Source organism: Xenorhabdus mauleonii, from assembly GCF_900113945.1.
In the GTDB taxonomy this organism is placed as follows: domain Bacteria; phylum Pseudomonadota; class Gammaproteobacteria; order Enterobacterales; family Enterobacteriaceae; genus Xenorhabdus; species Xenorhabdus mauleonii.
In genome coordinates this window covers 1-46,130 of the sequence record NZ_FORG01000027.1, presented here as the reverse complement: position 1 = coordinate 46,130, position 46,130 = coordinate 1, and the positions used below count along the sequence as shown (strand labels likewise).

Below are 46,130 nucleotides of genomic sequence, written 5' to 3'. Positions count from 1 at the left end.
CCCACCTGACCCCATGCCGAACTCAGCAGTGAAACGCCGTAGCGCCGATGGTAGTGTGGGGTCTCCCCATGTGAGAGTAGGACACTGCCAGACATCACAATTCTTCAGTTACCTTCGACAGTCAGGGCAACTGAAAGGCAGGAAAGCCGTTTATACACTGCCAGACATTAATTTAAAAGCCGATTGCCGGCATAAAAGGCAGTCAAGGCAAACGAAATTCGGTGGTGCGGTAGTTCAGTTGGTTAGAATACCGGCCTGTCACGCCGGGGGTCGCGGGTTCGAGTCCCGTCCGCACCGCCACCTTATTTCAACAAAAAGCCCTGAGAGAAATCTCAGGGCTTTTTGTTTTTTTAAATTGTTATTTAAAGTTTTTTTATTTAAAACCCTCTACTGAACACCTTAGAACAAACAACTGTTAATTGCTAACTGTACGTTAATGGCCTTTTTACTCCCTTTTCTGATAAGCCCCGTGAGCGGAGATCACGTCATATTGGCAAGATTGGTTCAAAAATCAATTCACAACCAGCTTTGTTCTTTGTTACCAGATAATGTTTAAAGGAGTGCTCAGAGGCGTCTGATTTATTCTTAAAGGCATATAATCATGAGCTATCTACAAAACAGATTGGCAATTTCTTTTATTATCAAATTGCAATAACCCATGGAATAGTGATGACTGAGCATGGCTGTTTGCATTTCCCTCTTTCTTTATACGTGCATTAACTTGCCGCTCTTTTTCTTGTTATTCTCCTTTATCTAAAATGCGAAGCTACTGTCATTATTTTTATAACAATGACTAAAGAAATTTACAGTCCAGAAATAAAATCCGTGGCTATAGTAAGGTGATGGATTTATTCGTAAGAGAGAGGTACAACCTCGGGTTGATTTTCTAATGCTAATCACTTGTTGCGATTGGTTTATAAATGAAAAAATCCAGCGTTTGTATATCATGTGCTTTCTAAAATAGTGTTGGATCACTTAGATCTGAATAAATGAAAGAAATGAAGTATTTTTTTGGATTGAATTGGCTCCGGAGTTTTGACTATAAATCCAATTTATCCAACCTTTAAATCTAGATATATAATTAATAATAATTTATTAAGATAAATAATAAAAATGAAAATATAAGATATACCTGTACACGTAAAAATAGTAAATATTATTCTTCCTCTAGATGATGTTATTGATTATTTTTATTGGATCTATTATTTGAAATATATTTCATTTATTGAGTTAAGATAATAGTTTTAAATTGAAATTTATTTTTTGATGAAAAAAAACATGATGTTAAAGCTCATTTTCATAGCCTGAATTAATTTCTATTTTAATAAAATGTCATTTAATTTTTTTGAAATAACATTTTTTAGCAATGATAGTATAAGTACTGTATTTAAAAAACTGAATTAAACACATCAATTACATTGCCTATGGTTTCTTGTAACTCATTGAATTCTTAATTGAAAAACATATTAAAGTAGAACAGGGATATATATGCTAGTATTATTTAATTCCTTCTTTTATAGCCGCATTTGAGTTCTGGCTGTTAGCGAAATTTTTAAGGGGAATAAATGAAAAATTCAGAAATTTTTTATAATCGCTAAAATGAAGAATACAGCAATCAATTAAATGTTTGGCAAAAATGATAGCTAATGAATTGTTCTATTAGCTTTTTCGTAACTAAGAAAAAGAGATTATTCTTGTTTCATTTTTTTAGTCAAGAGCGGTTATATTGTTGAATTTTTATTATGCCAATCTGTTATTTTTATTGTCATAAGTTATGGGAACATTTCATGTCAGCGGTATACTATCTTATAACAACTTGGTTTTTTTGTGCTCAATAGATTGAAATCAATAACGGGTATGTCATATTAGGTAGAATTGAATGAGGGAAAACGTATGGCGGAGGTAAGATTGGCAATAAGAAGCTATGCGAAAAAATTGTACGAAAGAAAACTTGTAAATACGAAGAGAGCAAAGAAGAACTATGCCATGCGGTATGTTGCAGGCCAACCCGTAGAGCGAGTTTTCCCTACTTCCAGGCAACTACTAGAGCAGTCAGCATTGCCGCGTGGAGAGCCGATTTTTGCCAGTAATAATGAATTTTCTATCGCTATTTGGAACATATACAAACAACAGCGTCCATTATGGCAAAATGTTTTGACTTCCTTAATTGGAAAGAGCGACCTTGTTTTACTGCAAGAAGCGCAAACCACTCCTGAACTATTAAAATTTATAACAAACAGCGGGTTAACTGCAGATCAAGTACCAGCATTTGCTCTTCCTCAGCATCCATCGGGCGTAATGACATTGGCCTCCTCTTCACCCGTTTATTGTTGCCCACTCCGTGAAAAGGAGCCGATACTCAGGTTATCCAAATCATCGTTAATCACGATTTACTCATTACCGGATGAGCGTCAATTAATGGTAATCAATGTGCATGCCGTTAACTTTAGTCTTGGTGTTGATGTTTACAGCCGGCAATTAGATAACATCGGTACTCATATAAGATTGCACGACGGTCCTGTGATTTTTGCCGGGGATTTTAATGCATGGAGTCGTCAGAGACTAAAAGTGCTGGAACGTTTTGTATATCGCATGCAACTAAAAGAAGTCCACTTCAATGATGACTACCGGACGATTGTTTTTGGTAAGCCTTTGGATTTTGTTTTTTATCGGGGGATAACCGTATCACATGCCACGGTTTTAATGACTGGCGCTTCTGATCATAATCCGTTGATTGTCAGGTTTTCTTTATAAGAGTAGAAATAAAAAAATGTAGAGAGAAAATTATTCAGTTGAGGATAAAGATTCGCCGGTCAAACACCGGCGAATTTTCAAACATTATTGGCTAAAGCTATCTATGGGCGATAACTTTTTTTATGCCATAAGCCAGAGTGAGAACAAGAACCCAGCCGATTCCCACATACAGAGCATCTCTCGTTTGTTCAAAATAGCCCAACAGCACAATGATGCTGGCCATAAAGGCAATTGTAATAGCAGGAGCAATTGGCCACATTGGAATTGGGAACTTCAGCGTCTTGACTTCTTCAGCGCTCATTTGGCGGCGCATAGCAACATGTGATATCAAGATCATCAACCATACCCAGACAGTCGCAAATGTAGCCACAGATGCAATGATGATAAAAATCTTATTAGGCATCAGGTAATTAAAAACTGCACCGAGTAACAGAACACACATCATGACCAGAACAGTCATCCAGGGCACACCATTGCTGGTGAGCTTTCTGAATGATTTTGGCGCTTGTCCTTCTTGAGCCATACCGTACATCATCCTTCCGGCGCCAAAAATATCACTGTTGATAGCGGAAATGGCGGCGGTAATCACGACAATGTTCAAGATATTTGCGGCTGAATTAATGCCCAGATTAGAGAAAATTTGTACAAATGGGCTTCCGTCCTGACCTATCTGATTCCATGGATAGATACACATTAAAATGCACAGTGTCAGGACATAAAAGATTAAGATACGAAATGGGACGGCATTGATCGCTTTCGGTATCGTTTTTTCTGGGTTTTTCGCTTCACTGGCCGTGATACCAATCACTTCTATACCACCGAATGCGAACATAACAATCGCGAGTGACGCTATGATTCCACTGACGCCGTTTGGCATAAAGCCGCCATGTTCCCATAAATTGGACAGGCCGGTAACGTGTTCAGTTGCTTGCCCAAAACCATAAAACATAATGGCAAGCCCGCCAACAATCATGGCGATAATGGCGCTCACTTTAACAATGGAAAGCCAGAACTCCATTTCACCGAAAAATTTCACATGACAAAGATTTAAGGCGCCGATAAGGCATACAATACTCAGAACCCAAATCCACTGTTCGACACCCGGGAACCAAAGTTTCATATACATGCCGAATGCAGTAATATCAGCCAAGCAAACAAATAGCATTTCAAGCACGTAGATCCAACCGGTCAGGAACCCGGCCAAAGGCCCCAGATAATGACTGGCATATTGGGAGAAAGAACCGGAAACTGGATGGTGAACGGCCATTTCGCCAAGTGCTCTCATTACAATAAATACGGCAGCACCGCCGATTAAATAGGCCAACAATACCGCGGGACCAGCTTGTTGAATTGCTGCTGCTGAACCATAAAATAGCCCCGTGCCTATTGCAGAGCCTAAAGCCATAAAGCGAATATGCCGTACGCTCAGGCCCTGTTTAAGCTGATTTTCATTATTTCGCATTCGTTATTCCCATCTATCCTTTCATGCCAGAGAGTATTTCGGGCATACAATGCTCCGTCTGGCGCGAGGTGCCAGAAAAAGCAACCCCGTACCATACCACAAAGAAGGATGTTCACGGGATAGATATCTGTAATAATACGGGCAGTTTAGTAAAACCAGAGTTTTTTTATGATTTACCCAATAAATGAAATCTTTCAAACTTTACAGGGAGAAGGAGTGTTTACCGGTGTTCCTTCGGTTTTCATTCGCTTACAAGGATGTCCGGTAGGTTGCAGTTGGTGCGATACCAAGCATACGTGGGAAAAAGAGCCTGATAAACAGCAGCCGATGGAAAATATCATCCTGAAGACACAGGATAGTGATATATGGGGAGTGGCTACCGCAAAGCAACTGCTTAATCTATTCGCTCAACAGGGCTACAGTGCGCGTCATGTTGTGATTACAGGCGGTGAACCGTGCTTGTATGATTTGCGCCCTTTAACTGAACTATTTGAAAATGAAGGTTATGGTTGCCAAATAGAGACAAGTGGGACACATACTATTTTGTGTTCTGACAAAACATGGGTAACTGTTTCGCCAAAAGTGAAAATGCGTGGTGGATATAAGGTCTTGCCTGAAGCCATGAAACGGGCCGATGAAATCAAACATCCGGTGGGAAGGGCGCGCGATATTGAAGCATTGGATGAATTACTAACGATGCTTGATGGAAACCCGACTCCAATCGTTGCCTTACAACCGATTAGCCAGAAAGAAGAAGCTACCCGCTTGTGCATCGAAACGTGCATTGCCCGCAATTGGCGTTTTTCGATGCAGACTCATAAATACTTAAATATCGCTTAAAGTTCATTCAGCACCAAGTTTTGGTGCTGAACCTTTATTTACCACGATAGACACAACCCGCATTACATGTTTCTTTGACCATGACGGAACTCAGTTGAGGCAATACCGGTTTTAATTCTTCCCAAATCCACTTTGCCAGAACTTCGCTGGTTGGGTTTTCCAATCCTGGAATTTCATTGAGATAGTGGTGATCAAGCTGCTCCCAAATAGGTTTGAACGCGACTTTTACGTCGGAAAAATCCATGATCCATCCTGTGAGGGGATCAACCTCACCGGTAATTTCCAGGCGAACCATAAACGAATGCCCATGCAAGCGGCCACATTTATGCCCTTCGGGGACATGTGGTAAGCGATGTGCGGCTTCAAATTGGAAGTCTTTAAAGATAGTTGTACTCATGGTGCTTTTCTCTGATTTCAAAAAGTCGGCTATTCTACCTGAACTTTGTGTGCTTAACGTGATTTTTCTGGAGGAAGAGTGTGCAATATTTAACATCTTTACCGATATATTAAATCTGTAAATGAAGTTAGGCGTTTTAGTTATGAGATATTGCGATCCCGTCTTTAAATACTCCACTTATTCTAAGATAACCTGATACTCGATTCTCATGCCTATGATTATTACACCTATTTGGCTACTACTCGATTAAATCAAATCAAGCGCCTCATTTGTGGTGTTGACGGCATGGATACTGGCTACAGCAGCAAAAGGCAACGAATATGACCGTAAAACCACCTTCAACTTCATTATTACCGGTTTCTCCTGAACAACTTTCACGTTTACAGTCAGCAACCAGTGATTTTTCCTCACATCAATTAGCTTGGTTGTCTGGCTATTTTTGGGGAGTCGTCAATCACCAACCACAGGCAGAGCTGAGTACGCCCGCAGCACCTGTACAAGAAACAGTTACTTTACTTTCTGCTTCGCAAACAGGTAACGCCCGCCGTTTGGCGGAACAACTCAGGGACTCATTACTGGCTGCAAATCTCAGTGTGAATTTAGTTAATTCGGGTGATTATAAGTTTAAGCAAATTTCTCAAGAGAAGATATTGATTATTGTTGCTTCGACGCAGGGTGAAGGTGAGCCAGCCGAAGAAGCGGTAGCACTCTATAAGTATCTCCATTCGAAAAAAGCGCCATCAATGAAAGAAACCTCTTATGCCGTTTTTGGGCTGGGAGATACCTCGTACGAAAACTTTTGCCAGGCAGGGAAAGATTTTGACAATCGTTTGAGCGAATTAGGTGCTAAGTGTTTATTGGAGCGGGTTGATGCTGATGTGGAGTATCAAGAGCAGGCAACCGAATGGCGACAGAAAATCACCGATATTTTAAAAGAGCGCCTGTCAGCACAAGTCACATCCGTTGCTTCTGCGTATTCCACAGTGTCCACTACGCAATTAAACGCAATTGCAATAAATGACAGCTTGGCGCATACAACGTATACCAAAGAGGCGCCCCTGACCGCATCATTGCAGGTGAACCAAAAAATCACGGGACGTGGCTCTGACAAAGATGTTCGTCACATTGAAATTGATTTGGGTGACTCGGCCCTGAGTTACCAACCGGGGGACTCTCTTGGTGTCTGGTTTGAAAACGATCCCGCGTTAGTGGATGAATTAATTACTCTACTTTGGCTGGAAGGAACTGAACAGGTTACGGTCAATTGCAAAGCGCTTTCACTGCGCGATGCACTGACAAGCCATACAGAGCTGACTCAAAATACCGCGGTTATCGTTGAAAAATATGCTGCATTGTCAAAAGATGAAAAACTTTTGGCATTAGTGTCTGATAAATCGGCATTACAAAAATACGCCGAACAAACGCCTATTGTCGATATGGTCAGGCAAATAGCCTTACATCCGGATGCCCAGCAATTTATTGATTTGTTGCGTCCATTGACCCCGCGTCTCTACTCTATCTCTTCCTCACAGTCCGAAGTTGAAAGCGAAGTTCACATTACTGTGGGCGTTGTTCGCTATGAGATTGAAGGCCGGAGCCGTACCGGAGGCGCTTCAGGCTATCTGGCGGATCGATTGCAGGAAGATGACAACATTCGGGTTTTTATTGAACCAAATAACAACTTCCGTTTGCCGGCTGATCCTAATACACCCGTGATTATGATTGGGCCGGGAACGGGGGTTGCCCCATTCCGGGCGTTTTTACAACATCGTGACAATCAGGGGGCTGAAGGCAAGAACTGGTTGTTTTTTGGTAATCCACATTTTGTCGAAGATTTTCTATACCAAGTTGAATTCCAGCGCTATGTGAAAGATGGCTTGCTGACCCGCATTGATATGGCATGGTCGCGAGATCAGCCACAAAAAGTGTATGTACAGGACAAACTGCATGAGCAGGGCGCTGAAATTTGGCGCTGGATCCAGGATGGCGCGCATTTGTACGTTTGTGGTGATGCTAACCGTATGGCAAAAGACGTAGAGCAGACACTGCTGGACATTATTTCACAACAAGGCGGCATGGATGCTGAACAGGCTGATGAATTCTTGAGTGAATTGCGCCTTGAGCGCCGTTATCAGAGAGATGTGTACTAATATGAGCAATGTGAACAATGAAAAGCAAGGCCCTTTGATTGTTGAAGGCAAACTTGCAGACAGCGAACGCATGAAATTGGAAAGCAATTATCTGCGCGGAACAATCAGTGAAGATCTAAAAAATGGGCTGACAGGTGGCTTTGAGGGCGATAATTTCTTACTCATCCGCTTTCACGGCATGTATCAACAAGATGATCGTGACATCAGGGCGGAGCGGGCGGAACAAAAGCTCGAACCACGCCATGCAATGATGCTGCGTTGCCGTCTGCCGGGAGGCATTATCACCCCGAAGCAGTGGTTGAGCATTGATAAATTTGCGACAGACAGTACGCTGTACGGTAGCATTCGTCTGACTACGCGGCAGACTTTTCAATTTCACGGCATCTTGAAAAACAACGTTAAGCCAGTGCATCAAATGCTGGCGCAAATGGGATTGGATGCACTGGCAACGGCCAATGACGCAAATCGCAATGTGTTGTGTACATCCAATCCGGTGCAATCAGTTTTACATCAACAAGCATACGAATGGGCGAAAAAAATATCAGAACATCTGTTGCCGCGCACTAATGCCTATGCTGAAATTTGGCTGGATAAAGAAAAAATCGCCACAACGGATGAAGAACCTATTCTGGGGGCCACTTATTTACCGCGCAAATTCAAGACTTCGGTCGTCATCCCGCCTCAAAATGATGTGGATTTACATGCCAATGACCTGAATTTTGTCGCTATTGCAGAAAACGACCAGTTAATCGGTTTTAATGTGCTGGTGGGCGGTGGATTAGCCATGACTCATGGGGACAAAAAGACTTTCCCGCGGCTGGCAAGTGAACTTGGTTTTATTAGTTTGGAACATACATTGGCAATTGCGGAAGCTGTGGTCACAACGCAACGTGATTGGGGCAACCGTACCGAACGCAAAAATGCCAAAACCAAATATACCCTTGAACGGGTAGGTGTTGAAACCTTCAAACAGGAAGTTGAAAAACGTGCCGGAGTAGCATTTGAAACGGTTCGTCCCTATGAATTTACTAGCCGTGGCGATCAAATCGGTTGGTTAAAAGGCATTGACGATAAATGGCACCTGACTCTGTTTATTGAAAATGGTCGTCTGCTGGATTATCCCGGCAAGCCGTTGAAAACCGGGGTTGCAGAAATCGCCAAAATCCACTCAGGAGATTTTCGCCTGACCGCCAACCAAAATTTAATTGTGGCGGGGATCCCAGAAGGTGAAAAAGCACACATCGAGGAAATCGCCAAATCTCATGGTCTGATGGATGATAGCGTGACAACTTTGCGCCATAACTCCATGGCTTGCGTCTCATTTCCGACTTGTCCGCTGGCGATGGCAGAAGCTGAACGTTTCCTGCCGGCCTTCGTTGACCATGTTGATGCATTAATGGCAAAACATGGCGTTAGTGACGAAAAAATTATATTGCGTGTTACAGGTTGCCCGAATGGATGTGGCAGGGCGATGCTGGCAGAAATTGGGTTGGTGGGTAAAGCCCTTGATCGCTACAACCTGCATTTGGGCGGTAACGACATTGGCACTCGTATTCCCCGCATGTATCGAGAAAATATCACTTCAGCAGAAATCCTTGAAATCCTGGATGAATTAATCGGCCGATGGGCATTAGAGCGTCATACGAATGAAGGCTTCGGTGACTTCGTTATCCGGGCTGATATCATCAAACCCGTATTAAATTCAGCCATCGATTTTTATGATTGGCAGGAGATAGCATGAATCAGTTGAATTTATCGGAATTGGCAGCGCTGGCGCCAGAGCAGCAAACTGAGGCACTGGCTGGCATTAATCAGCAATTGGAGTTGATGGATGCTGGCGAGCGCGTGGCTTGGGCGTTGGAACATTTATCTGGCGAATTTGTTCTCTCTTCCAGCTTTGGAGTTCAAGCGGCAGTTTGCTTGCATCTTGTGACACAGAAATATCCAGATATTCCTGTGATCCTCACGGATACAGGCTATCTGTTTCCTGAAACCTACCAATTTATTGATAAGTTGACTGAGAAACTCAATCTGAACTTGAAAATTTTTCGCTCAGAGTACTCCCCGACTTGGCAGGAAGCGCGTTATGGTAAATTATGGGAGCAAGGCATAGAAGGGATTGAACGCTATAATCTGATCAATAAAGTGGAGCCAATGAACCGGGCATTGGAGGCGTTGCAAGCCCAAAGCTGGTTTGCGGGATTGCGTCGCCAACAGTCGACAAGTCGAGCCAACTTACCTGTATTGGCAATTCAGCGGGGTGTTTTCAAGATCCTGCCAATTATTGATTGGAATAACCAGCGCATACATCAATATTTGATGCAGCATGGCCTTGAATATCATCCATTGTGGGATCAAGGCTATCTTTCTGTAGGGGATACACATACAACCCAAAAATGGGAACCGGGCATGAGTGAAGAACAAACCCGCTTTTTTGGTTTGAAACGAGAATGTGGTTTGCACGAAAATTAACACACGATAGTTTAATTAATATCACGGTTAATCATATGTTTTATAGGGTCGGGCCTCTTTTAACAGAAGCCCGGCTTTTTTTTATCCTGAATATTTTTCGTGACTTACTTTGCCACTGGCTAAAAAAGTTCGGCTTATGCGATTCCGAAACAAGTAATTACTTTTTGTCATTTCATAACGGGATCGTGGACTCATATATTTAACCTCTAGTTATCATAATAATAAGAGCTTATAGAGCTCTGGCACTGGATGATCTGCCATCGTGGACTACTTACCCTTATTTGTTCAGCTTAAAGCCCGCTCTGTCTTGTTGGTGGGAGGCGGTGAAATCGCTGCCCGCAAAGCAAGCCTATTGCTGCGTGCTGGGGCTGCATTAACGATTGTTGCGCCTGAATTACATGATGAACTTCAACAACGTTATCAAAAAGCAGAATTTAAGTGGTTACAAGGCGCGTTTAAATCAGAATATCTCGATGGCGTATTTTTGGTCGTTGCAGCAACTGATGATCACAGCCTTAATCAACATATTTACGAGGAAGCCAATAACCGGGCGGTTTTGGTTAATATTGTCGATAACCAACCACTTTGTTCTGCAATTTTTCCATCAATCATTGATCGTTCCCCGGTCATAGTCGCAATCTCATCGGCGGGAACCTCCCCGGTATTGACGAGGTTACTGAGAGAAAAGCTGGAATCATTGCTGCCATTTCATCTTGGGGCAATGGCAAAAATCGCAGGAAACTGGCGTGAGCGCGTAAAACAGCGTTTTTCTTCTGTACGCCAGCGGCGCTATTTCTGGGAAAAGGCATTCAATGGGCGTTTTGCTACATTGGTTGCCAACGGACAGCGACAACAAGCGGAAGAGCAACTCGAACAGCAATTGTCTGAGAACCAGGCACAAGGAGAGTTGGCGCTGGTGGGAGCAGGGCCTGGAGATCCAGGGTTGCTGACCTTGAAAGGTCTGCAAGTTATTCAGCAAGCTGATGTCGTGCTTTATGACCATTTGGTCAGCGCAGAGATTCTGGAATTAGTGCGTCGGGATGCAGATAAAATCTGTGTTGGCAAAAGGGCAGGAAATCATTCCGTCTCACAAGAAGAAACCAATGCGCTTATCATTAAGTTGGCCAATCAAGGGAAAAAAGTCGTTCGCCTGAAAGGCGGCGATCCCTTTATTTTCGGCCGTGGTGGCGAAGAGCTGCAAATTGCCGCTGACGCGGGCATACCTTTTCAGGTTGTGCCCGGCATCACTGCGGCGATAGGGGCTACGGCTTATGCCGGTATTCCGCTGACCCACAGAGAACATTCGCAAAGCGTCACTTTTATCACAGGGCATTGTCGTGAAGATGGCCATGAACTGGATTGGCCTGCATTAGCGCGGGGCAATCAAACGCTGGCCATTTACATGGGAACGATAAAAGCCGCCCTGATAAGCCAGAAACTGATCTCACATGGCCGGGATGCCAATACCCCCGTGGCTGTGATTGGTCGTGGCACCCGCCCGGATCAGCAAGTATTGACCGGAACCTTATCCGAATTGGATAGGCTGGCACAAGAAGCCCCATCTCCTGCTTTACTTGTTGTGGGGGAAGTGGCTCAACTCCATCACCAGATAGCATGGTTCGGACAGCAGTCTATTGCCCAAAACGCCTTGAGCAACCCGGAAAAAATACCTGCTCACCTATATCACCCTGCTGTTATTGATATCGAATAAGGAACAGCAAATGGACGAAAAAAGATTAACACACCTACAACAGCTTGAGGCCGAAAGCATTCATATCATTCGGGAAGTCGCAGCTGAATTTGCGAACCCCGTGATGCTTTACTCGATTGGCAAAGACTCTTCCGTGATGCTGCATTTGGCACGCAAGGCATTCTATCCCGGCAAGCTGCCTTTTCCGTTATTGCACGTGGATACCGGCTGGAAATTTCAGGATATGTACGATTTTCGTGATCGTACAGCGGAAAAATATGGCTTTGAATTGTTGGTTCACCGCAACCCGCAAGGGGAATCGCTGGGCATCAACCCTTTTATTCATGGCAGTGCAAAACACACTGACATCATGAAAACGGAAGGTTTGAAACAAGCATTGGATAAATACGGTTTTGATGCTGCATTTGGTGGCGCACGGCGTGATGAAGAAAAATCACGGGCAAAAGAGCGTATCTACTCATTCCGTGACCGTTCACATCGGTGGGATCCCAAAAACCAGCGCCCGGAACTTTGGCGCAACTATAACGGCCAGATTAACAAAGGGGAAAGCATCCGCGTATTCCCCCTGTCCAACTGGACCGAACTGGATATCTGGCAATATATCTATCTGGAGCAGATAGACATCGTTCCCCTCTATTTCGCTAAACTTCGTCCGGTAATCCAACGTGAAGGAACGTTGATTATGGTTGATGATGATCGCATCAATTTGCAACCCGGAGAAGTGATCAGCCAACGTCAAGTGCGGTTCAGAACCCTTGGCTGCTGGCCACTGACGGGGGCGGTGGAGTCGACGGCAGAAACCTTGCCGGAAATCATAGAAGAAATGTTGATATCCACGACTAGTGAGCGACAAGGGCGCCTGATTGACAGCGATCAATCCGGTTCGATGGAGTTGAAAAAGCGTCAGGGTTATTTTTGAGGAGTTCAGATATGTCAGCCGTTGCACACAATGAAATCATCGCCAGCCAAATCAGACAACAAGGCGGAGTTGAAGCCTACCTGCGGGCACAACAAGATAAAGGGCTTCTGCGTTTTTTAACCTGCGGCAGCGTGGATGATGGCAAAAGCACATTAATCGGTCGCCTTTTACATGACACCCGACAAATTTATGAAGATCAACTTGCGGTATTGCAAAGCGACAGCAAGCGGATTGGAACCCAAGGGGAAAAGCTGGATTTGGCATTATTGGTGGATGGATTAGCCGCAGAGCGGGAGCAAGGCATCACGATTGATGTGGCATACCGCTATTTCTCCACGGAAAAACGTAAATTCATTATTGCTGACACCCCGGGGCACGAACAATATACGCGCAATATGGCGACAGGCGCCTCAACCAGCGATCTCTCCATCTTGTTGATAGATGCGCGAAAAGGCCTTCAAGAGCAAACGCGCCGACATAGCTTTATCAGTACATTGCTTGGGATCCGCCATCTGGTGGTGGCAGTGAATAAAATGGACTTAATCGAATATCGGCAAGAGAGATTTGAACAAATCAAACAAGATTATCTGGAATTCGCTGCGCAATTGCCCTTCGAGTTAAACATTCATTTCGTTCCAATTTCGGCATTGGAGGGAGACAACATTGTCACCCGAAGTGAAAAAATGGCGTGGCACACAGGGGAAACCTTACTGGATATTCTGGAATCTGTGGATGTGCAAACGAAATTGGCTGAACAGCAACTGCGTTTTCCGGTGCAATATGTTAATCGTCCTGATCTTGATTTTCGTGGATACAGCGGCACATTATCGTCGGGAATTTTAAAGCCGGGGCAGAAAATCAAAGTCATGCCATCTGGCGCAGTTTCTTCGGTGGAAAGGATAGTCACTTTCGATGGCGACCGTTCATTTGCAGTCCCCGGAGAAGCGATTACAGTTGTATTAAAAGATGAAATTGATATCAGTCGTGGCGATTTAATCATTGCCGCTGAAGATGAAATGACGGTGACCCGCCATGCCTTGGTCGATGTTGTCTGGATGTCAGAACGGCCGATGATTCAGGGGCAAAGTTTAGATATCAAAGCCGCAGGGAAAAAGAGCCGGGGAAAAATCGATAACATCCAGTATCAGGTGGATATCAACACGCTGACACAAAGAGTTGCGTCTGAATTGCCATTGAACTCGATTGGGCTGGTGGAATTTTCATTTGATGAACCTTTGTTGCTTGACAGCTACGCCCAAAATGCCGATATCGGAGGCATTATTCTCATTGACCGCCTGACAAATGTGACTGTCGGGGCAGGGTTAGTACGTGAAATCCAGACTGACGTTTATTATGAGCCCAAAGAATACAGCGACTTTGAATTGGAATTTAACCAATTGGTCCGTCGCCATTTCCCGCATTGGGGTGCGCGTGATTTGATGGGAGGAAGATAAGTGTTCAAAGGCAAGGTTTCGGTATCCCCGAACATCGTTTGGCACCCACACTCCCTTGGCAGGGCACAACGTGAAGCGGTGAATGGCCATCCGGCATTAGTCATTTGGTTCACGGGGTTATCTGGTTCTGGAAAATCCACGCTTGCGGGAGCACTGGAACAAGCCCTGTTTTCGCAAGGGATTAAAACGTATTTACTGGATGGTGATAATTTACGTCATGGCCTGTGCAATGATTTGGGTTTTTCTGAATCCGATCGGCGGGAAAATATCCGGCGGGTCGGGGAAGTCTCAAAACTGATGGTTGATGCCGGGCTGGTTGTGCTGACTGCATTCATTTCCCCGAATAGAGCAGAACGGCAAAAAGTACGTGAATTAATGCAAGCAGGGCAATTTATTGAAGTGCATGTCGATACGCCTTTGGAGGTGTGTGAATCCCGTGATCCTAAAGGATTGTATAAAAAAGCGAGGGCGGGAGAACTGCTGAACTTCACGGGAATTGACGCCGCTTATGAAGCACCTGAACAACCTGAGATTTATCTGGACGGTTCGCAGCCTGTCGAAGCGTTAATTGATAACTTACTGTTTACCCTGAAAAACAACGATATCCTGCCCATCTGACTCCTTTCCTCATACAAATCTTGTGAAACACATTATTATTGAAAGTGGAATAATGTGTTCCATGAGGTTTTATTACCATGTCTGGTGATCGTGAGTGGCGTCATGCTTTCAGTTGTGGGATGATTAGCGGGTTTTCAGGGGGGGAAATGGGCAAATTAACGCTACTATTACTGGTTCTACTTGGCTGGTTGCAGTATTCACTGTGGTTCGGCAAAAATGGCATTCACGATTATGTGCGGGTTAAGTCTGAGGTCGATAAGCAAGAAATCGATCACTTAAAACTTCAAGCGCGCAATGACCAGTTATTCGCTGAAATTAAAGATCTGAAAGGTGGGCAGGAAGCGATAGAAGAACGCGCCCGCAATGAATTGGGCATGATTAAGCCGGAAGAGTCTTTTTATCGGATGGTCCCTGATGCATCGAAACAAAATGCTCAACAACCATTAAACCAAAGTGAACCTTAAATCTGGGCAAAATATGGCTTCGGGTAATTTGTCTATAAAAATAGTCTGCGCATAAAAACGTTTTACTCAGAAAAGCATTACCCACAATATAATTTGTTCACCAAAATAATCTATGAATTAAAATAGCCAATAAATCGAAAATGAATAATTCTATGCTTCATTCTTCCGCTAATATTTCTTTTGCTGATAGCACCACAAAAAAAACGCGCTCCTTTCCTGAAGATATTCAGTCTGAGCCTTCGTTAACTAACATTAAAATAGTTGCCCTGATCCCCGCAGCGGGGATTGGCAGCCGAATGAAATCAGATTGCCCAAAACAGTACCTTGAGGTTGCCGGAAAAACCATCCTTGAACACACCTTGGCGGCATTGCTCGAGCATCCGCGTATTCAGGACATTATTGTTGCGCTCAACCCTGCTGATACCCAGTTTGCACAACTGGATATCGCTTCAGACCCTCGAATCATCACTGTCATTGGCGGAGAAGAACGCGCAGATTCCGTTCTGGCTGGATTGGATTACCTAGCCGATTTGCCGGCAGACAGAAAAATCTGGGTTTTGGTACATGATGCTGCCCGTCCTTGTCTTCACCGTGATGATCTTGACAACTTGCTGTGCCTCATAGAGCAAAACGCAAAATGCCCTGAAATATGTGGTGGACTGCTGGCATCACCTGTCAGAGACACCATGAAGCGTATGGCATCGCCATCAGAAAACGGTTTGCCCGCCATTGCCCATACCGTTGAACGCAACGGGCTTTGGCATGCATTGACCCCCCAACTCTTTCCACTGCCACTCCTGCGTGATTGCCTAATCAAATCATTGGCAGAGCAAGCCTGTATCACTGACGAATCTTCAGCTCTGGAATATTGTGGCTATAGCCCGGTATTAATTCATGGACGGGCAGACAATATTAAAGTCACTCAACCTGAAGATCTGGCATTGGCTGAATTTTACTTATCCCGAAAATCTAAGGAATCCATAATATGAGAATTGGACATGGTTTTGATGTGCATAAATTTGGCGGAGAAGGGCCATTGATCATTGGTGGTGTCCGCATTCCTTATGAACAAGGATTAATTGCCCACTCCGACGGTGACGTTGCTTTGCATGCGGCAACGGATGCGCTATTGGGTGCCGCTGCACTGGGAGATATTGGTAAACTGTTTCCCGATACCGATCCTGCTTTTAAAGGCGCAGACAGCCGGGAGCTGTTGAAAGAAGCCTATCGTCGTATTCGTGCAAAAGGCTACCGGCTCGGGAATTTGGATATCACCATTATTGCACAGGCTCCCAAAATGCTGCCTCATATTCCTCAGATGCGTGTCAATCTGGCAGAAGATCTGGAATGCCATATTGATGATATTAATGTAAAAGCAACAACCACAGAAAAGCTGGGATTTGTTGGTCGTAAAGAAGGTATTGCCTGCGAAGCGGTCGCTTTGCTGGTAAAGGAATAAGTATGACATTGAGTGAATTACATTGGCTTTATGGCCGCCCGGAAGCGACAGGGATTGTGAAATCCTCGCCAGAAGATTTTATTGTTCGTGAAGATTTAGGCTTTTCTCCAGATGGGGAAGGCGAACATTTGATGGTACATATCCGTAAAACGGGATGTAACACCCAATTCGTAGCAGATAATCTTGCCCGTTTTACCAAAATCCCCTCTCGCTCCGTAAGTTATGCAGGGTTAAAAGATCGCAATGCAGTCACGGAACAATGGTTTTGCCTGCATTTACCGGGAAAACAAGATCCGGACTTAACAGCATTTCAACTTGAAGGTTGTGAAGTGCTGGCAACTTCCCGTCAAAAAAGGAAATTGCGGATTGGTGCATTGAAAGGCAACGATTTCACTCTGGTATTGAGAGAAATTTCTGACCAGCCATCGGTGGAAAAACGCTTGCAGCAGGTATTGCAGGGTGGTGTTCCAAATTACTTTGGTGAACAACGTTTCGGGCGTGGTGGGCAAAATCTGATTCAGGCGCAACGCTGGGCAGAGAATGAAATTCAGGTCAAGGAGCGTAGCCGCCGTAGTTTTTATCTCTCTGCTTGCCGCAGTGCGATGTTCAATGCCATCGCCAGTACCCGTATAGCACAAGGTGAACACCAACAGGTAAAAAACGGTGATGCTTTGCAGTTAACCGGTCGCGGGAGCTGGTTTGTGGCAGATGAAGCTGAATTAACCGTCTTGCAGCAGCGAGTTATTGATGGTGAATTACAGGTAACGGCACCTTTACCGGGTGACAAAGCACTGGGAACCCAACATCAAGCGCTGGATTTTGAAGAACAGTGCTTGCAGGATTATGAATCACTCTGGGGATTGGTGAAGCGTGAGCGCGTAGAAAGCGCACGCCGGGCGATGTTGGTGAAGCCGTTGAACCTGAATTGGGAATGGTTGGATGAACAAACCGTCTGCCTCCACTTTTCCCTTCCATCCGGCAGTTTTGCAACCAGTGTTGTCAGGGAATTGATCAATCAAGACCAAAATCATGCTGCGGATATTTCAGAATAACCATTTAAGCTGATATTACAGTGTAGTCGGCAGGGCTACACTGTTTTGCATTCTGTCTCGTGTTGTTCGTTTATTTATGAGGTTACTATGAAAGAAAAGGTAGTTCATAAAGAAAAAGCAATGCTTCATATTCTGTGTGGAAAAATAGCGTCGGGAAAATCCACGCTCTCAGCAAAACTTGCCCAACAGCCAATGACGATTGTCATTAGTGAAGACAGTTGGTTATCGCCTCTTTATGGCGATGAAATGAAGACAGTTTCAGATTATGTTCACTATTCAGCAAAACTCAAAGATGTGATGAAGCCTCATTTGATTGCATTGCTGAAAACCGGAATTTCAGTTGTGCTGGATTTTCCTGCCAACACACTAGCCAATCGAAATTGGATGAAAGAAATTATAGAGACTGCGGAGGCAGATAATTGCCTTCATTTTCTTGATGTCCCTGATGATGTCTGCTTAGCGCGCTTACGGTTGCGTAATCAATCTGGAACACATGATTTTTCTGCAACAGATGAACAATTCGAATTAATTACCCGCTATTTTATCGCTCCTCAAGAAGAAGAGGGGTTTAATATTGTGTTGTACCGTTAGCAAGAAGCACCGCCACAGCTTATATCCTATGGTTCCCAAGATGTAGCCAACAAAACGGCAATCTGAAAGGCAAAGGGGATAAACCGTAAAGCACTCTACAAAACTGGTGGGGTCATGCTAAGATCAAACGATTTTCTGGCGGTTTTAACATTGTCCGATATATACCCAAACAAACCCGCCACATTAACCCATCAGGTAAAACTGACAGGACTGGACCTCTGGGACAACATACAAGGTCAATTACCGTTTAAAATTATGTTTTACTTAATTGAATCAATGAGATAATTAAATGCTACGGATATTGTTGAGTAATGATGATGGTGTTACCGCGCCGGGTATTCAAACCTTGGCGGCTACATTGCGTAAACACTATCAAGTTCAGGTAGTCGCACCTGATCGTAACCGTAGCGGCGCATCAAATGCTTTAACGCTGGATCGTCCTTTGCGCATTAATACACTGAGCAATGGTGATATTTCTGTTCAAGAAGGCACGCCGACGGATTGTGTTTATTTGGGCGTGAATCAGCTGGTTCACCCTCGTCCTGACATAGTTGTTTCAGGCATCAACTGTGGCCCTAATCTTGGTGACGACGTGATTTACTCTGGCACGGTTGCTGCTGCCATGGAAGGGCGCCATTTAGGGTTGCCGGCACTGGCTGTATCCCTGAATGGTGACAAACACTATGAAACAGCGGCGGAAATCACTGTGCGGCTGTTGACCCTATTGCAAAAATTCCCGTTGAGGGCAGGCAATACGCTGAATATTAACGTGCCAGATATTCCTGTAGAACAGATTAAGGGGTTTCGTGTAACACGGTGTGGTTGCCGCAGTGCAGCTGAAAAAGTCTATGTTCAGGAAGATCCGAAAGGGAATATGCTTTATTGGATTGGCCCTCCCGGTGAGAAACATGATGCAGGGCCTGAAACAGATTTTGCTGCAGTAGAAGAAGGATTTGTTTCCATCACGCCTTTGCATATAGATCTGACGGCCTATAAAGCACATAAACTGATGGAAGAGTGGTTGGCAAAGGTCGGGGATATTGAGGAATGCTGAACCGGGCCATAAAAGATTTGCTGGCACAACTGCGCCAGCAAGGGATAGACAACGAGCAACTGTTAGACGTTATTGCCAAAGTACCCAGAGAATGCTTTGTGGATGAGGCTTTTGCGCATAAAGCGTATGAGAACACAGCACTGCCCATTGGACATGGGCAAACTATCTCCCAGCCGTATATTGTTGCCCGCATGACGGAGCTATTGAATTTAACGCCAGAATCCAAGGTATTGGAAATTGGGACTGGCTCCGGTTATCAGACGGCAATACTTGCTCATTTAGCCAAACATGTCTTCTCTGTGGAACGCATTAAAAGTCTGCAATGGCAGGCCAAGCGAAGATTTAAGCAACTCGATCTGCACAATATCTCAACACGTCACGGTGATGGCTGGAATGGTTGGCCATCAAAGGGTCTGTTTGATGCCATTATTGTCACTGCGGCGCCTCCTGAAATACCACAGGCTTTATTGCATCAACTTGCTGATGGGGGAGTGATGGTTCTGCCTGTTGGTGAGTATTCTCAGTCATTGAAAGTGGTTCATCGCCACGGAAATGATTTTCATGGGGAAATTATAGAATCCGTCCGTTTTGTACCCTTAATTCAAGGCGACTTAGCATAATATATCGGTATTTTTATACCATAATATTTAAATTGGCTGTCATTTTGTCTAAAAGTAAGCAAAATATCTCGCTTTAAATCTTTTGTGATTCTAAATTTCTTTATAAATCATCATTATTAGGACTTATATTTGCCTTTGCGGGAGATTGAGGTATGAATTTAGGAAACCCAATGAAAAAAATAAAGTGGATAATTATCAATAGCATTATAGGTACTGTGTTGGTTGGTTGTAGTAATGAGCCAAATCGTCCTGCTCCGATAGTAAGTATTGATAATAAGGAAAAAAGCGGAAGAATGCTCTCCAGACCATCACCTATTTCTGCTTCTGTGCCATCTCCACCAGTGATAATTTCGCAGAATAAAATACCAGACAATCATTCTGCAGAAACCCGTCGTCTAGTTAATTCTGCTGATTCAACGACATCTCATTTGGGAAAAATTACCTATAACCGTAACTACGAAAGCATCCCGAAAGGAAGCTACAGCGGGAATACCTACACGGTTAAACATGGGGATACATTATTTTACATTGCTTGGATTACAGGTAATGATTTTCGTGATCTAGCTCGCAAAAATAATATTTCAGAACCTTATGGTTTAAATGTTGGTCAGATCCTTCAAATGGATAATGTAAACTCCAAGAATGGTGTATTAATAGCATCAAATAGCACCCAATCTAAAATTAAGCAGGTTGATTTTCAAAAAATTAATGCGTATCCTGCAAATATTGATAGACCTAGCTCCGGAAAAATGTTGGCAAAATCAACTATTTCTGATAGCGAAAGTGCCGCTTCGAAATCATCTACAGCGACAAATATGGGTGTAAATAGTGCTGGTTTCGGCGCTATTAATAGCTGGAGATGGCCTGCGGAAGGAAAAATTCTTGAGGGCTTCTCTGATTCTCAGGGCGGAAATAAAGGCATTGATATTGCGGGCACCCGTGGCCAACCCGTATTTTCAACTGCCAGTGGAAAAGTAGTTTATGCTGGAAATGCGTTACGCGGATATGGAAATCTAATAATTATAAAACATAACGACGACTACCTGAGCGCTTATGCCCACAACGACACTATGTTAGTGCGTGAGCAGCAAGACGTCCAAGCGGGGCAAAAAATTGCCTCCATGGGTAGTACCGGAACAAGTTCCGTGAGATTGCATTTTGAAATTCGCTACAAGGGAAAATCCGTAAACCCGCTGCGATATCTTTCGCAGCGATAAACCGGGGCAGGATCTGAAATTCCTGCCCGCATTATCATGGGTAGGAGCAGCTGATGAGCCAAAGTACGCTTAAAGTTAATGAGTTGTATGATGATGCGGATTTAGACGAAAATAGCATGGAAGCTAATGACTTTGATGAAGCGTTGCTGAAAGACGGGGATGATGTAACCAGCCTGGATGAAGATCTGGAGTTGTTGCAAGGTGTAAACCAAAGAGTGCTTGATGCAACACAGCTTTATCTGGGGGAGATCGGTTTTTCTCCCCTGCTGACAGCTGAGGAAGAGGTTCTTTTCGCTAGACGAGCACTGCGTGGGGATATTGCTGCGCGCCAACGTATGATTGAAAGTAATTTACGTTTGGTCGTGAAAATATCTCGCCGATATAGCAATCGTGGATTGGCGCTGCTTGATCTGATTGAAGAAGGGAACCTTGGGCTTATTCGTGCGGTGGAAAAATTTGATCCTGAAAGAGGTTTTCGTTTTTCTACATATGCGACATGGTGGATCCGCCAAACAATTGAGCGTGCCATTATGAACCAAACTCGCACAATTCGTCTGCCTATTCACATAGTCAAAGAATTGAATGTCTATTTACGTACTGCAAGAGAGCTGGCACACAAATTGGATCATGAACCAAGTGTCGAAGAAATTGCGGAAAAACTGGATAAACCTGTTGAAGACGTCAGCCGTATGATGCGGCTTAACGAACGCATTACTTCTGTCGATACACCAATTAGTGGGGATTCAGATAAAGCATTGTTGGATATTTTATCTGATGAAAACGACGCCGGGCCAGAAACAACCATTCAAGATGACGATATGAAACAAAGCATCGTGAAGTGGCTGTTTGAACTGAATGCGAAACAGCGTGAAGTGTTGGCGCGTCGCTTTGGTTTACTTGGGTATGAAGCCGAAACATTGGAAGATGTTGGGCGAGAAATAGGATTGACAAGGGAAAGAGTTCGTCAAATTCAAGTGGAAGGGTTGCGTCGTCTCAGAGACATACTGCATACCCAAGGCTTGAATTTAGAATCATTATTCCGTACTTGATTATTAGTCTTTAATTCTAAAGAAAATAATCTATTTGGTATTAATTTAAAGGTGGGCTTATTTAGCCCGCCTTTCATTATTATTAACTCATTTGCATTTTAATGACTATTTAATTTTCCAGTTGGTTTTAATTATATTTATCTTTATATTAAGAAAATTCCTACAGTCATGAATTTCACTGGGCAGGAATGCCACTATGAAATTTAAAATCATTATCAAGAGATTGGATTAATTCCGCTTCTATCTGGCCGAAATAGCTCACTCGCTGTGAAATATCTTCTTTAGATATTGATTGAGCAAGTGTTAAATAATCTTGATAGTGGCGAGCCTCTGAACGCAATAGCGAAATATAAAACTTACCCAAATCTTCATCCAGATGAGGAGCCAATTTGGCAAACCGTTCACATGAACGAGCTTCGATGTAGGCACCAATAATCAGTTTATCAACCAACGTATAAGGCTCATGGTTGGTAATATGCTGAAACAGGGATTTTGCATAGCGGCTGGCACTGATACTGTCATAACTTATTCCCCTGATATCCATGATTTCCAGCACCTGATAAAAATGGTGCAATTCTTCCTTAATCAACAACACCATCTTATCGATGAGATCTTGGCTATACGGTGAATTTGCCCGGGCAGTGATTTGCTTGGTGACTTGGTTCTTTCCTTTCAGTGAGTGGATATCACCCATTTTTTTATAGGCAAAGTCTTCATAAGGACGAAACCATGCCAGCAAGGTATCCGCGCTTTTGGGATCAACGGCATACTTGCGAATTAAGAACATAGCACTTTGCGCGGCTTTTAATTCACACAACAGGTGATCGCGCAGCAAAACCGGCAGGTTTTCAGGCTGCCGGGCTTTTTCTACCCATTGTTCGGGTGTTTTGCATTGTAGAAATTGATAAATAGGTGCCAACAGGTTGGGATCAACCGACATCATTCCCCCGCACTTAGTTGCATCTATATCTACATCCATATCTACATCCATAGTTACATTCATAACTACACCCATGACTACACCATATCCTTCAGACGATAAATCCATTCGAGGGCTTGGCGTGGTGTCAATGTATCCGGATTCAAGTTTTCCAGTGCTTCAACCGCCGGAGAAGTATCCTCCGTTAACAGTGTTAGTTGCGGTGTGTCGACATGGCTTGCTGTCGCATGGTTGGAAATTGATTCCAGCTCTTTAAGTTTTTGGCGTGCACGCTTAATCACATCCCGGGGAACGCCCGCCAGAGACGCAACGGCCAGGCCATAGCTCTTGCTTGCCGCCCCTTCTTGCACATTGTGCATAAAAGCAATGGTATCCCCGTGTTCAACGGCATCCAGATGAATGTTGACGACCCCTTCCAGCTTTTCCGGCAGAGTCGTCAGTTCAAAATAGTGGGTCGCAAACAAGGTCATTGCTTTGATGCGGTTGGCCAAATTCTCGGCACACGCCCAAGCAAGGGATAAACCATCATAAGTTGACGTACCGCGACCGATTTCATCCATCAAGACCAGACTATATTCAGTGGCATTGTGCAAGATATTGGCGGTTTCGGTCATTTCCACCATAAACGTAGAACGCCCTGAGGCCAGATCATCGGATGCCCCGACACGGGTGAAGATACGATCAACCGGGCCTATGATTGCATTATCAGCAGGAACAAAACTTCCGATATAGGCCAGCAGCGTAATCAACGCCGCTTGGCGCATATAGGTACTTTTACCGCCCATATTCGGGCCAGTGATAATCAGCAAGCGGCGCTGTGACGAGATCGTCAGCGGGTTAGAAATAAACGGCTCACTCAAGACTTGCTCGACAACGGGATGGCGGCCACCGGTGATTTGAATGCCGATTTTATCTGTCAGTGTCGGGCAGGTGTAATTCAGGGTTTCAGCACGTTCAGCCAGGTTTGACAGTACATCCAGCTCAGCCAATGCTTCGGCACTGGTTTGCAAATCCGCCAGATGCGGCAGCAACAAATCAAATAGCTCCTCGTACAAGGCTTTTTCAATCGCCAGCGCTTTGCCTTTGGAGGTCAGAACCTTATCTTCATACTCTTTTAATTCAGGAATGATGTAGCGTTCTGCATTTTTCAGTGTCTGACGACGAACATAATGGATCGGGGCTAAATGGCTTTGTCCACGGCTGATTTGAATATAGTAGCCATGTACAGCATTGAAGCCCACTTTCAAGGTATCAATCCCGTATTTCTCACGTTCGCGAATTTCCAGCCGATCCAGATAATCAGTTGCGCCATCGGCCAAGGCTCGCCACTCATCCAATTCAGCATTGTAGCCTGTCGCAATCACGCCACCATCACGCACCAGAACAGGTGGTGTTTCGACAACCGCATTTTCCAACAGGGCCTGCAACTCATCAAAATTCCCTACACGTTGTTGTAGCGTTTTAATATAAGGGAAATCGGATGATGCCATGATCTGATTAATATCAGGGAGTTGCTGGAAAGCATGACGCATTCTGGCCAGATCACGGGGACGCGCAGAACGGAGGGCGAGACGTGCAAGCACTCGCTCCAGATCACCAACCTGACGCAAAAATGGCTGTAATTCATAGCCGATTTCTTGTAACGCGGAAATAGCCTGTTGGCGATTTTCCAATATACTTTTATTGCGAATGGGAGTATGCAACCAGCGTTTCAGCATACGGCTGCCCATTGGGGTCACGCACTGATCGAGGACAGAAGCCAGCGTATTCTCGATGCCGCCAGACAGGTTTTGCGTGATTTCCAGATTACGGCGGGTTGCGGCATCCATGATAACCGTTTCCTGCTGAGAATCCATGGTCAGGCTACGGATATGAGGCAGGGCGGTGCGTTGGGTATCTTTTACATATTGCAGCAAACAACCTGCTGCGCGCAGGGCAAGTGTTGATTTTTCCACCCCGAAGCCGATCAGATCGCGAGTGCCGAATTGTAAATTCAGTTGTTGTCTGGCGGTATCCAGCTCAAATTCCCACATTGGGCGGCGGCGCAGTCCGTGACAGCGCTCAATCAGTGCCATGTGGCCGAAAGTCTCAGGGTAAAGCAATTCCGCGGGGCGGGTGCGTTGCAGCTCGGCGGCAACAGTATCTTCGTCAGCCATTTCAGCAACGCGGAAACGACCGGAAGTAATATCCAGAGTGGCATAACCGAAGCCTTGGCTATCATGCCAGATAGCGGCCAGAAGATTATCCTGACGCTCTTGCAGCAAGGCTTCATCGGTTACCGTACCGGGGGTCACAATACGTACGACTTTTCGTTCAACAGGCCCTTTACTCGTCGCAGGATCACCAACTTGTTCACAGAGTGCTGCGGATTCACCGAGCTGTACCAGCTTTGCCAGATAGTTTTCGATTGCGTGATAAGGCACGCCCGCCATAGGAATAGGCTGACCTGCCGATTGTCCGCGTTTGGTTAGGGAAATATCCAATAACTTCGCGGCTTTTTTGGCATCGTCATAGAACAACTCATAAAAATCACCCATCCGATAAAGCAGCAGAATATCTGGATGCTGCGCTTTCAGGCGCAGATACTGTTGCATCATGGGAGTATGGCTATCTATATCCTTTGCTGGGGATTCTTTCATATTGATTTGATTCAAATTTATTATTCCTGTTGACTCAGTTGGGCCATCGACGCTCAGCCAACCCATCTAAATGACAAAACCTAAATATAATCAGCTAAGAATGGAACGCTAGTGAGCCTTATTCTGGGCGAAAGCACGATCTTAGCGAAGGCTCGATCTTTAGTGAAGGCACTACTTACTTAGCGAGCGTACTATCTTATCACTGATAATCTGTGTGATTCATCTGTGGATTAGATTAGGAGGATTTGGTCGGTAGGTTATCAGGATTACTCGCAGGAATGTATCAGATTTTTTCACTATTCAGCAGGATTGCGAAGAGGCTCGAGTTAATCTTTTTTTGTCATTTTAGTTTTTAATTTATTCAGCGAGAATTCACTATGCAATAGCTTCATATGATAATGATTTGCATTTGTGTTTGCTGTTATTTATCATTGGCGAAGAATAAAAATAATATATTTCAATCAGGTACAAATAATGTTCAGCCACATTTCTTCCCGATAATGATTGCTTCCAAAGCATTATCGAAAACAAATCGTTATCCAACATAAATGTTGTTCAAAGACAAATAACTAATAAAAACAAATAACTATCAAAAAATAGTGAAATTGCTATTTATACATTTCGAATATACACAGACAAAAACATAACAGGAAAAATCAAGAATGGAATCATCCAAAGGGATATTCAGTTCTCCATTGAATTTGAGGACAGGGATTGTCGTTGCACTATTGGGCAATACTGCCTTTCCGCTTTATGCAAACAGCATAGCACTGCCCAAAACAGCTCCTGAACAGATAATACAACCAGAAATAATGGTATTGAACACACTTGAAGTGTCCGGCATGAGTGCGGCAGAAAGGGATGCCGACTTGCCTTATATGACTTCAGGCTCAAGTAATTATATTTCAGCAGAGCGAATAGAGCAGCGACGCGGTACGTCAGTTGGCGATTTTCTCAAAGGCACTCCGGGCGTGCTGAATAGCGACAACCGTAATTCAGGTGCTTTGGATGTCAATATTCGTGGTATGCAAGGTCAGGGACGCGTTCCCATTATTGTTGACGGAGCCTCTCAGGAAACGACGATTTATCGCGGTTATTCAGGAATTGCCGGCCGCACTTACATTGATCCCGATCTCATCAGTTCTGCAACGATCGAAAAAGGCGCAAGCACATCACCGGATGCCAATGGCGCGATTGGTGGCGTTGTCAGAATGAGTACGCTTAATGTGAACGATATTGTCTTACCGAACCAGAAATTCGGTGTGAGGATGATTGGCAGTTTCAATAATAACAGTTCAACGCCTCCGGAAGTGGGAACCCGCGGCGGTTATCCTAGATCTGACATATATCGTGATAGCGAAATTCACAAGGCCTTCGGTAAATCAGAAGGCATGGACAGGCATGGCGGATTCCGGCCAACAGGGGGAGGGGGAAGTCTTGCCGTTGGCGCAAGAACTAAGTATCTGGACGTGGTGGCAGCTTTTGCCCGCCGGCAGAATGGTAATTATTATGCCGGTAAAAGAGGGAAAAACATTCCTCAAATAGAGATTATGCCAATCCCTTCAAAAGGCATGACTTATGCGCGTACTGAAAGGTTGACCCCATACAGGGCAAGTGAAGAAATCCTTAACACGTCTATGGATAATATTTCTTATTTGCTGAAAGGAAAATTAAAGTTCGACGAGAATCATACTGTTGAATTAGCCAAAAATGAATATATCAGCCGTTATGGCGAAATTATGCCGTCGTCCATAGCCCGTTTCGGTATGCCATATGAAGGCTATATGAATAAGATCACCGTCAGTTCCAATACTGCACAGTATCACTTAAAACCAGCTGGCAACTATCTGGTGGATTTAAAGGCCAATGCATTTTTCAACCGTGCTGTCAGTCGCATTAATACATCGACTCCTCTGGGTGGAAAAGTGTCGGTAGGACGGAATTACAGCCAATCTGATAAATGGGGGGTAGGGATCCATAATACGTCAGAAATTCTTATCCCTTATGGCGATCTTTCTTTTACCTACGGTGCAGCCTATTCATATGAAAAAATCGGTTTCCCCAAAGACGTTATATACGATAACTGGACTGATACCCCTTATCGGGACGGCTGGCGAAATGAGTACAATGCTATTGCCAATGTTGAATGGAGACCTGTGGAATGGCTGGCTTTTGAGGGGGGCTTGCGTTATTCCTATTTTAAATCCCATGATAATAACCCTAAGTTCCCGGAATTTGATTTTGATACCGGCAGAATGAATTCTCACCATGTCACATATGGTGAAGCACTGGAGCGCACTGGCAGTGGCTGGTCTCCGATTATCAATATGACATTGGAACCTGTGGAAGGCCTGCAATTTTATGGCAAATATGGTTCTGCTATTCGATTGCCAAGTTTATTTGAAACAACTAAAGGTTGGTCTCAAAGCACAAATAAGAATATTTTGTTATCACCTGAACGTTCCTTGTCATGGGAAGTGGGCATTAATGTATTGCAGAATGATCTGTTGTTGGGAGGCGATAAACTGCGCACTAAGCTGAGTTATTTTGATAATCATATCAAGGATTATCTGACCAGAGTAGGGAGTGTGAAGGCTAATGGGCGTGATTTTGAACGCTCAATGATCAATATCGATAAAGCTGAATTTCGCGGTTTAGAGTTATCAACGAGCTATGATATGGGTATTCTCTATTCTGAATTTTCCTGGTCATATTTTACGCACACTAATTTCTGCTTAACGCCAGAGCAAAGTTATAAGGATCCAGCACGCCGTTGTCATCCGGGGGGCGTGCCTGATAGCTACGTTGTTAATCATATCCAACCAAAACAATCCTACTCTGTAACACTGGGAGGGCGCGCCTTTGATAAGGATTTGGATATGGGAGCCATGCTGAATTATATCGGCAGTCGTCCAAGTGTTGGGTTGGGAGATAAAAATAAAAGGGTTGGTAGCACGTTGGTTCATGTGGAATGGAAACCCTATACAACGATTGATCTGTTTATGAAATATCAGATCAATAAAAACGTTAAGTTACACATGGGGATCGACAATGTTACTGATGTTTATTATCTCGATCCATTAGCTATGGGATTGATGCCCGGCCCGGGGCGCACATTCAGAACAAATCTTACGGTGAAATTCTAAGCAGCATTTGTTTAACCGCGTGGCTGATTGATTGAAATACCCGCTTATACTTTGAGTGGGTATTTTTTGCCGAAGTTTTGTTTATGACACAAGTTATTGGTCTGTAAAACATAATAACTATAAGTATTTAGCATAAACGGTGTCTTGAATTGTTTACGAATGCCAGTGCATTATTAAAAAGGAACCTACGTATCTCACATTAAGAGAAAAACAGATGACAAATAGCAACAGAATTTTGATAAAAGACGCGGATGAAATAAGAAAAATGGAAATCGCGGGACGTCTGACAGGGCAGGTGCTTGAAGCCGTTCGCCCCATCATTGTGCCGGGCATAACCACACTGGAAATTGATTCATTTTGTCATGATTACATTATCAATACTCTTGATGCCATACCGGGAAGTTTGGGGCAATACGGTTTTCCTTATACCGTCAATACCTCGGTCAATCATGTTGTTTGTCACGGCTGGCCTTCTGAAAAAAGATTAAAGAACGGAGATATTGTCAACGTTGATGTGACCGTCAAAAAAGAGGGTTATTATGGCGATAGCAGCATTACATTTTGCGTCGGTGAAGTTCCTTCCCATGCCAAGCGTTTAGTTGATATCACGCAGGAGTGTTTATATAAGGCGATTCAGATTGTTAAGCCGGGAGCGACATTGGGAGATATCGGTTATACGATACAGCAACATGCTGAAGCGAATAATTACACCGTGGTGCGCGAATATTGTGGGCACGGAATTGGTCGCACGATGCATGAAGAGCCGCAGGTTGTGCATTATGGTAACGCAGGTGAAGGCACAGTCTTGGAAGAGGGGATGACTTTTACGATTGAGCCGATGATTAACCAAGGTAAAAAGGATATTAAGTTACATAAAGACGGTTGGACTGTGACAACGAAAGATCGTCGGTTATCGGCTCAGTTTGAGCATACCATTTTGGTGACGAGTGATGGTTTCAAGGTATTGACCTTACGGGATGAAGAACGTGAGGCTTTTGAACATTTCCTGTCAATCCATCGTTAAATACGCCTTATACGCAATGGATTTCAAATAGTAAGTTAACCCAATATTGTGAATAAATCGTATTGGGTTAAAATACACCTGCCGTATTTCAAGTTGCAGTGTTTGTTAGCTGCGCTCACTCCAAGCCACCGCTTATAAGCATGCGGTTTATCTATGCTTTTGGGGATTAATGAAAGCCTCCAACTTCTTCATGGAGGCCAGCTTTAGGCTGGGCAAGTCCGTCGGAAATGGATTTGTCGTTTCTTGCCGTTGCGCCGCACCTTGAAATCCAATGGGTATACATCACATCCAGAATGTAATGGAACATTCAGCCAGTATTAGCTGATTTGGTTCTATTTTAATGCGTGCTATAAATTTACAGGGTTACTATGTCTTTCTTTCAAAAAAATAAGAACTTTCCTTATTTTATTGCTCTTTTTTTACTTATCTTTCTAATACATCAAAGTTTGGGATATCAATTAAAACTAATATATGTTGTCAGTGCTTATATGTTTTTCTTATTAATTGGCGCAATTAATAAACAGGCATATCTATTTCTGATTGTATTCTTTTCATTGATAGGTATGGCGTATACGCCAATTGGCCTCAATTACGGTTATCCCGATATCAATGCGGTAGGCTCGTTGCTTTATACTAATAAGAATGAAACATTGGAATATATCACTGGGCTTCCGTTTTCAACCTATTTAACTGCAATAGCCATTCTGGTTCTGATGGTGTTTTCATTTAAATTAAACATTACCTTATCAGGCAAAGGTAAGAAATGGTTATTTGCCCTGTTTTTCATTCCGGCTTTTTGGTCACCAGTTAAAGGGTATATTAAATCAAATTTTAGCGATAGTTCGATACTTTTGAGTACGAGTTTGCCTGAAATCCGTTTTTTCCAAGATGCCTATTCTAGTTACACGCAAGTGATGTCAGAAAATAGCCGCTTTGCCAGAATTATAAAAAATCAAGATGATTGGCAGCCGGTTATCAAGGATGAAAAATATGACACATACATCATGGTGATTGGTGAAAGTGCACGCAAAGATTTTTTGAATGGCTATGGTTTCCCGGTTAAAAATACGCCGTGGCTAGAGAAGGCCAATGCAACAAAATTCACGCATTATATTTCCTCAGCCCCTTCAACCCAGTTATCGCTGACGAATTCTTTGGCGATTCGCGAAGCAAATGAAATTCAATTGAATAACAGTATTATTTCACTGGCGAAAAAAGCGGGATTTGAAACATACTGGCTTTCCAACCAAGGCATGAAAGGAGGGTTTGATTCTCCTGTCGCTCTGATTGGGCAACAAGCCAATCATTATACTTTTCTAAAGGAAGGCAGCTCGGATGACCGTAGTTATATGCCAGATGAGAATCTATTGCCCTATATCCGCAATGCGTTAAAAAATGAGGATAACGCCAAGAGTGACAAGAAAAGGAAGCTGATTGTCATTCACCTCATGGGCTCACATCCACAACCTTGTGCGAGAACTGACGGGCACTTCACGACCTATTTTCATTCCCAAAATATCTCGTGCTATATCCAGAGCATCCACAATACCGATAGCTTGCTGGCTAAAATTGAAAACACAGCCAACCAAAATAAATTACATTGGACGATGCTGTATTTTTCAGATCACGGATTGTCGTTTGTCGGTAAAAACACGGATAACGAAAACCTGACGCATGGCGATGATAATAAACAGAATTATCAAGTTCCTTTTATTGTCACTGGCTATGATTATTCCGATAAAAGCACAGTGGATGCCGACCGCAATGGCCTGCATCTGTTGCCCATGCTCGCGACATGGTTGGGCGTTGCGGAATCGCGTCTGGCATCTGAATGCAATTGGTTTTCCAACCAAGAATGTCAGGATCAACATACTGTGATTTCATTCAGCGGTGAATACAAAGACTTTAAACAATTGCAGGATGATGCCATTAACCTGAATTAACGAATTGTGAACTTTTAAGCTGTGAGTTACTTCACAAAACTTGTTGCATTATTCCTGTGTGCTAACCACTGATTTAAGGATTTTGACCGCTTAATAGGGAATGCAACCGCTGGCTCAGATCCTGCTAATAGCAAAGGGGAAGTTTTATATCATAGGGCAATGTGGCGAGGAGTATATACCTGTTATGGGTATAACTTCCTTCCGGTTATTAAGTAGCCGGTTTATGGAAAAGGAAGTAAAAATTAAATAGTGACTTGCTGTTCGTCTGACCTTGGAAAGGAAGTTTTATGAACAATAATAAATTGTTAAAACACATCCCCTGGATGATATTGGGAATTATTGGCGCATTTTGCCTTGGCGTTGTCGCACTGCGTCGGGGAGAACACGTCAGTGCGCTATGGATCATTGTTGCATCCGTCGCTGTGTATTTGGTGGCTTATCGGTACTACAGCCTTTATATCGCTACCAAAGTGATGAAACTGGATGCAACCAGGGCAACCCCTGCGGTCGTGAATAATGATGGATTGAATTATGTTCCGACCAATAAAAATGTGTTGTTTGGCCACCACTTTGCCGCCATTGCCGGCGCAGGGCCGTTGGTCGGGCCGGTACTGGCAGCACAGGTAGGATATCTGCCGGGAACATTGTGGTTGTTGGCGGGGGTAGTACTTGCCGGTGCTGTACAGGACTTTATGGTGCTGTTTATCTCTTCCCGTCGCAATGGCTCGTCATTAGGTGAGATAGTTAAAGAAGAAATGGGGCGTGTACCGGGTACGATAGCCCTGTTTGGATGCTTCTTAATTATGATCATTATTCTGGCGGTGCTGGCCCTGATTGTCGTGAAGGCCTTGGCAGAAAGTCCGTGGGGCGTATTTACAGTGTGCTCAACTGTGCCAATCGCGCTTTTCATGGGGATATACATGCGATATATCCGTCCGGGGCGTGTTGGTGAAGTCTCGGTCATTGGCATTATCATGTTAATTGCCGCCATTTGGTTTGGTGGGGTTGTCGCAGCAGATCCTTATTGGGGCCCTGCACTGACTTTCAAAGACACAACCATTACTTATGCACTGATTGGCTATGCTTTTATCTCCGCATTGTTGCCGGTCTGGCTCATTCTGGCACCACGTGATTATTTGGCAACTTTCCTGAAAATCGGTGTGATTGTTGGCCTTGCGATTGGGATCGTTATCCTGAACCCAGAGCTGAAAATGCCGGCAGTGACACAATATATTGATGGCAGCGGGCCAGTTTGGAAAGGTACTCTGTTCCCATTCTTGTTCATTACGATTGCTTGTGGTGCAGTGTCTGGCTTCCATGCCCTGATTTCTTCGGGAACTACGCCTAAATTGCTGGCAAACGAAACCGATGCCCGTTTCATCGGTTATGGTGCCATGCTGATGGAATCATTTGTTGCGGTCATGGCGTTGGTTGCTGCCTCCATCATTGAACCGGGCCTGTACTTTGCCATGAATACGCCACCGGCTGCACTGGGTATCACGATGCCTGACCTGCATAATCTGGGCACGGCAGAGGCACCCATGATCATGGAATCTCTGAAAGAGGTAACAACCCATGCGGCGGCGACTGTCAGTTCTTGGGGCTTTGTTATTTCCCCTGACCAGATTTTGCAAACAGCAAAAGACATTGGTGAACCGTCTGTCCTGAACCGTGCTGGTGGAGCGCCTACCTTAGCGGTAGGGATTGCACATGTATTCCATCAGATAATACCTGCGGCGGACATGGGCTTCTGGTATCACTTCGGGATTTTGTTTGAGGCTCTGTTTATTCTGACGGCGCTGGATGCCGGTACCCGTTCTGGCCGCTTCATGTTGCAAGATCTCTTGGGTAATTTTGTTCCATTCCTCAAAAAAACCGATTCTCTGATTGCCGGCATCATTGGTACAGCGGGCTGTGTGGGCCTATGGGGCTATCTGCTGTATCAGGGCGTGGTTGATCCGTTGGGCGGCGTTAAGAGCCTGTGGCCACTGTTTGGTATCTCTAACCAGATGCTGGCAGCGGTTGCACTGGTCTTGGGCACCGTTGTCTTAATCAAGATGAAGCGCACCAAGTATATCTGGGTAACGGTGATTCCTGCGGTGTGGTTACTGCTTTGTACGACATGGGCGTTGGGACTGAAATTATTCAGTGACAATCCACGCCTTGAAGGCTTCCTTTTCCTTGCTAAAGAGTACAAGAAGCGGATCGCTGAAGGTGGCGCCGACTTGACGGCCCAGCAAATCAGCAACATGAACCATATTGTTGTGAACAACTATACCAATGCGGGATTAAGTATCCTGTTCTTTGTGGTGGTATACAGCATCATTATTTATGGTATCAAGGCGGCGATAAAAGCGAGCAAAAACCCGGAGCGTTCAGATAAAGAAACGCCTTATGTTCCGGTTCCTGAAGGTGGGGTAAAAGTTTCCTCTACGCACTGATTTGTCAGGGTATGCGGTTTAAACCCAAGGAATATATCCAAGGTATAAACTACATCACGCAATATCAGTAAACGCGATACCCCGCATAATCAGCTTTGTATTATGTGGGGTATTTTTTGAGAACTGGTTTTTTCAGATAGTGTTTTTGCAGATAATGTCTTTGCAAAAAATTCGCTTGGAGAACAGCTATGTTTGGCAATCTTGGCCGCGCAGGTAAATATTTGGGACAGGCTGCCCGTATGCTGGTTGGTGTTCCTGATTACGATACCTATGTACAACACATGAAAGAGAATCATCCTGATCAGCCTTATATGACTTATGAAGAGTTTTTTCGTGAACGCCAAAATGCGCGCTATGGCGGTGATGGAAAAGGCGGCATGCGTTGTTGTTAGGGAAACACAATGTTAACGCAGTAAAAAAGTAACACCCTGAAGAAGTCATGACATGAATAGGCAAAAAGCGATTAGCAAGCGGAAAACTAAAAATGCAACCAATATCAGTTACCATCCTGACCGGTTTTTTGGGATCAGGTAAAACGACGCTGCTGCGTCATATTCTCAATGCTGAGCACGGTTATAAAATTGCAGTCATTGAAAATGAGTTTGGTGAAGTTCCCATTGATAACGAATTAATCGGTGAGCGTGCGACTCAGATTAAGACATTAAGCAATGGATGTATCTGCTGTAGCCGTTCAAATGAGCTGGAAGATGCTTTGCTCGATCTGCTGGACAGTATGGATAAAGGCCAAATCTATTTTGACCGCTTGATAATCGAATGTACGGGGATGGCAGATCCCGGCCCAATCACGCAGACTTTTTTCTCCCATGAAATCCTGTGCCAGCGCTTTTTATTGGATGGCATTATTACGCTGGTGGATGCTGTCCATGCAACTCAACAATTAGATCGCTTTCCCATTGCACAGGCACAGGTTGGATATGCAGACAGGGTGCTTCTGACGAAAACCGATATTGCGTCAAATCATGAAGCTTTGCTGGAACGTCTGCAACGAATCAATGTGAAGGCACCTATTTATAAAGTCATCCAAGGGGATGCGGATTTAAGCATATTATTCAATATCGAAGGCTTCATGCTGAATGATAATCTGACCATTTCGGCACCTGTATTCCGGTTCGCGCCTAAACAACAAAATACCATTCGGTCGATAGTGGTTAATCTATCTCATCCGGTGGAACTGGCCGCTGTTTCAGATTTAATGGAAGAATTGTTACTGAGTTTTGCGGACAATTTACTGCGTTACAAAGGAATACTGGCTATTGAGAATGAATCACGCCGCCTACTGTTTCAGGGAGTGCAACGCCTTTATAGCGCTGATTGGGACAGAGAGTGGGAACCTGATGAAACTCGGGAAAGTGTGCTGGTTTTCATTGGCATGGATTTACCGGAACAGAAAATTCGCGACAAATTTGCGGCATTGTCTGTCAAATGACTGCCCGTAAAATGATTGGCTGTGGAATGAATGCTTAGAGAGAACGTAGAGCATATATAGAGTACGGAGTTGTAACCGCTCAGTTCTTATTTTTTATTGAGCAGTGAAATAATCTGTATCAATTCGCTGCTCATGTGTAAAAAGAGAATTATATATTCTCGCGATTAGGTTTAATTTTATGTAAAAATAAAATTAATATTTTAACAATTGGAATACAGAATAAATGAAACTTATACATAAACCGAATTTATCATATGCGTAAAAATAATGACTTAATTTGGGATAGGGTAATTTGTTTGCTGTATTCATTTTATCTTTTACATTTACAGGCAATCTCCACAAACGGGTTAGTGGAGATTGTTACAATAACAAATCATGTTAGTGATAAAAATTAAGAAAAAATAAAACGTTTATTTAGAGTGTGTCTCCCAAATTCTGGAGAAACGTTTCACATTACTGGCGGTATAAATAACAGTATGTGAAATGTTGCGATGCCCAAGATAATCCTGAATCAAGCGTGTATCACGGCCGAGATCTGCCAATGCGTAGCCACAGGCATGCCTTAGCATATGAGGATGCGGGGAAACACTGACTGATGCCTGTTTGCCATAACGCTTCAATAATCCATAAACTTGCTGCCGTGAAACTGCCCCCGATTTTTGGGAAAGGAACACCCAGGGTGAGTCGGCTTCCCGCCATTTCTGACGAATAACCAGCCATCTGTGTAACGCTTCAATTTCTTCTGGAATCAAAGGGTGCGTGGTAGAAAGTCCTCCTTTCAACCGCCTGATATGAATAATTGCTGAGTTTAAATCAAGATCTGATAAACGTAGGTTACACAGCTCACTTACCCTAAATCCGTGAATAAAACACATCAATAGCATGCAGTAATCCCTTTCAGCATGACGTCCTTGTTTTGTTTCTGCCAAAATTGCATCTATTTCGTATCGGGTTAAAAATTTACGTTGCTTCATGACATTATCATTCCTATGACATCAGATAGAGTAATTGTAAATCGCATGGTATTTAAACCAATTGAATACAATAAACCACCAGTGTTTTTTGAACATGATTGATAAAATACCAGATTAATTTAATTGGAATACCGCAAATAAAAAATTCGCTGCTTCTATTCGTCATTATTTTTAATGAAAATACTAATTGAAATCGTATAAATACGTGCTGTGTGGTTCTGTTGTACAGAATGGGACAATCACAAATAGAATTCCACTCAAAAAAATCTTTCAGCTGAACTTTACAACTAATTTTTTAACTTGGTTTTATTTTTAGATTTTTATTCTTACAAAGTTCCTTTTGGGTGTGGTGATTTCATATTTTTACTGCATTTACCTAAAAAAGTAAATGATTTATCTAAATCGTTTAGGTAATGTCTTTATTTTGCTTTTAAAATAATCTCTTTTGCGAGTCGTTTGGTATAATATTTTGTTAAAATTTTAATATTGATTTTTTATTCTGATTTATTTGTGTTGAAGACGTAAACAAAGGCGAAGTTTAAAATGTTCAGAGGAGGAATTTTTAGATAAGGTGACTGTTGATATTACATCTTATTTGTACCATTGGTTATTATTTCAATTGTATATTATTATTGTTAATATTTAAAAAATATAATTATTCATGACATGAATTTTCATATTATTTCAATAAATCATTCCTGTTAAAAATTAAATATTATTTCACCATTTAGATGATGATTTATAGAATTCAGCATTATTGAATATGCATTTACACAGGCCAGAAAAACAGCAAAAAGAAAGTTTTTTGACCTGTGTGAATTATTTAAGCGAAACTTGCCTTGTGCGCCATAATTTCGATGATTTGTATATCTGTTTGTTGCATTGCATGACGCGCCAGAGAACAGAGATTGGCGATGGATTGATCCACATCATCGGAGACAATGCCATCACTGCCACGGACACAACTGTTGTCCAATGCCATTAATACGGCTTTGTAGGCAGCACTGGCACTGGTAGAAACTTTCATTGCGCAACTATTGGAAGCACCATCACAAATCATTCCGCTGATATCACCGATCATGCTGCAAATTGCCATCGCAACAGGGCGATAATCTGCTTCGATCAACCATGCAATGCCTGCTGCGGCTCCCATTGAGGCGGTCGTCGCCGCGCAGAGGGCAGAGAGTGTAGGTAATTTATTGTGAATATAAATCGCCATCAGGTGCGACAGCATAAGTGCCCGCGCCAACTGCTCTTTACTGCATCCCAAATGTTCAGCCACAACAACGACAGGCATCGTTGCCGCAATCCCTTGGTTGCCGGAGCCTGAATTGCTCATGGCGGGTAAAACCGCCCCCCCCATGCGGGCATCCGAAGCCGCAGAAGTGCGGATCATAATGTCAGAAAGTAAATCCCGTGCCAGCAACCCTCTATCGCGCTGGCGTTGTAATGTCATGCCGATGTGTAATCCATACTGGGTCGTTAAGCCTGCCTGAGACAGGGCATCGTTCAGGCGGGCTGATTCCAGGATAAAGTGGATATCTTCATAAGGTGCTTGTGTGGCAAACTCATAAACCTGCAAAGCGGTGGCTTGCTTAAGGCAATACTCGACTTCTTCGGTAAATTCGTCAGGAACATTGCCGTCAGAAGCATTGTTGTCTGAAACATGGGATTCCGCATGGCTAGCTTGTGATGATTTATCGAAAATCACATGGCTGTTATGGACAATTTTCACAATCTGCGTGTGGCTGCCGGCGATAATTACTGTCGCAGATTCATCCTGATAATAAACTGTGGCTTCAGAATACAGGACTTGCTCACAAGGCTGCTGAATGGTGACGGTAACGGCACCTTGCTGTAATAGCTTTTTACTTTGAGCAATATCAGCAGGCGTTGCATGTTGCAACACTTCCAAACCCGCATCGGGATCGCCGCCCAATGCTCCCAGTGCGGCGGCAATGGGCAACCCAACCATTCCTGTACCTGGCACCGTAACGCCCATGCCATTTTTCATTAAATTCGGTGAAACACGTGCGCTGATGCGCTGGGCGGAGCCAGATAGATAAGACGCTGCTTTGGCGGCTGCCAGAGCCAAAGAAATAGGCTCGGTACATCCTGTTGCGGGTTTAACTTCTTTTTTGACTGCCCGGATAAATTCATTCCACAGCCGTGTGTGTTGTTTTTGACTCATACAAACAAACCTTAGTGACAAAACTGATATGCCTTTTGTCTTTCAAGCAGCAGCTCCATTGGCTGCTCCTTGAAATTCATCAGGTATAGTAATTATTTTCTGGATATCGCTTTCGTATATGCGAACGCATTCTGGGTCAGGAAAAAGCCAGAAAAGGAGAAATACATAAGAGGAGCCCGGTAAAAATAATCAGAATGAGTGATGCTCCTTTGTAGTGATGCAAACTGGGAACTTTATAGACCAGATAAGCCGGGATCAGGCAGCCAACGATGCCGAATATTGGGCTACAGATGGAAGTGAAACTCAACACTGGTGCATTCAGGATAATGGCGCTCCATGCCAGTAAAATCGCGAAAACCATGATGCCTTTTTGTACCCAGTTCTCATTGATCTTTTCAGTCGGCATGATGCGACTGAGAATATTCATGGCAATGCCCTGACTCGCTTCGCGGAATCCGAGATAAACACCAAAAAAAGCTGTCATTACCGCGAAAATATTGAGCATGACACTGACAATAATCACCCAACCGCCCGGAAAGAATTGAGCGGCAATCGCCAGCGCTGAAATATTCTGCTCATAGGCTTTGACAGCTTCATCATGCCCCATTGCCAGAGTAAAAGAGATGGCATAGAAAAATACGGTTCCAAATAAAACGGCAAAGGCAATATTCATGGCCCTCAGCGCCTTATGGCGGGCAACTTCGCGATTTTTTTCACGATTGCGGTAAGAAATGACCATTGGGCTCAGCGTTTGGATAAATAAAATTGAAGTGAGTGTAAAGGGCAATGTAATGATGGCTTTTTTGATCAATAGACCAAGAGGGGGCAATATGCCGATATTGTACAGGTGCCACATACCAATCATGGATAAACCCAAGGCTGCGACAACAAACAGTTTGGTCATGACCATCAGGCTGGATAGCCTGAATAATAACTGTTCACCACGGGAAGAGATGGCAACTAAGAGGCAGATTAACACTAAGCCATAAAGCGGGTTGTCTGACATCAATTCATCGGTCACACCAAATGTTTGCAAGTAAGATGCACTGTCATTGGTTATGGCGGTGGAATAAACGAACATCCAGATCACCAGCATAATAAAGTAGAGCACTCCCAATAAAATGCCCCAATTTTTGCCAAGGTATCCACTGATTACACTCGGATAATCTTTACATTCTGCGGATTCTGCGAGGGTATTGATGAAAAGCCGTTGAAATAGATACATAGCTGGATAGCCAATAATGGATGACAGCAGAAAAACCCACAATCCCATCAATCCGACCTGAACTGGCAAGAAAACAATTCCAGCTCCAATTGCCATGCCAATACTCATAATGACCCAACCGATGTCAGTCCGGTCAAATTTTATCGCTTGCTTCCATTCTGCTTCAGTCATATTGGCGCGTTTGGCTGCCCGAGATAAAGGGGGCATAAAATCATAGTTTTTTACTGCTGTTTTCATAATAGCTCTCGCTTACATCTTTAGCATTGTAATAAGTATCGAAACAGGTACAGAGAGAAACACATCACGTAAACACTCAATAACCACTTTTTTAGTAAGTGAATTATCTCGAGCTAATAGTAAAGGATTTCAAAGAGAAAAAATTTCCTTAAAAATTCCACTTGGTAGGGTTTTTGAGAGAACAACTTCTTTATAAAGAAGAAATCACTACTTATTGTTCCCAATGAAAAATGGTAAAGGGAATTTTTGTAAAAAAGGAATTAGGGAAATTTGTATGGTATTGATAAACAATATAATTTCATCTTAATGCGAAGGTATTATGAGTCTGTATGATATTAACAATTGAAACAACTAGAGCGCGAAATTGTGTACATTGTCACGCTGATCTTCGTTCAAAACACCCTGTTAGCATTAAATCCTTTTTATTGTTAATATTATGCTTTAGTTTAGCATATTAATCTAGAGTTTTTTTATCAGTAAAGCTGGTTAATCAGCGGTTACAATTGAAATATTGAATGGAAAAAGAAACCAGCGCCACCAATAAACCTTGTGTTGTTGTGGTTTTTAATGCGTTATTTAATGCTCTTTTAAATATGATTTTTTAATGCATATGTAATAAATATCGACTTTAAAGTTATGCTATTTTATTAGTAATAAAAAATCACATAGTAACATCTATTGATGGACATAATTATTAACCAATAAGTTTTATAATGACATGAATATATAAAATAGCATTGATTATGTTTTTCTGAAAATAAAACTATGTTAAAAATATTACAGTTTAAAACAAATTCGTCGTGGGAAAGTTTTCTCTATATATAAATCTGAGGTGAAAGAATTGTATTTTTTTAAAATTTCACACCCCTTGTTTTAATTATTATTTTTTGAATATTTAAATCTATTGAATTTATAGAGTTAAATTTATTCATGGATGATTTTTACTTTTAAATAAAATAATTTATTCTGTTGCTATTCCGAGGATGTTTGCATGAAAATTATTGGTATTTCTGGAGTACTGCCATCAAGATGTGTGACTAATAAGGATATTATTGAATTAGTCGAAAAAAATTCAAAAGAAAATTTTCAGGGTGATTTAGCCAAAACCTTAAAAACAATTGAACGACTTTTGGACAAAACAGGTATTGAAAGTCGTTATTGGCTGGGTGACGGTGAAAAACCGATGCATCTGATGGAACAAGCCTTTAATCAGGCGTTGGAACAGGCAAATATCAGTAAATCAGAAATTGATCTGTTGATTTATCCTAACGTCACCCGGGGCTTCACAGAGCCTGCAAACAGTACCTTTGTTGCCAAGGCATTGGGATTGAACTGCCGTAACTACGATATTGTTGATGCCTGCAATGGCTGGATAACCGCAATGGATATCATCAATAGTAAAATGAAGGCGGGGGAAATACGGCATGCGGCGATTATTAATATGGAATTTGGCATGTCGGAAGGCAGCCCGTTCACCAAAAACTTTGCCCTGAATTCAGCCTCCGAATTAACTTATAAATATCCGAGTTGCACAATTGGTGAAGCTGCATCTGTCACAATATTGAATAATGAATCAATTGATAATTTTAGATTTGATTATATCAGCCGGCCTGAATTAAGTGACCTATGCAATATTTCCTTGCCGGATTGGAGATTGTTCTGCAATGAAAGTGATGTCGAGCTTATTGCCCCATTGGGAGGAAAGTACCAATTCAACTCTTATGGCGCGGCCTTGCATGAACACGCCGGATATGAAGTGCCGAATGTATTCAAGCAGCATGGTATTGATAGCCGTGATCTGCATAAGATTTTTATCCATACCGGGGCGCCAAATATGTGGAATAAATTTGGCAATGAAATTCAGGCAAAGGATAAAATTCATCATATAGGTCAAAAAACCGGGAACATTATTACGGCTTCCATTCCATTAGCCATTGCCCACGCTTTAGAAAATGGTCAAGTGGAAAGAGATAAACTTTGTATGGGATGGGCGGGGAGTGGTGGCATGGTATTTTCTGCGATGTCATTTAAATTATAATTCAATAATGGGCATTGGGGATAACACAGCCAAATATTCTAAGTTGAATGAACTGACTATATTTTTAAAGTAATAAGCAGTTTGTTTATTGGAATTTATTTTATTATCTATCATTAGGCGGAAAGATATAAATGATTTTTCCGCTTGTTTGATTTTATATCATGATGCTAATTAAATGACTTATCAGGATAAAGCCACAGTGAGCTTTTAGCGTTCGCATTGATAGAATAAATCCCTTTTAATCAAAGGGATTGTGGCTTTTAAACTGCTCAGATGTTGAGAGTGAGTCCTACCTTCTCGATTTAATTAAATAGACTTTTCCGGCCGCAATATCTATGATTTGTGCGCTTCATATTATCGGTATCCGCCCGCAGACCCTTACTACCTTTCAAATCGGCGTATTGTTGACGGCCCGGTAACTTGAAATATGACAGGTATATTTGAACATTTATTCAGGAAGGCATAATAATGAAAAGTAAATTCACATTAGCTTCGCTTTGCTTGGCTTCTCTTATGTTGGCTGGATGTGCAACAGAGTCCTCATCGACACTCCCAGTACAAAAAGTCTCTTCTTACAACACAACCTATACCGGAATCCGCAGCCCGATTGCAGTGGGTAAGTTCGAAAACCGTTCCAGCTACCAGAATGGCATTTTTTCCGATGGTGTTGACCGCTTAGGAAATCAATCAAAAACGATCCTTGTGACTCACTTGCAACAAACTGGCCGCTTCAACGTATTGGAACGCACCAATATGGCTGAATTGAAAGAGGAAGCCGGATTGCAGGGTAAAGCGCAAAAATTAAAGGGTGCTAACTACATTATTACGGGTTCCGTTACCGAATTTGGCCGTAAGGAAGTGGGCGATCATCAGTTATGGGGCATCTTAGGCCGCGGAAAAGCACAGGTTGCCTATGCAAAAGTGATGCTGAACGTTGTGAATGTTGAAACTTCCGAAGTTGTTTTTTCTGCCGCAGGAGCAGGGGAATATAAACTGTCCAGCCGTGAAATCATCGGATTTGGCGGTACTTCCAGCTACGACTCTACTTTAAATGGCAAAGTATTGGACTTGGCTATTCGTGAAGCAATCAATGATTTGGTCACTGGTATTGAAAATGGCGCATGGAAGCCAGCTAATTAATTAGACAGGAAAGTGAGTTACATGTTTTTGATGAAAAAGACAGGAATGCTGTCAGGCGTAATTTTATTGGCAGGTTGTGCACTGACAGGTTGTGTAAAAGCACCTAAGAATTTGTATGTATGGGGTGATTATCAACCCGCTCTTTACCAATATTATCAGCAGGATAAAACCGGGCCACAGGAACAGCTTCAGTCATTGCAGAAAGTGATCGAACAAGCCAAGTCGAAAGACAAACCTGTTCCACCCGGGTTACACGCACAAATGGGTCTGCTTTATAGCAAAACCGGCAATACCGGAGAGGCCTTTCGGCAGTTTGAAATAGAAAAAGAACTTTTTCCTGAATCTGCGCCTTACATGGATTTTCTGCTAAGCAAAAATAAGGGAGCTAAATGATGAACCGTTTATTTGGGGCAGTCGGCGCCTTATTCTTGCTGGTCTTGACTGGTTGTGTTCAACAGAAGCCTTATGATTATTCAGCGCTGAGGGAAAGCAAACCTAAATCTATTTTGGTTTTGCCTGCTGTCAATAATTCAGTGGAAGTAAAGGCCGCTGGCAGTGTTATGTCTCAGGTAACTTACCCGTTGGCAGAATCAGGCTATTATGTTTATCCCGTTGCGGTTGTTGACGAAACATTTCGTCAAAATGGCATGACGGAAGCGCAGGATATCCATAATCTCAGCTATAAAAAACTGTATGACATTTTTGGTGCAGACTCCGCTCTTTATCTGAATATCACCCAGTATGGTACGCAATACCAAATCATCAGCAGTGATACCCGCGTTAGTGCCACGGCCAAGCTGGTGGATTTACGCACGGGGAAACAGTTGTGGAGTGGTATCGCGACAGCATCCACCAATGAAAATAACAATAATTCAGGTGGTGGTCTGGTGGGAATGTTGATATCGGCGGCTATCTCGCAAATAGCGAATACCGTTATGGACAGAGGCCATGATATTGCAGGCATTACCAGTAATCGCCTGCTGGGGGCGGGGGGCTATGGCCGCTTGCTGTATGGGCCGCGCTCTGAGTTTTATGGCAAAGAGAAATTATAAGTTTTGACTGAAATAAAAATGCCGCAGAGATAATTGCGGCATTTTTTTATGTTCTTACCTAAATCAGACATCTAACCGTTTGGTTTGCCATTTTTTAGATTTCCAGCGCCAGGCATTAACTAAACCGCGTACCCATTCATCACAGAAGAACCCGATCCAAATCCCCAAGATCCCCATTCCCATGGTGATCCCTAAAAAATAACCGAGGGGGATGGAAATACCCCACATGAAAATGATTGCGGTATAAAGTGGAAAGCGTGCATCACCGGAAGCGCGCAAGGCGTTGACCATCACTATATTGAAAGTACGCCCCGGCTCCAAAAAGACGGAAAGCAGGAACAGCGGCAGCAGCAGTTCGATAATCATTTTGTCTTCCGTCATGAGATTGAGGAGTGGTTCCCGGAAAATCCAGAATGCCAGAACAACCCCCACCGTGACGATAACGCCGATCCGCAGACTTTTTAACCCGCGGATATAAGCATCTTCAAAGCGTTTAGCCCCAACAAGATGCCCGACCATAATCTCATTGCCGATGCTGGTAGAGATACCAAACAGCATGATGAACAGCGACAATTGGAAATACAATGTCTGTGCGGCCAGAGACGTTTCACCCATCAGGCCGATAAACGCCTGAGCCGTCATATATTGCAGGATCCACACTAAATTTTCACCGGCGGCTGGCAAGCCGATATGCAGAATTTTTCCCAGCATACTTTTAGACCACCGGATGAGCTGCATAAACTCGAATTTGATTTTCAACCCGCCGAACAGTAATCCGAAAAGTAAAATAATCGCAACAGTACGGCCAAATACGGTAGACCACGCGACCCCTTCCAGCCCATATTGAGGCAAGCCGAAGAACCCATACAGCACAATCATATTACCGGCGATGGTAAGTAAATTGGCGACCAGCGTGACATACATGGAGGCTTTTGATTTGCCATAAACTCGTAGGCAAGCGGCCAGAATAATCGAAATTGCTTCGGGAATGAGGCAGATACCGAGAACATGCAGATAAGCAAACCCGTCATCCATCAGGTTTTCCGGCAAGTTCATAATGTACAGAATCTTATAGCCGAAAAATATGGTGATCAAAGCACAGCTGAAACCCAGCACAAAATTGAACGCGATGGAAATATGGATTGCCAGACTGGCTTTTTCACGTTTTCCGGAACCCAGATATTGTGCGATGACGACACTGCAACCTACGCTGATGAAGTTGAAAATCGTAATGAAAAGATCAAAAACATGATTACCCACCCCCATCGCTGCGAGGTAAGAAGAAGAAATATGGCTGACCATGTACGTATTAATTAACCTGAGCTCGGGATAAGCAGAATAAAAAAAGAAAGGAACTAAAAGCGGGTTCGGTGATCAGATCTTTTGACCAAAAAAGAAACTTTTCACTGG

Annotated in this window: 34 protein-coding genes, 1 tRNA gene, 1 rRNA gene and 2 pseudogenes; 30 read left to right on the top strand and 8 right to left on the bottom strand. The window is 43.3% G+C overall.

The features are described 5' to 3' along the window. From rrf to BM100_RS18615, 3 genes are all read left to right on the top strand, one after another. Nucleotides 1–93: ribosomal RNA gene (gene rrf, locus BM100_RS18625) — 5S ribosomal RNA — on the top strand; the annotation flags it as partial. A 130-nt stretch (nucleotides 94–223) separates the two neighbouring features. Further along, nucleotides 224–300: transfer RNA gene (locus BM100_RS18620), tRNA-Asp, on the top strand. 1,593 nt (nucleotides 301–1,893) lie between these two features. Then, nucleotides 1,894–2,754: an endonuclease/exonuclease/phosphatase family protein gene (locus BM100_RS18615; RefSeq protein WP_092513707.1), complete on the top strand. Its 861-nt coding sequence runs from the start codon at nucleotides 1,894–1,896 to the stop codon at nucleotides 2,752–2,754. A 97-nt stretch (nucleotides 2,755–2,851) separates the two neighbouring features. Here the strand turns inward: BM100_RS18615 and BM100_RS18610 are convergent, their stop codons facing one another. Further along, the gene (locus BM100_RS18610) at nucleotides 2,852–4,216 is read right to left on the bottom strand and encodes an amino acid permease (protein WP_092513705.1); all 1,365 of its coding nucleotides are present in this window, start codon (nucleotides 4,214–4,216) and stop codon (nucleotides 2,852–2,854) included. 168 nt (nucleotides 4,217–4,384) lie between these two features. On the opposite strand from BM100_RS18610, the gene queE reads away from it, so the two are divergent. Next, nucleotides 4,385–5,056 carry a 7-carboxy-7-deazaguanine synthase QueE gene (gene queE, locus BM100_RS18605; protein WP_092513703.1) on the top strand — a complete coding sequence of 224 codons (672 nt, stop codon included), beginning with the start codon at nucleotides 4,385–4,387 and terminating at the stop codon, nucleotides 5,054–5,056. Between the two features lie 34 nt (nucleotides 5,057–5,090). Here queE and queD read toward each other — a convergent pair whose 3' ends face one another. After that, nucleotides 5,091–5,453 carry a 6-carboxytetrahydropterin synthase QueD gene (gene queD / locus BM100_RS18600; protein ID WP_092513701.1) on the bottom strand — a complete coding sequence of 121 codons (363 nt, stop codon included), beginning with the start codon at nucleotides 5,451–5,453 and terminating at the stop codon, nucleotides 5,091–5,093. 320 nt (nucleotides 5,454–5,773) lie between these two features. On the opposite strand from queD, the gene cysJ reads away from it, so the two are divergent. The 16 genes from cysJ to rpoS all read left to right on the top strand — a co-directional run bounded on the left by cysJ (nucleotide 5,774) and on the right by rpoS (nucleotide 22,283). Then, nucleotides 5,774–7,603, top strand: coding sequence for an NADPH-dependent assimilatory sulfite reductase flavoprotein subunit (gene cysJ, locus BM100_RS18595; RefSeq protein WP_092513699.1), 1,830 nt, complete (start codon nucleotides 5,774–5,776; stop codon nucleotides 7,601–7,603). A 1-nt stretch (nucleotide 7,604) separates the two neighbouring features. After that, nucleotides 7,605–9,344: an assimilatory sulfite reductase (NADPH) hemoprotein subunit gene (cysI, locus tag BM100_RS18590; RefSeq protein ID WP_420855327.1), complete on the top strand. Its 1,740-nt coding sequence runs from the start codon at nucleotides 7,605–7,607 to the stop codon at nucleotides 9,342–9,344. Further along, entirely contained in the window at nucleotides 9,341–10,075 is a 735-nt protein-coding gene (locus tag BM100_RS18585; protein ID WP_092513697.1) for a phosphoadenylyl-sulfate reductase, read from the top strand. The genes cysI and BM100_RS18585 overlap by 4 nt, the downstream gene beginning before the upstream one ends. Before the next feature lie 262 nt (nucleotides 10,076–10,337). Beyond that, entirely contained in the window at nucleotides 10,338–11,786 is a 1,449-nt protein-coding gene (gene cysG, locus BM100_RS18580; RefSeq protein WP_092513695.1) for a siroheme synthase CysG, read from the top strand. Between the two features lie 10 nt (nucleotides 11,787–11,796). Next, nucleotides 11,797–12,705: a sulfate adenylyltransferase subunit CysD gene (gene cysD, locus BM100_RS18575; RefSeq protein WP_092513693.1), complete on the top strand. Its 909-nt coding sequence runs from the start codon at nucleotides 11,797–11,799 to the stop codon at nucleotides 12,703–12,705. Nucleotides 12,706–12,716: 11 nt separating this feature from the next. After that, nucleotides 12,717–14,159: a sulfate adenylyltransferase subunit CysN gene (gene cysN, locus BM100_RS18570; RefSeq protein WP_092513691.1), complete on the top strand. Its 1,443-nt coding sequence runs from the start codon at nucleotides 12,717–12,719 to the stop codon at nucleotides 14,157–14,159. Continuing rightward, nucleotides 14,160–14,777 carry an adenylyl-sulfate kinase gene (cysC, locus tag BM100_RS18565; RefSeq protein ID WP_092513688.1) on the top strand — a complete coding sequence of 206 codons (618 nt, stop codon included), beginning with the start codon at nucleotides 14,160–14,162 and terminating at the stop codon, nucleotides 14,775–14,777. Between the two features lie 146 nt (nucleotides 14,778–14,923). Then, nucleotides 14,924–15,241, top strand: coding sequence for a cell division protein FtsB (gene ftsB, locus BM100_RS18560; RefSeq protein ID WP_092513715.1), 318 nt, complete (start codon nucleotides 14,924–14,926; stop codon nucleotides 15,239–15,241). 152 nt (nucleotides 15,242–15,393) lie between these two features. Continuing rightward, nucleotides 15,394–16,230, top strand: a complete 837-nt coding sequence (ispD, locus tag BM100_RS18555) for a 2-C-methyl-D-erythritol 4-phosphate cytidylyltransferase (RefSeq protein ID WP_092513686.1) — start codon at nucleotides 15,394–15,396, stop codon at nucleotides 16,228–16,230. Further along, the gene (ispF, locus tag BM100_RS18550; RefSeq protein ID WP_092513684.1) at nucleotides 16,227–16,700 is read left to right on the top strand and encodes a 2-C-methyl-D-erythritol 2,4-cyclodiphosphate synthase; all 474 of its coding nucleotides are present in this window, start codon (nucleotides 16,227–16,229) and stop codon (nucleotides 16,698–16,700) included. The genes ispD and ispF overlap by 4 nt, the downstream gene beginning before the upstream one ends. Nucleotides 16,701–16,702: 2 nt before the next feature. Continuing rightward, complete coding sequence (gene truD / locus BM100_RS18545; RefSeq protein WP_092513682.1) at nucleotides 16,703–17,752, top strand: tRNA pseudouridine(13) synthase TruD; 1,050 nt, start codon at nucleotides 16,703–16,705, stop codon at nucleotides 17,750–17,752. A gap of 87 nt (nucleotides 17,753–17,839) precedes the next feature. After that, nucleotides 17,840–18,343, top strand: coding sequence for a P-loop nucleotide/nucleoside kinase family protein (locus tag BM100_RS18540; RefSeq protein WP_092513680.1), 504 nt, complete (start codon nucleotides 17,840–17,842; stop codon nucleotides 18,341–18,343). 289 nt (nucleotides 18,344–18,632) lie between these two features. Continuing rightward, a complete protein-coding gene (surE, locus tag BM100_RS18535) occupies nucleotides 18,633–19,397 on the top strand; it encodes a 5'/3'-nucleotidase SurE (RefSeq protein ID WP_092513678.1) in 765 nt (254 codons plus the stop codon). Then, a complete protein-coding gene (locus tag BM100_RS18530; protein ID WP_092513676.1) occupies nucleotides 19,391–20,017 on the top strand; it encodes a protein-L-isoaspartate(D-aspartate) O-methyltransferase in 627 nt (208 codons plus the stop codon). The genes surE and BM100_RS18530 overlap by 7 nt, the downstream gene beginning before the upstream one ends. 152 nt (nucleotides 20,018–20,169) lie before the next feature. Beyond that, nucleotides 20,170–21,234, top strand: coding sequence for a murein hydrolase activator NlpD (nlpD, locus tag BM100_RS18525; RefSeq protein WP_092513674.1), 1,065 nt, complete (start codon nucleotides 20,170–20,172; stop codon nucleotides 21,232–21,234). 53 nt (nucleotides 21,235–21,287) lie between these two features. Further along, complete coding sequence (rpoS, locus tag BM100_RS18520) at nucleotides 21,288–22,283, top strand: RNA polymerase sigma factor RpoS (RefSeq protein ID WP_092513672.1); 996 nt, start codon at nucleotides 21,288–21,290, stop codon at nucleotides 22,281–22,283. A gap of 175 nt (nucleotides 22,284–22,458) precedes the next feature. Here the strand turns inward: rpoS and miaE are convergent, their stop codons facing one another. Both miaE and mutS read right to left on the bottom strand, forming a co-directional pair. Further along, on the bottom strand, nucleotides 22,459–23,223 hold the full coding sequence (miaE, locus tag BM100_RS18515; protein WP_169924744.1) for a tRNA isopentenyl-2-thiomethyl-A-37 hydroxylase MiaE: 765 nt from the start codon (nucleotides 23,221–23,223) through the stop codon (nucleotides 22,459–22,461). Nucleotides 23,224–23,300: 77 nt separating this feature from the next. Continuing rightward, complete coding sequence (gene mutS, locus BM100_RS18510) at nucleotides 23,301–25,862, bottom strand: DNA mismatch repair protein MutS (RefSeq protein WP_092513711.1); 2,562 nt, start codon at nucleotides 25,860–25,862, stop codon at nucleotides 23,301–23,303. A 662-nt stretch (nucleotides 25,863–26,524) separates the two neighbouring features. On the opposite strand from mutS, the gene BM100_RS18505 reads away from it, so the two are divergent. From BM100_RS18505 to yjiA, 6 genes are all read left to right on the top strand, one after another. After that, nucleotides 26,525–29,008 (top strand): TonB-dependent receptor domain-containing protein, encoded by a 2,484-nt coding sequence (locus tag BM100_RS18505; RefSeq protein ID WP_092513670.1) that lies wholly within the window; start codon nucleotides 26,525–26,527, stop codon nucleotides 29,006–29,008. Nucleotides 29,009–29,222: 214 nt separating this feature from the next. Beyond that, on the top strand, nucleotides 29,223–30,032 hold the full coding sequence (map, locus tag BM100_RS18500; protein ID WP_092513668.1) for a type I methionyl aminopeptidase: 810 nt from the start codon (nucleotides 29,223–29,225) through the stop codon (nucleotides 30,030–30,032). A gap of 563 nt (nucleotides 30,033–30,595) precedes the next feature. Next, entirely contained in the window at nucleotides 30,596–31,975 is a 1,380-nt protein-coding gene (locus BM100_RS18495; RefSeq protein WP_175494981.1) for a phosphoethanolamine transferase, read from the top strand. Between the two features lie 287 nt (nucleotides 31,976–32,262). Beyond that, a complete protein-coding gene (locus tag BM100_RS18490) occupies nucleotides 32,263–34,416 on the top strand; it encodes a carbon starvation CstA family protein (protein WP_092513664.1) in 2,154 nt (717 codons plus the stop codon). 188 nt (nucleotides 34,417–34,604) lie between these two features. Then, a complete protein-coding gene (locus BM100_RS18485; protein WP_092513662.1) occupies nucleotides 34,605–34,808 on the top strand; it encodes a YbdD/YjiX family protein in 204 nt (67 codons plus the stop codon). Between the two features lie 92 nt (nucleotides 34,809–34,900). Beyond that, nucleotides 34,901–35,863 carry a GTPase gene (yjiA, locus tag BM100_RS18480; protein ID WP_092513660.1) on the top strand — a complete coding sequence of 321 codons (963 nt, stop codon included), beginning with the start codon at nucleotides 34,901–34,903 and terminating at the stop codon, nucleotides 35,861–35,863. 410 nt (nucleotides 35,864–36,273) lie between these two features. Here the strand turns inward: yjiA and BM100_RS18475 are convergent. The 3 genes and pseudogenes from BM100_RS18475 to BM100_RS18465 form a co-directional block, all read right to left on the bottom strand. After that, nucleotides 36,274–36,840, bottom strand: a pseudogene (locus tag BM100_RS18475) (tyrosine-type DNA invertase); the annotation flags it as partial. Between the two features lie 820 nt (nucleotides 36,841–37,660). After that, nucleotides 37,661–39,028 (bottom strand): L-cysteine desulfidase family protein, encoded by a 1,368-nt coding sequence (locus tag BM100_RS18470; protein ID WP_092513656.1) that lies wholly within the window; start codon nucleotides 39,026–39,028, stop codon nucleotides 37,661–37,663. A gap of 136 nt (nucleotides 39,029–39,164) precedes the next feature. Further along, nucleotides 39,165–40,490: an SLC5/6 family protein gene (locus BM100_RS18465; RefSeq protein ID WP_092513655.1), complete on the bottom strand. Its 1,326-nt coding sequence runs from the start codon at nucleotides 40,488–40,490 to the stop codon at nucleotides 39,165–39,167. A gap of 991 nt (nucleotides 40,491–41,481) precedes the next feature. On the opposite strand from BM100_RS18465, the gene BM100_RS18460 reads away from it, so the two are divergent. From BM100_RS18460 to BM100_RS18445, 4 genes are all read left to right on the top strand, one after another. Further along, entirely contained in the window at nucleotides 41,482–42,528 is a 1,047-nt protein-coding gene (locus BM100_RS18460) for a 3-oxoacyl-[acyl-carrier-protein] synthase III C-terminal domain-containing protein (protein WP_092513653.1), read from the top strand. A gap of 468 nt (nucleotides 42,529–42,996) precedes the next feature. After that, a complete protein-coding gene (locus BM100_RS18455) occupies nucleotides 42,997–43,668 on the top strand; it encodes a CsgG/HfaB family protein (protein WP_092513651.1) in 672 nt (223 codons plus the stop codon). 21 nt (nucleotides 43,669–43,689) lie between these two features. After that, nucleotides 43,690–44,061 carry a DUF4810 domain-containing protein gene (locus BM100_RS18450; RefSeq protein ID WP_092513649.1) on the top strand — a complete coding sequence of 124 codons (372 nt, stop codon included), beginning with the start codon at nucleotides 43,690–43,692 and terminating at the stop codon, nucleotides 44,059–44,061. Continuing rightward, entirely contained in the window at nucleotides 44,061–44,720 is a 660-nt protein-coding gene (locus BM100_RS18445; RefSeq protein WP_092513709.1) for a DUF799 domain-containing protein, read from the top strand. Before BM100_RS18450 ends, BM100_RS18445 begins: the two co-directional genes overlap by 1 nt. A 63-nt stretch (nucleotides 44,721–44,783) precedes the next feature. Here the strand turns inward: BM100_RS18445 and BM100_RS18440 are convergent. Next, nucleotides 44,784–46,040, bottom strand: a pseudogene (locus BM100_RS18440) (MATE family efflux transporter); the annotation flags it as partial. Between the last annotated feature and the right edge of the window lie 90 nt (nucleotides 46,041–46,130).

Coding starts and splice junctions, on each gene's coding strand:
- ispD (WP_092513686.1), top strand. CDS start 15,394: ATGCTTCATTCTTCCGCTAATATTTCTTTTGCTGATAGCACCACAAAA.
- BM100_RS18610 (WP_092513705.1), bottom strand. CDS start 4,216: ATGCGAAATAATGAAAATCAGCTTAAACAGGGCCTGAGCGTACGGCAT.
- BM100_RS18540 (WP_092513680.1), top strand. CDS start 17,840: ATGAAAGAAAAGGTAGTTCATAAAGAAAAAGCAATGCTTCATATTCTG.
- BM100_RS18615 (WP_092513707.1), top strand. CDS start 1,894: ATGGCGGAGGTAAGATTGGCAATAAGAAGCTATGCGAAAAAATTGTAC.
- map (WP_092513668.1), top strand. CDS start 29,223: ATGACAAATAGCAACAGAATTTTGATAAAAGACGCGGATGAAATAAGA.
- BM100_RS18530 (WP_092513676.1), top strand. CDS start 19,391: ATGCTGAACCGGGCCATAAAAGATTTGCTGGCACAACTGCGCCAGCAA.
- truD (WP_092513682.1), top strand. CDS start 16,703: ATGACATTGAGTGAATTACATTGGCTTTATGGCCGCCCGGAAGCGACA.
- BM100_RS18470 (WP_092513656.1), bottom strand. CDS start 39,028: ATGAGTCAAAAACAACACACACGGCTGTGGAATGAATTTATCCGGGCA.
- BM100_RS18495 (WP_175494981.1), top strand. CDS start 30,596: ATGGCGTATACGCCAATTGGCCTCAATTACGGTTATCCCGATATCAAT.
- BM100_RS18585 (WP_092513697.1), top strand. CDS start 9,341: ATGAATCAGTTGAATTTATCGGAATTGGCAGCGCTGGCGCCAGAGCAG.
- yjiA (WP_092513660.1), top strand. CDS start 34,901: ATGCAACCAATATCAGTTACCATCCTGACCGGTTTTTTGGGATCAGGT.
- queE (WP_092513703.1), top strand. CDS start 4,385: ATGATTTACCCAATAAATGAAATCTTTCAAACTTTACAGGGAGAAGGA.
- ftsB (WP_092513715.1), top strand. CDS start 14,924: ATGGGCAAATTAACGCTACTATTACTGGTTCTACTTGGCTGGTTGCAG.
- BM100_RS18445 (WP_092513709.1), top strand. CDS start 44,061: ATGAACCGTTTATTTGGGGCAGTCGGCGCCTTATTCTTGCTGGTCTTG.
- queD (WP_092513701.1), bottom strand. CDS start 5,453: ATGAGTACAACTATCTTTAAAGACTTCCAATTTGAAGCCGCACATCGC.
- surE (WP_092513678.1), top strand. CDS start 18,633: ATGCTACGGATATTGTTGAGTAATGATGATGGTGTTACCGCGCCGGGT.
- BM100_RS18485 (WP_092513662.1), top strand. CDS start 34,605: ATGTTTGGCAATCTTGGCCGCGCAGGTAAATATTTGGGACAGGCTGCC.
- BM100_RS18465 (WP_092513655.1), bottom strand. CDS start 40,490: ATGAAAACAGCAGTAAAAAACTATGATTTTATGCCCCCTTTATCTCGG.
- rpoS (WP_092513672.1), top strand. CDS start 21,288: ATGAGCCAAAGTACGCTTAAAGTTAATGAGTTGTATGATGATGCGGAT.
- mutS (WP_092513711.1), bottom strand. CDS start 25,862: ATGAAAGAATCCCCAGCAAAGGATATAGATAGCCATACTCCCATGATG.
- cysJ (WP_092513699.1), top strand. CDS start 5,774: ATGACCGTAAAACCACCTTCAACTTCATTATTACCGGTTTCTCCTGAA.
- BM100_RS18455 (WP_092513651.1), top strand. CDS start 42,997: ATGAAAAGTAAATTCACATTAGCTTCGCTTTGCTTGGCTTCTCTTATG.
- BM100_RS18490 (WP_092513664.1), top strand. CDS start 32,263: ATGAACAATAATAAATTGTTAAAACACATCCCCTGGATGATATTGGGA.
- cysN (WP_092513691.1), top strand. CDS start 12,717: ATGTCAGCCGTTGCACACAATGAAATCATCGCCAGCCAAATCAGACAA.
- miaE (WP_169924744.1), bottom strand. CDS start 23,223: ATGTCGGTTGATCCCAACCTGTTGGCACCTATTTATCAATTTCTACAA.
- BM100_RS18450 (WP_092513649.1), top strand. CDS start 43,690: ATGTTTTTGATGAAAAAGACAGGAATGCTGTCAGGCGTAATTTTATTG.
- BM100_RS18505 (WP_092513670.1), top strand. CDS start 26,525: ATGGAATCATCCAAAGGGATATTCAGTTCTCCATTGAATTTGAGGACA.
- ispF (WP_092513684.1), top strand. CDS start 16,227: ATGAGAATTGGACATGGTTTTGATGTGCATAAATTTGGCGGAGAAGGG.
- nlpD (WP_092513674.1), top strand. CDS start 20,170: ATGAATTTAGGAAACCCAATGAAAAAAATAAAGTGGATAATTATCAAT.
- BM100_RS18460 (WP_092513653.1), top strand. CDS start 41,482: ATGAAAATTATTGGTATTTCTGGAGTACTGCCATCAAGATGTGTGACT.
- cysI (WP_420855327.1), top strand. CDS start 7,605: ATGAGCAATGTGAACAATGAAAAGCAAGGCCCTTTGATTGTTGAAGGC.
- cysD (WP_092513693.1), top strand. CDS start 11,797: ATGGACGAAAAAAGATTAACACACCTACAACAGCTTGAGGCCGAAAGC.